General features: G+C 58.4%; 52 protein-coding genes and 3 tRNA genes (1 of these 55 only partly in view). 28 read left to right on the plus strand and 27 right to left on the minus strand.

All coding sequences use genetic code 11. From position 1 onward, the window contains the following. Together gatB and ACZ46I_RS01660 are read right to left on the minus strand one after the other, a co-directional pair. A protein-coding gene (gatB, locus tag ACZ46I_RS01655) for an Asp-tRNA(Asn)/Glu-tRNA(Gln) amidotransferase subunit GatB (RefSeq protein ID WP_464281225.1) crosses the window boundary here: on the minus strand, positions 1–1407 show its 5' portion. Its footprint begins 33 nt before the window's first position; 1407 of the gene's 1440 nt are visible here — the first part of the coding sequence; its start codon is at positions 1405–1407; its stop codon lies off the left edge, out of view. 103 nt (positions 1408–1510) lie between these two features. Further along, positions 1511–2452, minus strand: coding sequence for an AEC family transporter (locus tag ACZ46I_RS01660; RefSeq protein ID WP_464281226.1), 942 nt, complete (start codon positions 2450–2452; stop codon positions 1511–1513). 197 nt (positions 2453–2649) lie between these two features. On the opposite strand from ACZ46I_RS01660, the gene ACZ46I_RS01665 reads away from it, so the two are divergent. Genes ACZ46I_RS01665 through ACZ46I_RS01675 form a run of 3 tightly spaced genes read left to right on the plus strand, consistent with a single transcriptional unit; the run spans position 2650 to position 4938 of the window. Next, a complete protein-coding gene (locus ACZ46I_RS01665) occupies positions 2650–3435 on the plus strand; it encodes a transporter substrate-binding domain-containing protein (protein WP_226508523.1) in 786 nt (261 codons plus the stop codon). Further along, the gene (locus ACZ46I_RS01670) at positions 3435–4217 is read left to right on the plus strand and encodes an amino acid ABC transporter permease (RefSeq protein WP_013505108.1); all 783 of its coding nucleotides are present in this window, start codon (positions 3435–3437) and stop codon (positions 4215–4217) included. Before ACZ46I_RS01665 ends, ACZ46I_RS01670 begins: the two co-directional genes overlap by 1 nt. Next, complete coding sequence (locus tag ACZ46I_RS01675) at positions 4207–4938, plus strand: amino acid ABC transporter ATP-binding protein (RefSeq protein WP_013505107.1); 732 nt, start codon at positions 4207–4209, stop codon at positions 4936–4938. Before ACZ46I_RS01670 ends, ACZ46I_RS01675 begins: the two co-directional genes overlap by 11 nt. Here ACZ46I_RS01675 and ACZ46I_RS01680 read toward each other — a convergent pair. The 3 genes from ACZ46I_RS01680 to secA all read right to left on the minus strand — a co-directional run bounded on the left by ACZ46I_RS01680 (position 4935) and on the right by secA (position 8148). Further along, entirely contained in the window at positions 4935–5186 is a 252-nt protein-coding gene (locus tag ACZ46I_RS01680; RefSeq protein ID WP_464281227.1) for a hypothetical protein, read from the minus strand. The two genes, ACZ46I_RS01675 and ACZ46I_RS01680, sit on opposite strands and share 4 nt — an antisense overlap. Continuing rightward, a complete protein-coding gene (locus ACZ46I_RS01685; protein ID WP_013505106.1) occupies positions 5183–5437 on the minus strand; it encodes a ComEA family DNA-binding protein in 255 nt (84 codons plus the stop codon). Before ACZ46I_RS01685 ends, ACZ46I_RS01680 begins: the two co-directional genes overlap by 4 nt. Before the next feature lie 191 nt (positions 5438–5628). Then, positions 5629–8148 carry a preprotein translocase subunit SecA gene (secA, locus tag ACZ46I_RS01690; protein ID WP_464281228.1) on the minus strand — a complete coding sequence of 840 codons (2520 nt, stop codon included), beginning with the start codon at positions 8146–8148 and terminating at the stop codon, positions 5629–5631. 379 nt (positions 8149–8527) lie between these two features. Between secA and ACZ46I_RS01695 the strand changes: the two genes are divergently transcribed. From ACZ46I_RS01695 to ACZ46I_RS01750, 12 genes are all read left to right on the plus strand, one after another. Further along, the gene (locus ACZ46I_RS01695; RefSeq protein ID WP_464281229.1) at positions 8528–10015 is read left to right on the plus strand and encodes a tetratricopeptide repeat protein; all 1488 of its coding nucleotides are present in this window, start codon (positions 8528–8530) and stop codon (positions 10013–10015) included. A gap of 1 nt (position 10016) precedes the next feature. Beyond that, the gene (locus ACZ46I_RS01700; RefSeq protein ID WP_464281230.1) at positions 10017–10955 is read left to right on the plus strand and encodes a YbgA family protein; all 939 of its coding nucleotides are present in this window, start codon (positions 10017–10019) and stop codon (positions 10953–10955) included. 101 nt (positions 10956–11056) lie between these two features. Beyond that, positions 11057–11443 (plus strand): fluoride efflux transporter CrcB, encoded by a 387-nt coding sequence (crcB, locus tag ACZ46I_RS01705; protein WP_226508522.1) that lies wholly within the window; start codon positions 11057–11059, stop codon positions 11441–11443. Positions 11444–11475: 32 nt separating this feature from the next. Continuing rightward, positions 11476–11937, plus strand: a complete 462-nt coding sequence (rpiB, locus tag ACZ46I_RS01710; protein WP_013505101.1) for a ribose 5-phosphate isomerase B — start codon at positions 11476–11478, stop codon at positions 11935–11937. 19 nt (positions 11938–11956) lie between these two features. Next, positions 11957–13177: a bifunctional 3,4-dihydroxy-2-butanone-4-phosphate synthase/GTP cyclohydrolase II gene (locus ACZ46I_RS01715; RefSeq protein WP_013505100.1), complete on the plus strand. Its 1221-nt coding sequence runs from the start codon at positions 11957–11959 to the stop codon at positions 13175–13177. Positions 13178–13219: 42 nt separating this feature from the next. Beyond that, a complete protein-coding gene (locus ACZ46I_RS01720; RefSeq protein WP_013505099.1) occupies positions 13220–14392 on the plus strand; it encodes an HD-GYP domain-containing protein in 1173 nt (390 codons plus the stop codon). Between the two features lie 17 nt (positions 14393–14409). Continuing rightward, positions 14410–14919: a chemotaxis protein CheW gene (locus ACZ46I_RS01725; RefSeq protein WP_013505098.1), complete on the plus strand. Its 510-nt coding sequence runs from the start codon at positions 14410–14412 to the stop codon at positions 14917–14919. A gap of 9 nt (positions 14920–14928) precedes the next feature. Next, the gene (locus ACZ46I_RS01730; protein WP_013505097.1) at positions 14929–15849 is read left to right on the plus strand and encodes an ATP-binding response regulator; all 921 of its coding nucleotides are present in this window, start codon (positions 14929–14931) and stop codon (positions 15847–15849) included. Continuing rightward, positions 15846–16046, plus strand: coding sequence for a hypothetical protein (locus tag ACZ46I_RS01735; protein ID WP_013505096.1), 201 nt, complete (start codon positions 15846–15848; stop codon positions 16044–16046). Before ACZ46I_RS01730 ends, ACZ46I_RS01735 begins: the two co-directional genes overlap by 4 nt. Before the next feature lie 82 nt (positions 16047–16128). Continuing rightward, positions 16129–16204, plus strand: a tRNA-Thr gene (locus tag ACZ46I_RS01740). A 15-nt stretch (positions 16205–16219) separates the two neighbouring features. Continuing rightward, a tRNA-Tyr gene (locus ACZ46I_RS01745) sits at positions 16220–16304 on the plus strand. A gap of 8 nt (positions 16305–16312) precedes the next feature. After that, positions 16313–16389, plus strand: a tRNA-Gly gene (locus ACZ46I_RS01750). 91 nt (positions 16390–16480) lie between these two features. On the opposite strand, the gene ACZ46I_RS01755 is transcribed toward ACZ46I_RS01750, so the two are convergent. Together ACZ46I_RS01755 and ACZ46I_RS01760 are read right to left on the minus strand one after the other, a co-directional pair. Beyond that, complete coding sequence (locus tag ACZ46I_RS01755) at positions 16481–17554, minus strand: U32 family peptidase (RefSeq protein ID WP_464281231.1); 1074 nt, start codon at positions 17552–17554, stop codon at positions 16481–16483. Further along, positions 17551–18741 (minus strand): peptidase U32 family protein, encoded by a 1191-nt coding sequence (locus tag ACZ46I_RS01760; RefSeq protein WP_464281232.1) that lies wholly within the window; start codon positions 18739–18741, stop codon positions 17551–17553. The genes ACZ46I_RS01755 and ACZ46I_RS01760 overlap by 4 nt, the downstream gene beginning before the upstream one ends. Positions 18742–18886: 145 nt before the next feature. On the opposite strand from ACZ46I_RS01760, the gene ACZ46I_RS01765 reads away from it, so the two are divergent. The 7 genes from ACZ46I_RS01765 to ACZ46I_RS01795 all read left to right on the plus strand — a co-directional run bounded on the left by ACZ46I_RS01765 (position 18887) and on the right by ACZ46I_RS01795 (position 27457). Next, positions 18887–19645 (plus strand): response regulator transcription factor, encoded by a 759-nt coding sequence (locus tag ACZ46I_RS01765; protein ID WP_013505093.1) that lies wholly within the window; start codon positions 18887–18889, stop codon positions 19643–19645. A gap of 152 nt (positions 19646–19797) precedes the next feature. Next, positions 19798–21387: a phosphoenolpyruvate carboxykinase (ATP) gene (gene pckA / locus ACZ46I_RS01770; RefSeq protein ID WP_464281233.1), complete on the plus strand. Its 1590-nt coding sequence runs from the start codon at positions 19798–19800 to the stop codon at positions 21385–21387. Between the two features lie 77 nt (positions 21388–21464). Next, positions 21465–22439 (plus strand): tRNA dihydrouridine synthase, encoded by a 975-nt coding sequence (locus ACZ46I_RS01775; protein ID WP_464281234.1) that lies wholly within the window; start codon positions 21465–21467, stop codon positions 22437–22439. A 3-nt stretch (positions 22440–22442) separates the two neighbouring features. Continuing rightward, the gene (locus ACZ46I_RS01780) at positions 22443–23804 is read left to right on the plus strand and encodes a sensor histidine kinase (protein ID WP_226508517.1); all 1362 of its coding nucleotides are present in this window, start codon (positions 22443–22445) and stop codon (positions 23802–23804) included. Beyond that, entirely contained in the window at positions 23801–25180 is a 1380-nt protein-coding gene (locus ACZ46I_RS01785) for a sigma-54-dependent transcriptional regulator (protein WP_464281235.1), read from the plus strand. Before ACZ46I_RS01780 ends, ACZ46I_RS01785 begins: the two co-directional genes overlap by 4 nt. A 1-nt stretch (position 25181) precedes the next feature. Continuing rightward, a complete protein-coding gene (locus ACZ46I_RS01790) occupies positions 25182–25637 on the plus strand; it encodes a macro domain-containing protein (protein ID WP_464281236.1) in 456 nt (151 codons plus the stop codon). Then, the gene (locus ACZ46I_RS01795; RefSeq protein ID WP_464281237.1) at positions 25634–27457 is read left to right on the plus strand and encodes an ABC transporter ATP-binding protein; all 1824 of its coding nucleotides are present in this window, start codon (positions 25634–25636) and stop codon (positions 27455–27457) included. The genes ACZ46I_RS01790 and ACZ46I_RS01795 overlap by 4 nt, the downstream gene beginning before the upstream one ends. 16 nt (positions 27458–27473) lie before the next feature. Here ACZ46I_RS01795 and ACZ46I_RS01800 read toward each other — a convergent pair whose 3' ends face one another. The 3 genes from ACZ46I_RS01800 to ACZ46I_RS01810 are packed head-to-tail and all read right to left on the minus strand — an operon-like array spanning position 27474 to position 31826. Next, positions 27474–29318 carry a methyl-accepting chemotaxis protein gene (locus ACZ46I_RS01800; RefSeq protein WP_464281238.1) on the minus strand — a complete coding sequence of 615 codons (1845 nt, stop codon included), beginning with the start codon at positions 29316–29318 and terminating at the stop codon, positions 27474–27476. A gap of 2 nt (positions 29319–29320) precedes the next feature. Further along, a complete protein-coding gene (locus tag ACZ46I_RS01805) occupies positions 29321–30265 on the minus strand; it encodes an NADH-quinone oxidoreductase subunit B family protein (protein ID WP_464281239.1) in 945 nt (314 codons plus the stop codon). 10 nt (positions 30266–30275) lie between these two features. Next, on the minus strand, positions 30276–31826 hold the full coding sequence (locus tag ACZ46I_RS01810; protein ID WP_464281240.1) for a nickel-dependent hydrogenase large subunit: 1551 nt from the start codon (positions 31824–31826) through the stop codon (positions 30276–30278). A 200-nt stretch (positions 31827–32026) separates the two neighbouring features. Here ACZ46I_RS01810 and ACZ46I_RS01815 point away from each other — a divergent pair, with 200 nt between their 5' ends. The 4 genes from ACZ46I_RS01815 to ACZ46I_RS01830 all read left to right on the plus strand — a co-directional run bounded on the left by ACZ46I_RS01815 (position 32027) and on the right by ACZ46I_RS01830 (position 38665). Then, positions 32027–32746, plus strand: coding sequence for a response regulator transcription factor (locus ACZ46I_RS01815; RefSeq protein WP_464281241.1), 720 nt, complete (start codon positions 32027–32029; stop codon positions 32744–32746). 225 nt (positions 32747–32971) lie between these two features. Then, on the plus strand, positions 32972–35119 hold the full coding sequence (locus ACZ46I_RS01820) for a methyl-accepting chemotaxis protein (RefSeq protein WP_464281242.1): 2148 nt from the start codon (positions 32972–32974) through the stop codon (positions 35117–35119). A gap of 103 nt (positions 35120–35222) precedes the next feature. Beyond that, a complete protein-coding gene (locus ACZ46I_RS01825; RefSeq protein ID WP_226508511.1) occupies positions 35223–37790 on the plus strand; it encodes a circularly permuted type 2 ATP-grasp protein in 2568 nt (855 codons plus the stop codon). Then, positions 37787–38665, plus strand: coding sequence for a transglutaminase family protein (locus ACZ46I_RS01830; RefSeq protein ID WP_013505080.1), 879 nt, complete (start codon positions 37787–37789; stop codon positions 38663–38665). Before ACZ46I_RS01825 ends, ACZ46I_RS01830 begins: the two co-directional genes overlap by 4 nt. 26 nt (positions 38666–38691) lie before the next feature. Here the strand turns inward: ACZ46I_RS01830 and ACZ46I_RS01835 are convergent, their stop codons facing one another. The 17 genes from ACZ46I_RS01835 to flgF form a co-directional block, all read right to left on the minus strand. Beyond that, positions 38692–39702, minus strand: a complete 1011-nt coding sequence (locus ACZ46I_RS01835; RefSeq protein WP_464281243.1) for an LPP20 family lipoprotein — start codon at positions 39700–39702, stop codon at positions 38692–38694. 2 nt (positions 39703–39704) lie between these two features. After that, a complete protein-coding gene (locus ACZ46I_RS01840) occupies positions 39705–41039 on the minus strand; it encodes a COG3014 family protein (RefSeq protein ID WP_013505078.1) in 1335 nt (444 codons plus the stop codon). Between the two features lie 17 nt (positions 41040–41056). After that, positions 41057–41659 carry a penicillin-binding protein activator LpoB gene (locus ACZ46I_RS01845; RefSeq protein ID WP_013505077.1) on the minus strand — a complete coding sequence of 201 codons (603 nt, stop codon included), beginning with the start codon at positions 41657–41659 and terminating at the stop codon, positions 41057–41059. A gap of 134 nt (positions 41660–41793) precedes the next feature. After that, the gene (locus ACZ46I_RS01850; RefSeq protein ID WP_013505076.1) at positions 41794–42102 is read right to left on the minus strand and encodes an RNA-binding S4 domain-containing protein; all 309 of its coding nucleotides are present in this window, start codon (positions 42100–42102) and stop codon (positions 41794–41796) included. Position 42103: 1 nt separating this feature from the next. After that, the gene (locus ACZ46I_RS01855) at positions 42104–43051 is read right to left on the minus strand and encodes a peptidylprolyl isomerase (protein ID WP_226508508.1); all 948 of its coding nucleotides are present in this window, start codon (positions 43049–43051) and stop codon (positions 42104–42106) included. 15 nt (positions 43052–43066) lie between these two features. Further along, positions 43067–43909, minus strand: a complete 843-nt coding sequence (locus ACZ46I_RS01860; RefSeq protein ID WP_013505074.1) for a peptidylprolyl isomerase — start codon at positions 43907–43909, stop codon at positions 43067–43069. A 268-nt stretch (positions 43910–44177) separates the two neighbouring features. After that, a complete protein-coding gene (locus ACZ46I_RS01865; protein ID WP_464281244.1) occupies positions 44178–45215 on the minus strand; it encodes a UDP-N-acetylglucosamine--N-acetylmuramyl-(pentapeptide) pyrophosphoryl-undecaprenol N-acetylglucosamine transferase in 1038 nt (345 codons plus the stop codon). Beyond that, on the minus strand, positions 45199–46329 hold the full coding sequence (ftsW, locus tag ACZ46I_RS01870) for a putative lipid II flippase FtsW (protein ID WP_226509059.1): 1131 nt from the start codon (positions 46327–46329) through the stop codon (positions 45199–45201). The genes ACZ46I_RS01865 and ftsW overlap by 17 nt, the downstream gene beginning before the upstream one ends. 5 nt (positions 46330–46334) lie before the next feature. Then, entirely contained in the window at positions 46335–47654 is a 1320-nt protein-coding gene (murD, locus tag ACZ46I_RS01875) for a UDP-N-acetylmuramoyl-L-alanine--D-glutamate ligase (RefSeq protein WP_464281245.1), read from the minus strand. 5 nt (positions 47655–47659) lie between these two features. Then, positions 47660–48733, minus strand: coding sequence for a phospho-N-acetylmuramoyl-pentapeptide-transferase (gene mraY, locus ACZ46I_RS01880; RefSeq protein ID WP_013505070.1), 1074 nt, complete (start codon positions 48731–48733; stop codon positions 47660–47662). Further along, on the minus strand, positions 48723–50060 hold the full coding sequence (locus ACZ46I_RS01885) for a UDP-N-acetylmuramoyl-tripeptide--D-alanyl-D-alanine ligase (protein WP_464281246.1): 1338 nt from the start codon (positions 50058–50060) through the stop codon (positions 48723–48725). The genes mraY and ACZ46I_RS01885 overlap by 11 nt, the downstream gene beginning before the upstream one ends. Next, the gene (locus tag ACZ46I_RS01890) at positions 50057–50983 is read right to left on the minus strand and encodes a lysophospholipid acyltransferase family protein (RefSeq protein ID WP_464281247.1); all 927 of its coding nucleotides are present in this window, start codon (positions 50981–50983) and stop codon (positions 50057–50059) included. The genes ACZ46I_RS01885 and ACZ46I_RS01890 overlap by 4 nt, the downstream gene beginning before the upstream one ends. Before the next feature lie 68 nt (positions 50984–51051). Beyond that, complete coding sequence (gene coaE, locus ACZ46I_RS01895; RefSeq protein WP_464281248.1) at positions 51052–51672, minus strand: dephospho-CoA kinase; 621 nt, start codon at positions 51670–51672, stop codon at positions 51052–51054. A 9-nt stretch (positions 51673–51681) separates the two neighbouring features. After that, entirely contained in the window at positions 51682–52338 is a 657-nt protein-coding gene (locus ACZ46I_RS01900; RefSeq protein WP_464281249.1) for a hypothetical protein, read from the minus strand. A gap of 67 nt (positions 52339–52405) precedes the next feature. Next, positions 52406–53155 carry a flagellar basal body P-ring formation chaperone FlgA gene (gene flgA, locus ACZ46I_RS01905; RefSeq protein WP_464281250.1) on the minus strand — a complete coding sequence of 250 codons (750 nt, stop codon included), beginning with the start codon at positions 53153–53155 and terminating at the stop codon, positions 52406–52408. 6 nt (positions 53156–53161) lie between these two features. Continuing rightward, positions 53162–53950, minus strand: coding sequence for a flagellar basal-body rod protein FlgG (gene flgG, locus ACZ46I_RS01910; protein WP_464281251.1), 789 nt, complete (start codon positions 53948–53950; stop codon positions 53162–53164). 21 nt (positions 53951–53971) lie between these two features. Continuing rightward, entirely contained in the window at positions 53972–54751 is a 780-nt protein-coding gene (flgF, locus tag ACZ46I_RS01915) for a flagellar basal-body rod protein FlgF (protein WP_464281252.1), read from the minus strand. A gap of 68 nt (positions 54752–54819) precedes the next feature. Between flgF and ACZ46I_RS01920 the strand changes: the two genes are divergently transcribed. Both ACZ46I_RS01920 and recG read left to right on the plus strand, forming a co-directional pair. After that, positions 54820–55614 (plus strand): ROK family protein, encoded by a 795-nt coding sequence (locus ACZ46I_RS01920; RefSeq protein ID WP_464281253.1) that lies wholly within the window; start codon positions 54820–54822, stop codon positions 55612–55614. Next, positions 55611–57638: an ATP-dependent DNA helicase RecG gene (recG, locus tag ACZ46I_RS01925; RefSeq protein ID WP_464281254.1), complete on the plus strand. Its 2028-nt coding sequence runs from the start codon at positions 55611–55613 to the stop codon at positions 57636–57638. Before ACZ46I_RS01920 ends, recG begins: the two co-directional genes overlap by 4 nt. The last annotated feature ends 33 nt before the right edge of the window (positions 57639–57671 follow it).

Here is a 57671-nt window from a genome sequence, read left to right on the forward strand (position 1 = left end):
CAGCTCCGGGTTGGCTTTGCCTTTACTGGCTTTCATGCTCTGGCCCACCAGGAAGCCCATGACTTTCTGTTCGCCACCCCGGTACTGCTCCACGGGGCCGGGGTTTTCGTCCAGGACTTTCTGCAGCAGTTCGCGGATGGCACCTTCGTCCACCACCTGCACCAGGCCTTTTTCCTTCACGATGATTTCGGGGTCTTTGGGCTCTTCGCACATGTGCTCAAAGACGGTTTTGGCGATTTTGCCGCTGATGAGCTTATCGTCGATCATCTTGACCATCTTGCCGATGTACTGGGCGGGGATGTCAAATTCTCGAATGTCCTGTTTGCGCTCTTTCAGGACGCGCAGCACGTCGCCCATCACCCAGTTGGAGATGATTTTGCCGTTGTTATGGGTTTTGACGGCGGCTTCGTAGTAGTCGGCCACGTACTTGTCGGAGGTCAGGACGCCAGCGTCATAGACGGGGATGCCGTACTGCTGCACAAAGCGTTCCTTTTTGGCGTCGGGCAGTTCGGGCAGGGTGCCGCGCAGGGCGTCGATCCACTCATCGGTGAGGTTGACGGGCACCAGGTCGGGTTCGGGAAAGTAGCGGTAGTCGTGGGCTTCTTCCTTGCTGCGCATGGAGACGGTGATATTTTTTTCGGGGTCGTAGAGGCGGGTTTCCTGGACGACGCTGCCGCCTTCATCCAGAATCTGGGCCTGGCGTTTCATTTCGTATTCGATGGCCCGTCCCACGTTGCGGAAGGAGTTCATATTCTTGATTTCGGCTTTGGTGCCCAGTTTCTCCTGGCCCACGGGGCGCAGGGAGATGTTGACGTCGCAGCGCAGGGAGCCCTCTTCCATGTTGCAGTCGCACACTTCCAGGTACTCCAGGATGCTCTTGATCTTTTCCAGGTAGGCTTTGGCTTCCTCGGGGCCGCGCATGTCGGGCCTGGAGACGATCTCCATCAGGGGCGTACCGGCGCGGTTGAGATCGATGTAGGAGCTGCCGGGTTTGCCGATGCTGGAGCCGTGGATGGACTTGCCGGCGTCCTCTTCCATGTGGATGCGCTCGATGCCGATGCGCTTGGTCTGCCCCTCGGGCAGGTCGATCATGATGTAGCCCTCTCCCACGATGGGTTCTTCGTACTGGGAGATCTGGTAGCCCTTGGGCAGGTCGGGATAGAAGTAGTTCTTGCGGGCGAACTGGGAGAATTTGTTGATGGTGGAGTTGATGGCCAGGCCTGTCTTGATGGTGTAGTCCACCACCTTGCGGTTGAGCACGGGCAGGGAACCGGGCATGGCCAGGCACACCGGGCAGGTATGGGAATTGGGCTGCTGTCCGACTTTGGTGCTGCAGCCGCAGAAGATTTTGGATTCAGAGAGAACCTGGGCGTGAATTTCCAGTCCGATAACCGTTTCGTATTTCATGTGTATGCTCCCGAAAATATTCTCTGTATATGGGGTTGGTATCTTACGCCATTCACGCGCCATGAGGCAAGCCGCGAACACCACCGGACGGCTCAGCAGCCTGTCAGCCATTCAACAGAAAGCTGAGCACAATGGGCAGGGTAACAGCCGCCAGGGCGGTCTGAATGGTGATAATGCTGGCCATGAGGGTGGTGTCGCCCCCCAGCTGGCGGGCCAGGATATAGGCGGAGGGGGCCGTGGGCAGGGCGGTGAAGAGTACGGCGATGAAGAGGGCGTCACCGCTGAGACCCAGCCACATGCCAAGCGCTGCCGTCACCAGCGGCAACACCATGAGTTTCAGGACGCTGGCAATGGCCAGATCCTTCTTGGATGATGTGATGGCGCGAAACTGCAGTCCGGCACCGACGGCCAGCAGGCCGATGGGCAGGGAAGCGCGCCCCAGGGCGTCAATGGTGGCCAGTCCGAAGCTGGGCAGGGGGATGGCAAGGGCGTTGAAGAGAATGCCAACAACGCAGGCCAGGATAAGGGGGTTTTTTGCCAGGGCCACCAGTACTTTCTGCATGCCGCTGTGCTCATCGCTGCTGTGGCGCAGCAGTACAAAGACGCACAGCACATTGACCAGGGGAATCAGGGTCGCCATGGCAATGGCGGCAAAGGTCAGGCCGCTCTCCCCCAGCAGAGCAGCGGCGGCGGCAATGCCCACAAAGGTATTGAAGCGCACGGCCCCCTGGAACACCGAGGTGAAGGCCGGCCCGCCCATGCCCAGAGGTCGGCGCAGGATGACGGTCAGCAGGCCCACCAGCACGGTGGCGCCAGCCAGGGTCAATACCATGCTCCACAGGGAGAGCTCCGCCAGAGGCGCGCGGTAGAGGTTTGAGAACACCAGCGCGGGGAAAAAGATAAAGTAGGTGATGCGCTCGGCCAGGGGCCAGAAGACGTCACCGGGAAAACGGCGAACGCGCAGAAAATACCCGAGGGCAATGAGGGCGAAGACCGGGAAAAGGGCGCTGAAGATCGTAAACAATTCGTACCTCGATTTTGGCATTACGGCCTGATCAGGCGCAGAAGGGTAAGGATAGACCATGGCTGCTCCGTGAACAAGCTCCTTTTTACGGCCAAACTCCCCTTGCCTTCCCCCTGCACCAAAGGTACAAATCTCCTGAGAGGCTGCTGAAAACTCCAGCACAGGCAGTCCCCGCGAGTGGAGTCTCTCACCGATCAGCCATACTTCCGGAGGTGCCCATGCCACGAATTGCCCTGCTGACACATGCTCTGATTGCCTTGCTCATATTCACCAGTACGGCTGCGGCCACCTCTTCAGCGCTGATCGTCGGCATGGAGCTATCCTACCCGCCCTTCGAGATGACAGATGCCAGAGGAGAGCCTTCGGGAATCAGCGTGGAGATGGCCAGGGCGATCGGGGAGATCCTCGGACGCGAAGTCATCATCGAAAATATTCCCTTTGACGGCTTGATCCCGGCCCTGCGCACGGGAAAAATCCATATGATCCTCTCCTCCATGACTGCCACGCAAGAGCGCGCACGGGTCGTTGATTTCTCCGAACCCTATCTGAGCACCGGGCTGTGTCTGCTCCTCAATCGGGCCAGTGAAGTCACCAGCATTGACGAACTGAACCGGCCGGGAGTGGTTATTGCTGTCAAACGCGGCACCACCGGACATGCCTACGCGTCTCGCCATCTGAGTCAGGCGCGCATACTGGTACTGGACAAGGAGGCCGCTGCGGTTCTTGAACTGGTGCAGGGGAAGATTGACGCTTTCATTTACGATCAGATGTCTGTCTACTCGCACTGGCAGCGTAATCGGGAGACAACCCGCGCGATTCTGGAACCCTTTCAGCGTGAGTACTGGGCTGTGGGCCTGCCCAAGGGGAGTGAAGACCTGCGCCTTCAGATCAACGACGCCCTGGACCGGCTGCGCGGTGAGGGTTTTTTTGAGAGGCTGGGAGACAAGTACCTCGGCGAGCAAAAGCGCGCCTTTAAAGAGCTGGGATACGGATTCTACTTCTGATGCCCTGGCAACGCTTTTTCCTGCGCGGCGCAGCGGCTCCCTCCCTGCCCGCGGCGACACTCAACGCCGTGGTACTGTGTTTCGGCCTCAGCGCCCTTTTTGTGTACGCTTTCAGCGCCCTGCAGTACGAGTGGCACTGGCAGGTACTCTACCAGTATCGGCACAAACTCTGGCAGGGGTGGCTGATGACCGTGATGATCAGCGCCATCAGCCTGCTGATGAGCCTTATCGTCGGCCTGCTGCTGGCCGCGGCTCAGCGCAGCCCGGTGATCCTCGTGTGTCAGCTTGGACGCACCATCGTGGAAGTGATTCGCGGCACACCGCTGCTGGTACAGATACTCATCTTCTTTTACGTGGTGGCCGATGCCTTTGGCCTGCAGAACCGCTATGTGGCAGGGGTGCTCATCCTTGCTCTCTTCAGCGGTGCCTATATCTCTGAAATCATCCGGGCCGGCGTCGAGAGCATCAGCCAGTCCCAGATTGACTCGGCACGCTCTTTGGGCTTCACCCCCTGGCAGATCTATCGCCATGTCATCATTCCCCAGGTGCTGCGACGCATCCTGCCGCCTTTGGCCGGGCAATTCGCCTCACTGATCAAGGACTCTTCGCTGCTGTCCATTATTGCCATCAGCGAGTTCACCCTGAACGCCCAGGAAGTGAACGCCTTCACCTTCAGTACCCTGGAGAGTTATCTGCCCCTGGCCCTGGGATACCTGATACTCACCCTGCCAGTTTCTCTGTACAGCCGCCACATGGAGAGGAAGTTCAACTATGCGACTTGAACTGAGCAGTCTGGTCATGAATTTTTCCGACCAGCGTGTACTGGGCCCCATTGACTTTGTTTCGCCTGACTTCGGCTGCCTGGTTCTGGTGGGGCCATCGGGCAGTGGCAAGACCACCCTGCTGCGCATTCTGGCCGGACTGCTGATCCCCAGCGGTGGTGAGGTCCGTATCGACGGCCAGAGGGTCGCCCGTCGCGAGAGGGAACTGCTGGCCCACCGTCGCTGTGTGGGCATGGTCTTCCAGGAGTTCAACCTCTTTGCACACCTCAGCGCCCTGGAGAACATCGCGCTGCCCCTGCGCGAAGTGCACGGTTACCATCGTCAGGCTGCTGATGAACGCGCCTGGCATTTACTGGAGCGCTTCAACCTCCAGGAGCATGCCACCAAAAAACCCGCCCAGCTTTCGGGCGGACAGAAGCAGCGCATCGCCCTCGCCCGTGCCATCGCCATAAAGCCACGCTTTTTCCTGCTGGACGAACCCACTTCGGCCCTTGACCCCATGATGACCACCGAAGTCCTTGACATGATTGCGCAGCTCCGTGAGGCAGGACAGAAGATCATCATCGCCTCTCATCATATGGGATTCGCCCGGCGGGTCGGCGACCTGTGCGCTTTTGTGGAAAACGGTCAGCTGGTGGAATGGGCCGACACCAGTACCTTCTTCAATGCTCCCCGAACACTCTCACTGCAGCGTTTCCTGGAGACAGTCCTGCGCTATTAGCACGCCGCTGAAAAACCCTCATCTGCGGCGTTGCTCGCAGGACGCTCACACGCCAGCAACGCACGGGGAGTACGCTTCATTTTCGCTCCGCGAGCGCCTTGCGCCTGAGCATTTTCAATTGCCTGCGCAGTTTGAGTAATTTCAGCAACCTGTTGATCAAACCGCAGACGAGGGGTTTCAGCAGCCTGCCAATAAAAAAGCCCACAGCGCGGGGCTGTGGGCAGCAACAGGAAAAAGACGACAATCACTCTACGGTAATACTGTCCTTATTCCTCTCAAAGGTTGACTTTCCAATTCCCTTGACGCGAGTGATATCCTCAGGCTTCTGAAAAGGGCCATTCTGTTCGCGATACTCGATAATCGCCGCGGCCCGCTGATCTCCCACGCCATTGAGCGCGGCCAGCTCCGCCTGTGATGCGGTGTTGATGTTTACTTTTGCCAGGGCGATGCCAAAGGCGAGTCCGATAACACACAACAAGGCCAGAATTCTTCGTACCATGGGAATACCTCCGGAAGAGTTTTCGGGTTACACACAGGACGATAATAGACGGTAATGCATAGAATGTAAATTGTATTTATAAGTTCCAATAAAAATAACAACAGCGACATCCGTACGCGCAGCAAAAAAAAGCCCCCGCAAACGCGGAGGCCTTGATGCTTTCAGTCTGCCTGCGGGCAGTGCCTTTATTGTCAGTTGGCACCACAGCAGAGTTTGTACTTCACCCCACTGCCACAGGGACACAGCGCGTTGGCAGCTGGTGTGCTCTTCTGGGCCTTCTTCTGCTGGCGCCGCCGCTCTGCGCGGTTACGGGCCTCAGGGGCTGAAGCAGCATCCTGCAGGGACGGGGGCTCTTCCTCCTTGGCTATCTCCACCTTGAAGAGGATGACGACAGTCTCCTCCTTGATACGGCCCATCATATTTTCGAAGAGCTCAAAGGCTTCGCGCTTGTATTCGGTGAGGGGATTTTTCTGACCGTAGCTGCGCAGGCCGATGCCCTCCTTGAGGCGATCCATGCTCAGCAGGTTATCCTTCCAGGCCGAATCAATGATATTGAGCAGGAAATAGCGCTTGAGGGCAAAGAAGCGCTCCTTGCCGATTTCCTCCTCCTTGCGGTGCAGCACCTCAAAGACCTGCGCGCGCAGACCTTCCCTGACTTCCGTCACCTTGGCGGTGTCGTCAAAGCGGCCGAAATCCGGGGCGAAGGAGAAGTAATAACGGAAGGACTCGCTCAGCTCTTCCTGTTTCACGTCCTGGGTATAGCCCACTGCCGGTATGGAGAGCTGGAAGATATCGTGGAGAATCTGGTCGATGCGCTCCTCGACCATGCCGTCAACGCCTTCGCCGCCAAGGATTTCGCGGCGATAGGTATAGATGATCTGGCGCTGCTGGTTCATGACATCGTCATACTCCAGCAGGTGTTTACGTACTTCAAAGTGGTAGTTTTCCACTTTTTTCTGGGCATTCTCGATGGCCCGGTTGACCAGCGTATGCTCGATGGGCTCGCCTTCCTGCATGCCGAAACGATCCATGAGGTTCTTGATGCGGTCGCCGCCAAAAATCCGCATGAGATCGTCCTCCAGGGAGAGGAAGAACTGTGAGCTTCCCGGGTCGCCCTGACGCCCGGAGCGTCCGCGCAGCTGGTTGTCGATGCGGCGGGATTCATGGCGTTCGGTGCCCACGATATGCAAGCCGCCAAGCTCCAGCACGCCTTCGCCCAGCTTGATGTCGGTTCCACGGCCAGCCATGTTGGTGGCAATGGTCACGGCGCCTTGCTTGCCTGCATCGGCAATGATGGTGGCTTCATGGGCGTGGTTCTTGGCGTTCAGCACGTTGTGCTTGATTTTGGCTTTCTTCAGCAGACTCGACAGGTATTCACTGCTTTCAACGGAGATGGTTCCCACCAGGCAAGGCTGCCCCTTCTGGTGCGCTTCGCGAATCTCTTCAATGACGGCGGCAAACTTCTCGTCCTTGGTGCGGTAGACCTTATCGGTGTTGTCGATACGCTGCATGGGGACGTTCGTGGGAATAACGGCCACTTCCAGGTCATAGATCTTCTTGAATTCCGCCGCCTCGGTATCCGCCGTGCCGGTCATGCCCGCCAGCTTGCTGTAGAGACGGAAGTAGTTCTGATAGGTGATGGTGGCCAGGGTCTGGTTTTCCCGTTCAATGGGCACCTGCTCCTTGGCCTCAATGGCCTGGTGCAGGCCGTCGCTGTAACGGCGTCCCTCCAGCACACGACCCGTGAATTCATCGACGATGACAACCTTGCCATCCTCGTCCACCATATAGTGGATATCGCGCTGGTAATTGTGGTGGGCTTTCAGGGACTGGTTGACGTGGTGCAAAAGCTTCATATTGCTGACGTCGTAGAGGTTTTCAATGCCCAGCAGGGCTTCAGCCTGCTTGACACCAGGCTCTGTCAGCACGGTATTGCGGCTCTTTTCGTCAATGTTGAAGTGCTCACCCTCCTGAAGCTGACGCACCACCTTGTCGGCGCGGTAGTAGTCGTCGGTGGAGACTTCGGCGGGGCCACTGATTATGAGCGGTGTGCGGGCTTCGTCAATCAGGATGGAGTCCACTTCGTCCACAATGGCGAAGTTGTGTTCGCGCTGGACGTAGTCTTCGATACGGAATTTCATATTATCGCGCAGGTAGTCAAAACCCAGCTCGTTATTGGTCCCATAGGTGATATCGGCACCATAGGCGGCTTTGCGCTCCTCATCGGTCAGGCCGTGGACGATCACCCCAACCTCCAGGCCGAGAAAACGATAAATTTTCCCCATCCACTCGGAGTCGCGCTTTGCCAGGTAATCGTTGACGGTGATAACGTGGACACCCTTGCCACTCAGGGCGTTCAGGTACACTGGCAGTGTGGCTACCAGGGTCTTGCCTTCACCGGTCTTCATTTCCGCGATATTGCCGGCGTGCAACACGGCGCCACCGATAAGCTGCACATCAAAGTGACGCATTCCGGTGGTTCGCACTGACGCTTCGCGCACCACAGCGAAGGCTTCCGGCATAAGGTCATCCAGACTTTCGCCGGCAGCGTAGCGCTCGCGGAATTCAATGGTCTTGGCCTTGAGTTCATCGTCACTGAGTGCCTGCGTGGAAGCTTCAAGGGCGTTGACTTTATCCACCAGGGGCCGGATTTTCTTCAGTTCCCGTTCGTTCTTTGTTCCAACTATCTTTTTGGCCAGATACTTCAGCATACATACCTTCATTTCGGGTGTGGTTTTCAAGGGAACCTATATACCAGATGGGGTAAAATGTGGCAAATGAAATACATTTTACAGTAAAGCCGCATCTAACTTTCCTGCGGCAATGGCGCAACAAAAATACCGCCTTCCGGTGGCCGGTCATACCATCTGCCGTATTGACTTCTGCAGGGGAGTGCTTCAATCTAGCAGCTTGCTGAAATACCTCAAACGCGCAGGCAATTGAAAAATGCTCAGGTGCAAGGCGCTCGCGAAGCGAGGAATGAAGCGTACTCCCCGTACGTTGCAGTGACGAGCGACGGCGAGCAACGCCGCAGATGAGGGTTTTTCAGCAGCCGGCTAGGCCAGACTCAGTACAATTCCGGATGGTACCATGCAGCCTCTGCCTTACTACGCCCTTGGTGAAAACGCCTACGCCCGTCGTCAGTACGACGAAGCCCTGGAGTACTTCCTGCTGGAGATTCAGGCCGATCCGCAGTGGATCAGGCCCTGGATGAGCGTGGGCATGCTCCTGCTGGCCCAGGGGCGCTTTGAAGAGTGCCGCCTCCACATGGAAACCGCCGTAGGGCACATCCCCCGTTCACCCATCCTGCACATGCTGCTGGGTGACTCCTACCTGAACCTGGACGAGTATCAGGCCGCCATCGAACAGTATCAGCTTTCCCTCGACCTCCTGCGGGAACACGGCACTGCGGCAGAGCAGGTGCAGGTTGATCACGACCGCATCCGCGGCCAGATATTCAAGGCCATGGGCGACTGCTTCATGATGCTTGAAAACGATGAGCAGGCCATGGAGCACTTCCGACAGGCCATCGCCTTCGGAGAAAGCAGCCGCGAACTCTCCCACAAGATGGCCCTCATCTGCATTGAAAGCGCCCGCTTCGCCGAGGCCGAAGAGATCACTGCCCAGATACTGGAAACAGAACCCACAGACCAGACCGGGCACCAGCTCAGTGGTTACCTGGCCGGCTGCCAGCGCGGCCATGAGGCCCTGCAACGCGCCATGGAGCAGATCCGCAGCTACGAGAAGCGCCTGAACATGGCGGGAAAACTCTTCACCCAACTGGGAAAGCGTTCTGAATTCTTCCTGGAGCGGGTGCAGCCCGGCTCGGAAGAGATGGCTGGCGTGGCGCGCATCGTGAAAAAGTCCCAGAAGGAGTTCCAGAAAGCCCTGCGACGCATTGCCCTGCAGCCCGGTGAGAACGACGACATGGGGCAGCTGACGGAAGACCTGATCGGGGCCATCATGCCCCACTTCAAGACCCACAGCGAACTGCTGGACGATGTACAGGCCCAGGCCCACAAAGCCGTGGGAGACCCCTGCTGGAACCTGATGGGCGACGACAGCAAGCAGCTGCTTATCCAGGCCCTCTACCTGGAGCAGCGTTACGAACAGGCACGCTTCTCCAGTGGGCTGACCGGCATCCAGTACTGCTTTGTACTGGAGCGCGAACTCAAGCGCCACCTCTTTTACCCCTTCAAGCAGCAGTTCCTGCAGGAGAGCTTTGAGCCCAAAAAAGAGACCTTCAAGATCATGGCCAACTATATCGGCGACAAGATCAATCTCTCCCTAGGCCAGATGGCCAACGTGCTGGAAGCTCTCAAGGATGACAATCCCCATGAGCTCAGCGGCTCCATGGAGGCACTGCGCCAGTTCACCAGTACCCGCCTGAAAAATGGCCTGCAGCTCATCAACAGCAGCTTCCCCCAGCAGGTGAACGACCTGGCCATCAACTACCGCAACTGCTGGGCCCATGGAGAAAATCTGCATCCGGAGGCTTCCAGCGAGTGCCGCAGCATCGTCCTGGGAGATGAAAACACCACGGGGCTGCTGGCTACTTTCCTGGAAGAGCTGCGCTGACGTGAGCCAGTCCATGGGTCCCCGCCTGCTGGTCAGCCGCTGCCTGGGCTTTGCCCCCTGCCGCTATGACGGGCGCCAGCTCCAGTGCGAACTGGTGGATGCCCTGAGACCCCATTGCGAAGTTCTCACCATCTGCCCCGAAGTGGACGCCGGCCTCCAGACTCCCCGCCCACCCATGAATATCCACCGCTGTGCCCATGGCGCGATACAGCTGATCCAGGCCACGGACCAGCGCGATCTGACCGCTCAGCTGTCTGAGTTCGCCACAACCAGAATTCCCGGCCTTGATATCGATGGTGCTTTCCTGAAAGCCAAATCTCCCTCCTGCGGAGTGGACAGCACGCCCCACCACCTGCCTGACACGACCACTGTCCGCGACTCCGGCCTTTTTGCCAGCCATCTGCGGCAATACTTCCCCTGGCTGCCCCTGGGCGATGAAGTCGGGCTGGAAGACCCCGAAACGCGCCACCACTTCCTGGCACGCCTGTTCTGCCTGGGGCGTTGGCGCCACAGCCCTCAGGAGGAGCTCCCTGGATGGCTGGAACACTTTCACCGCCGCCACAAGTACCTCCTCATGGCCTACGACCCCAAAAGGCAGAAGGAGCTGGGAGCCGTCGTCGCCGCAGCGGGCAGGCATCCGGACGCCAGCCACATCAATGCCTATGAATACGGGCTGCGCGGAGCCCTGCAGGCTCCGGTGACGCGGGGCCGGGTTATCAATGCCATCCAGCATATGGCCGGGTACTTTCAGCCCAGCAAGCAGGAAAAAGAAGCTTTCGCCACAGCCCTGAGAGCCTACCAGTCCGGCACTGTTCACACGGAAGTCCCGCTGGAACACCTGCGCGACTGGAACACCAGACAACCCAACGCCTACATTGAGGAACAGCACTTCCTGATGGGGTTTTCAGCAGTCTACCGGAATGACTCCCCACTGCCATAACGCTTTGGGAGTTTTCCCTTGGTGCGCCCCTCCAGGCGTGGTAATATCTCGGTTTACCATTTCGGGAGTGACAGCATGTTTCCAGTGGCCGGGTATCGCCCATGACACAGGTTCTGTTTATCGCCGCCGGCGGTGCGCTCGGCGCCCTGGCCCGTTTTTTCAGCGGCGCCCTGGCCCTGAAGCTCCTGGGCGGAAACTTTCCCTTCGGCACCCTGCTGGTCAATGTCGCGGGAAGCTTTCTGCTGGGCGTGGTCTACGTACTCACAACCCAGAAGGGCATGCTGCCCGATGAGTTCCGGCTCTTTTTTGCCATCGGCTTTCTGGGCTCCTACACCACCTTCAGCACCTTCGCCCTGGATTCGGTACTCCTCAGCGACAGTGGCACCATGGGGCTGGCACTGATCAATATTCTGCTGAACGTGACATTGTCCATTGCCGCTGTGGTGGGAGGCATGATGCTTACCCGCATGCTGCTGGTACAGGCATAAACAAAAAATACCCTATTTTCCCTGGAGGATATGTGCAGATAGCTTTCGGATGTGATCACGGCGGTTTTATGCTCAAGGAGCTGATTCTTTCCGTGGTCCGTAAAAATGGACTGGATATTCTTGATTTTGGTTGCATGAATACTGAGCGGGTGGACTACCCGGACTACGCCAGCCCGGTCTGTCAGGCTATCAGAAGCGGGCAGGCCCAGCGGGGCATCCTGGTGTGCGGCTCTGGTATTGGCATGAGCATTGCCGCTAACAAGTTCGCGGGCATCCGCGCCACCCTGTGCAACGATCTGTACACCGCCCGCTTCAGCCGCCTGCACAACGACTCCAATGTGCTGTGCCTGGGTGGACGCATCATCGGCCCGGATCTGGCTGCCGATATCGTGCAAGTATGGCTTGACAGCGAGTTTGAGGGGGGGCGCCACAGCGGACGCCTGCAGAAAATCCGTGACCTGGAGACAGCTTCCAAAGCTGCGCCGGGCTGCTAACACAGGAGACAACGACAGCATGAGCAGTGACGAAAAACAACGCTTTGATTCCATAGAGGAGGCCATTGAGGATATCCGCAATGGCAAGATGGTCATCCTGGTGGATGACGAAGATCGCGAGAACGAGGGTGACCTGGTCTGTGCGGCCGAGAAGGTCACACCGGAAATCATCAACTTCATGGCGAAATTCGGCCGCGGCCTGATCTGCCTCTCCCTGAGTCGCGAAAAGGCGGAGACCCTGGATCTCGGGCCCATGGTGCGCGACAACACCTGCGCCTTCGAGACGGCCTTCACCGTCTCCATCGAAGCCCGTCACGGCGTCAGTACCGGCATCAGCGCCCAGGACCGGGCCCATACGATTCTGACCGCCGTGGCCCCCGACAGCAAAGCCCACGACCTGGTGCGCCCCGGCCATGTATTCCCCCTGATCGCCAAAGATGGCGGCGTCCTGCAGCGCACCGGCCAGACCGAGGGCAGCGTGGATCTGGCCCGCCTGGCCGGCCTTTCACCTGCCGGGGTCATCTGCGAAATCATGAACGACGACGGCACCATGGCGCGTTACAGCGAACTGCGCGCCTTTGCCGACGAACACCATATGAAACTGGTGACCATCAAGGATCTGATCTCCTACCGCGTTCATGTCAGAAAAGAGCTTTCCATAGAGCGCATCGCCGAAGCCAATCTGCCCACCCGTTACGGTGGCGACTTCAAACTGATCGGTTACCGCTCCCGACTGGATGGCAGTGAGCACATCGCCCTGGTGAAGGGGGATATCACTCCGGAAACCCCGACCCTGGTGCGGGTACACTCCCAGTGCCTGACAGGAGACGTGTTTGGCTCCCTGCGCTGCGACTGCGGTTCCCAGATCCAGACAGCCATGAAGGCCATTGAAGAGGCGGGATCCGGCGTCGTGCTCTACCTCTTCCAGGAAGGACGCGGCATCGGCATCCTCAATAAGATCCGCGCCTACCATCTGCAGGACGAGGGCATGGATACGGTGGAGGCCAACGAAGCCCTGGGATTTGCCGCTGACCTGCGCGACTATGGCACCGGCGCCCAGATCATCGCAGACCTTGGCATCAAAAAGATCCGCTTGCTGACCAACAACCCCCGTAAACTGGTGGGCCTTTCCGGATACGGGCTTGAGATAGACGAGCGCGTTCCCCTGCATACAGCAGAGTGCGAACACAATACCCGCTACCTCAACACCAAGAAAGACAAGCTGGGACACTTACTGTAAAAGATTACCCGTAAACGGCTTATTTCAATACACAGGTGACGCGTGCGCAGGATTTCCCTGGAAAAAATTCAGTCGGGCGAAAAGACCGCCGATGGCGTGTACACCGGAGGAGACAACCTCCTGGTGGGTGCCGGCTATCGCCTGAGCGGCAAGAATCTCGACCGCCTGGACGAGCTGGGAGTCCTGTGGGTGTACATGGATGACCCCCGTACCCAGGGGATGCAGCCCTCTGCCACGATCAGCGAAGATCTGAAGCGCACCACCAGGCATCGCGTTCACCAGGTTTTCCACGCCATCACCGAGGCGCATGCCAACCAGACCATCGACGACCCGGAAACCCACATGGATGCAGTCTGCCCCAAGGGAATAACTTCAGAGTGGCTCAGTGAGCTGGAAGCTGCCAGCAAGAGTCTTCTGGAAAACATTTTTCTGGGAAGCTCCAAGTGTTTTGTGGTCACCCCCCAGGAGGAGCGGGAAGGCTACTTCTCCCACCACGCCATCGAGGTTCTGGCAGGCTGCGTCATGATGGCCCGCAAGATGCTCTATGACAGCAAGGAGATTGCCGCCATCGCCCAGGGGGGGCTGATGCACAATGTGGGTATGTTCTTTCTGCCGACGGCGCTGGTGGAGCGCGAAGGCGCCCTGAGCGCCGCCGAGGACGCCCTGATGCGCCACCACCCCCATCTGGGATACGAGTTCCTGCGCAAGAACCCGCGGGTGGGCATTCTGGCAGCCCACATGGCCTATCAGCACCATGAAAGCCAGGATGGCAGTGGCTATCCCCGCGCCCTCAAGGGCTCCAACCGCATCCCCAAAAGGCGTGAACCCATTGCCACCAAAGCGCAGATACACCGCTACGCAGAGATCTGCGCCATTGTGGATACCTTCGTGGCCCTGACTTCCCACCGACCCTACCGCAAAGCCATGACCGTGGACAGGGCCCTGGATGTGATCATGCGCCTGGCGGGAAACCGTCTGAACCTGGAGATGGTCAAGGTGTTCATCTCCATCACGCCCCGCTACCCAGCGGGAAGCGAAATCCAGATTCTCAGCGGTGAATATGCCGGGCATACCGGAGTGGTCTGGGAACTTTCAACCCTCGAGATCAACCGCCCGCTCATCAAGGTCCTGGATACCCCGGACGGCGATGCTCTGGCAGACGATGTCTTCATCAATCTGATCGAACAACCCTTTATTCAGATACAGTGCATCTGAGAGAGCAGGAGTGTGCCATGCAGAAGTCAAAGCCTCAGGAAGAAAAGATTCTTGATACGTCCCTGACGGAAAACAACGACGAAATGCTCCAGTTTGTGAGCTTTATGCTCCACGATGAAGAGTACCTGGTGGATATCCACATGGTGCGGGAAATCATCAAGAAAACCACCATCACTTCCATACCGAAAAGCTCCTCCTTCATGGAGGGCATCATCGATTTGCGCGGTTCGGTCATCCCCATCATCAACCTGGCGAAAAAGCTGGGACATCCCACCTCTGACCTGCAGGAGGAAACCAACATCATCATTGTCAGCGTGCAGGGCAAACTCATCGGACTGGTGGTGGACGCTGTACGGGAAGTGGTGCGCATCAGGAACAGCCAGGTGGAGGCCAATCCCTCCATCGCCAAGGGCGGACGCCAGCGCCTTGGCGGCGTAGTGCAGTACCAGGATCGCCTGCTGATTCTACTGGACATGAACTCCCTTTTCAGCGAAGGCGAAATGGACGATATCCTCTCCAACACGTAAAGGACGGACATGCAAGGGCACTCTCTTCTGTGGATAGGAACCGGAGACTTTTTCCAGGAGCAGGCAGCGACGATACAGGCGCTCCAGAGCAGGGGCTTTTCCGTGCTCTTTTCCACGGCGGAACAGGCATTTGATCTCTACTGGGAGAGCATGCCACACATCATCATCGATGAAGGCAGCGACCAATGCCTCAACGAGCAGCCCATTGCCAAAATCCGCAAGGTGACTCCCGATATTCCCATCATCGTCCTGGGGCGCGAGAATGCCCCCGACTGCATTCTGCACTGCCTGCGCTGCGGCGCTTTTGACTACCTGGCACCGCCCTGGAGTAATGAAGAGCTGCTGGAATCCCTCGACAGGGCCGTGATTCGACTGCTGCAGAGTTTCGCCAATACCATGATACTGAAGCAGCTCGTGGAAGAGCGCCGCGAATACGCTCTCGATAACAGCATCGACATGATTCACGGCGTCATCAGCTCCCTGATGCCCACCATCAATACCTTCTGCAGCGCCAAAAGCGCCAATGAAATCCGCATGGCCCTCTTTGAAATCCTGCTGAACGCCATTGAGCACGGAAACCTGCGCATCGGCTACGACGAGAAAAACGATGCCCTTGATGCTGGCACATATCAGCAGCTTTTTGAAGAGCGCACCCGCCAGCACGGTCACAAGAAGGTGCGTTTTGTTTTTATCTTCCGTCGCAACCTCTTCACTTTTATCGTGGAAGACGAAGGCGAGGGCTTCAACGTCAAGCAGCTTCCAGATCCTCGCAATGCGGAAAACCTTTTGAAGACCTCTGGCCGGGGCATTCTCATGAGCTACTTTTACATGGACCGCATTCAGTATAACCGCAAGGGCAACCGCGTCATCCTGATCAAGCGAGCCGACAAGCTGTGCGTCCAGAGACCCGACTTCAGGAGCCATCCATGAAACAGACCTGTGCCACCTGCGCCTGGCGCGCCACCTGCGGGAAAAAATTCTCCATTTCCGATCCATCACGATGCCCTGATTATGTTGCCGATTTGCAGCTGCAGCAGCAGGCCATCGGGGATGAGTCCAGCACCTCCGACCGAAACCCTCCCCGTAAAGCACTGCGCTGGGAGCAGATGCAGGAAAAAGACAAGTAAGCGGAGATTTTGCTTGAAATCGCTGAGTATTTCCCTATAATCCCCGATGTTCGACGGGGGCCTGTCCTCTGTCGGCGTATGGGCTGGTGTAGCTCAATTGGCAGAGCAGCTGACTTGTAATCAGCAGGTTGGGGGTTCAATTCCTCTCACCAGCTCCATTCAGCCATTATCGTGGGGAGGTTCCCGAGCGGCCAAAGGGAACAGACTGTAAATCTGTCGTCATCGACTTCGGAGGTTCGAATCCTCCCCTCCCCACCACTCTTTAAGCGGGAGTAGCTCAGTTGGCTAGAGCATCAGCCTTCCAAGCTGAGGGTCGCGGGTTCGAGTCCCGTTTCCCGCTCCAAATGGAACAAGCACACTCACATGAGTGTGCTTTTTTTCTTGGCAACGCTGCATGGGGGTTTTCCAGCAGCCCGCTGAGGGTTCCTGGCATTTCACCCATCCACATCCTTTCGCATCAGCACCGCTCCCACAGCCGCTCCTTTCACCCACGGCAGCAGCGCCAGCGAACTCCCGGGCGATCCGCTCCAGGTTTTCCGGGGCTGCCAGCGCAGGGAAAAACACTTTCCCTCGGGAGACTGGCAGAGCAGTTCCTCGCCATCAGCCAGACCAGCGAAGACCTCCGCCACCAGGTAGCGTGAACGCTTCACATCAAGCAGGCGCGCCACGGGCTCCTGAGCATCGGATGGCGGGCGACTCTCCTCCCGAGGCAACTGGGGATCAGCCATGGGAGCGAGACCGTGCAGCGCGGTAAACTCCCTGCCATCAAACCAGTACGCAAGCATCTCCCGGCAGGTGCACACATGGCGATAATCCAGTACCAGGGTCAACGGCCAGGATTGCAGACGCCCGAGGTGGCCCCGCAGATCAAGGTAACGGGAGTGGTGGAGCACCGAATCGTTGCCCCGCTCCAGCAGAAAACGCTGGCCGGGGCGCGAGGGCTCTTCCAGCAGGCATGTCTGCCCCACGGCCATATCAAGCAGCGCGCGACGGCTGCTGAAAAAGGCAATGGCGCCAAAAACCCTCAGCTCAAAAGAAAAGGGCGCGCCAGCGGAGCGAAAGAAATCCGGGAGGCTCTCCAGGCTAAGCTCACGGGAGAGCACGGCGCCATCCAGCCCCATCCGCTGCAGCCAGGTATAGTAGGCGGGATGGTTCCCACCGGAACGCACGTCAAAAATCACCTTCAGGTGGGGATATGCCTGCCTGATAACCCGCGCCAGGCCGATATTCTGCAGCCTGACACCCTGGATACGGCCGGGCCGCAGCAGGTCTGTACGCCGGAACTCGTCCATCAGGGCATCAAGCTGGGAGTCATCGGGCAGGATGTCAGCAGCGAGATCCACCTGCATACCACCATCATGGGCCTGGGCGAGCATCGCCTCCAGCTCAGGCAGAAAGACTCCCGACCCCTGGCTGGCAGCAGCCCAGGGGATGATAACACGCTTCACGCCATACTCCTGTACGCTGCGAATATCGTCTGCACTGCAGACCACGAATTTACCGTTCACCATGGCCTCCTCTGTGGCTCAGTCCCCTTGCATACCACCCAGTACTGGCAGGCAACAGGCACTTCCACCTGCACGAGAGTGCCTGGATTGACCGACTGGACCATGGTGTCATCCATTTCCCGCATCTGACCAGGCAGCTCCAGCAGTTCACCATCAGTGTTCAGCAGAAACAATGACTCCCCGGAACGCACTGGCGCGCGACTGTAGAGCAGGGCTACGCCATCCTGCCATCCGATGATCTGGCCGATATACTCAACCTGGCTCACATACCCCGAGGAGCGCAGGTTGATCCCGGGATCCTCCGGCCTGCCCGCCAGAAAGTGCGCTGTAAAGCCCCGGTTGGAAATTTTGCGAAGAAGTTCTTCCATGGCGTCCACCGTTTCAGGGGTACCATCATGGTCATCGATGGCGTTGCGGTAGGCGCAGGTTGTGGCTGCAATATAGAGGTGTGATTTCATGCGCCCCTCGATTTTCAGACAGCTTATGCCGGCATCGCGAAAGCGCCCCAGCTGCCTGATACCCATGATATCCTGTGAATTCAAGGGATAGACCAGTTCACCAGGGTCCCTTGCTTCCCCGCAGACCCGGTAGCCCCAGCGGCAGCTCTGGACACAGCCCCCGCGGTTAGCGTCGCGGCCTGCGGTGAAATTACTGATCAGGCACTTGCCACTGTAGGACATGCACAGGGAGCCGTGGACAAACATCTCCGTTTCCAGGCCACTGGCGGCACCTATACGCTGCACCTGCTCGATGGAAAGCTCCCGGGCGGCAACCATACGGCTCACCCCGGTCTCCTTCCAGGCCAGGGCTTCGGGAGTATTCATGCACGACGCCTGCGTGGACAGATGCACCGTGTGGCCATGCTCAAGGGCACAGCGCACCACGGCGGGGTCAGAGGCGATGACGGCGTTGACACCCAGTGCACGAAGCGTGGCAAGGTACGGGGGAAGGAGCGCTATATCTTCGGGACGGGGGTAGATATTGACGGCCACGTATACCTTCGCGCCATGCCCATGGGCAAAGGAGATCCCCCGGGCCATATCGCCATGGGAAAAGTTTCCCGCCCGCTGCCGCAGGCCACCGATATCGCCACCGATATACACCGCGTCCGCACCATAGGTTACGGCGGTGTACAGTTTTTCGAGATCACCCGCCGGAGCGAGCAGCTGCGGTCTGCATGGTTTCATGATAGTATTTTTCGACGGTGACACAATAAGATCCTTGAACTCACATGGGATGCGTATTAAGATGTTTTTCAGTGTACAATTCAGGAAGAGTCAGCCTGCGTATCCAGAAAATATTCCAGCAGGCTGCTGACCGTGGAGGACTGCCGTGGAGACTGCTCCGAATTTTTCCGAACTGAAAATTCTCTATGTCGAAGATGAAGCGGTCATACGGAAAGCGCTGGAAAAACCCCTCTCACGTCGGGTCAAAAACCTCTACATCGCCGCCAACGGGCAAGAGGGCCTGGACATGTTCCGGGAACACCGCCCCGACATCGTGGTCACCGATATTAACATGCCGGTCATGGACGGCTTTCGCATGATCGAGCTGATCCGCGAAATCAATCCTGAAGTACCGGTCATCATCACCACCGCCCTCAATGAGGAACACCATATTTCCCAGATGACGGCAATCAATGTCAACAGCTATATTATCAAACCCATCGATATCCGCGAACTGCTGCAGCGCGTCCACGATGCGCTGCACGGCACACAATCCCAGGCCCATGCCGAAGGCGAGGATGAGGTCCTGGTGATCGGCCCCCAGACGCCCCAGCAGAAGGTGCTGCCCAGCCTCTATCAGTTTCTGAAAAAACACCGCGTCTTCGGCGAAGAGATTACCAACCGCGAAATATTCTCCGACCGCAAGCTGCTGGAACGCTGCATTGCCGCCGTGCGCAAGCTACAGCAGTCTGGCCGGATCATGTTTCTGGACAAAAACCTGATACCGGTTCTTGACCACTCCAGCCCCGTCGCCCCCTGCAACAAGTCCCTGCTGGAAATGGAAAACTATCTGCGCTCCCAGGTCAAAGCCCCCACTGATAATCCCGCCACCGCCGAACAGGGTTCCACAAACGGCACCACCTAGTCGCATCCCATTCAAAAACAAGAACATACCAATGCAGATCCCTGTCAATATTTTGGCAACTTTCCCTTCCCCTGCTGCAGCAAATATGTTACTTTTGCAACAGCATATAACGCAAAGTATGTTATAGTATTATCATGCAAAGGGGCAGTGCCATGAAGACAGCCAATGCATTGGACGCCGATTCCCTGGGCCTCAAGAGCGTAGGGAAGATTTACCGGAACCTCGGCTACGAGGAGCTTTTCAAACACGAAGTAGACAACGGGGAAGGTCGGGTATCCTCCAACGGTACCATGATGGTGGACACGGGAAAATTCACAGGACGATCTCCCAAGGACAAGTATTTCGTCAAGCAGGATCCATCAGCTCAGCATATCGCCTGGGGCAACATCAACAAGCCCGTCGCCGTTGAGGTTTTTGACGAGCTCTACCAACTGGTAACGGACCAGCTCTCCGGCAAGGATGTCTATGTCACCGACGGCTTTGTTGGCTCCAACCAGAAAACCCGCCGCAATATCCGCGTCATCTCGGAAATCGCCTGGCAATCCCACTTCTGCAAGAATATGTTTATTCGCCCCACCGAAGACGAGCTCAGCAGCTTTGCCCCTGAATTTACCATCTACAATGCCTGCAAAGTGGTAAATCCGCGCTGGAAAGAGCACGGAATGAACTCTGAAGTCTTTGTCATCTTCAACATTGAAAAGAATGTGGCTATTATTGGCGGAACCTGGTACGGCGGTGAGATGAAAAAAGGCGTCTTCACCATGATGAACTACTGGCTCCCCCTTGAAAATATACTCTCCATGCACTGCTCCGCCAATGTTGGATCAGAAGGCGATGTCTGCCTCTTCTTTGGTCTCTCCGGCACCGGCAAGACGACCCTCTCCACCGACGCTTCACGCAGGCTCATCGGCGACGACGAGCACGGCTGGGATGATGATGGTATCTTCAACTTCGAGGGCGGCTGCTACGCCAAGACCATCAACCTCGATCCCGGCAGCGAACCGGAAATCTACCAGGCCATCAAACGCGATGCCCTGCTGGAAAACGTGGTCTACGACGACGACGGCATCGTGAACTATGAAGATGCCTCCAAGACGGAAAACACGCGGGTCTCCTACCCCATCTTCCACATTGACAATCACGAGCCCGCCCTGAAAGCTGGCCATCCCCGCAATATCATCTTCCTCACCTGCGATGCCTTCGGCATCCTGCCTCCGGTGTCAAAACTCACCAGGGAGCAGGCCATGTACTACTTCCTCAGCGGATACACCGCCAAGGTTGCCGGTACGGAACGCGGCGTCACCGAACCCCAGGCCACTTTCTCCGCCTGCTTCGGCGAAGCTTTCCTGCCCCTGCACCCCACGGCCTACGCCAAACTGCTGGGCGAAAAGATGGCCAAGCACAATGTCAACGCCTTCCTGGTCAACACCGGCTGGACCGGCGGCGGGTACGGCGTGGGCCAGCGCATGAGCATCAAGGCCACCCGCGCCTGTGTCAACGCCATCCTCAACGGCAAGATCAACGACTGCCAGTTTGAGACCATGGACATCTTCGGCCTGCAGATTCCCGAAGCAATCCCCGGCGTAGACACTTCTGTCCTCAACCCCCGCAACGCCTGGGCCGACAAGTTCGCCTATGACGCAACAGCCAAGAAGCTGGCGGAGATGTTCACCAAAAACTACGAGAAATACATCACCAGAGGCGCCGACTACGATTTCAGCGCAGCTGGCCCCAAGGTATAAGGCCACGACAGGCTCACCCACAAAAACCAGAACGGGGCTTCACTGAAGCCCCGTTTTCTGTTGGATCCGGAAGACCCATGTTTCACCCCCTGCAACTGCGCCACAATACCATAGACACCCCCCTTTTCATGGCTCCGGTGGCCGGTGTCTGCAATATTCCCTTTCGCGTCATCGCCCGTGAACAGGGCTGTCCCAACATCTTCACCGAGATGGTCAGCTCAGAAGCCCTCAGCCGCCATATTCCCAAAACCGTCGAATTCCTGCGGGTGGGAGCAGAGGAACGCCTGCGGCCTTTTGTTCAGCTGTTCGGAGCCAATCCGGCAGCCATGGCCCAGTCGGCACGCATCTGCACAGAGGAAGGGTTCACGCTGATTGATATCAACATGGGCTGCCCTGTCAAAAAAGTCGTGCGCTCCGGTTCCGGTGTTGAGCTGATGCAGCACCCGCAGCTGGCGGGGGAGATCGTCAGCCAGATGGTCGCGGCAGCGGGAGCCTGTGCGGATATCACGGTGAAAACGCGACTGGGTCTGATCCATGGCGATGAACTGCTGCCAGAACTGGCCCTGCAGGTTCAGCAGGCCGGCGCGTCCATGCTCACGGTACACGCCCGCACCCGCAGTGATGGCTTCGGTGGGCAGGCACGCTGGCACGAGGTGGCTCCCATCAAATCTCTGCTGCACATTCCCCTGATCATCAACGGCGATATCACTGACTACCCAAGCGCCTGTCTGGCCATGGAACAGAGCCGGGCCGATGGAGCCATGATCGCCCGTGAGGGCTATACCCGCCCGTGGATCTTCCGTGAAATACTTTCGCAGGTTCGCGGCCAGGCCACCTGCGAGCCCACACCCAGGCAGATCAGAGAAATTCTGCTGCGCCATCTTGACCTTCTGTGTCAGTATATGCCGGAGCGGGCCCATATTCTCATGCGCAAACACGGCTCCTGGTACAGCAAGGGCACACCGGGCAGCAGCGAATTCCGCCAGGCGCTGAATTCCTGCACCGACAGCGCTCAGGTGCGCTCGCTTATCAGTACATTCGCCGCGAGTTGAGCCATGGACAAAAATCTCAAAGTCAACCTGATTGTCTTCTATATTCTCTTCACTCTGGTCATTCTGGCCACGGTGTGGCTCTCGCTGCAGTTCATCGTGGGAATCATTGCCGAAAAGAGCGTGGACAACAAGCTCAGCGAGTCCAAAGTGCACGCCTACCGGGTTCAGTCGAAAATTGAAGACATCATGAGTTCCTACGATATCCGCCGCCTCAATACCAGCCAGACCGACTATCGGGCTCTGCACCAGCTCATGGAGGATATCCGCTCCCGCAATCAGGAGATCATCTACGTTATGGTCATGGAGACCAATGGCCTGGTCGTCCTGCACACAGACCGTCACCGCGAGGGAATCATCCTCAACGATGCCGTCTCCCTGAATGCCGCTGCCGCCGATCGCCCGCTGATCCAGTCAGGCCTGCTGGAAACAGCCGAATTCACCGCTGACGGCTTTGATATCGCCATCCCCATCTTCTACGACACCAGCCGGGTCGGCGTTCTGCGACTTGGCGTTTCCAGCGCGCTGATCCGCGATTCGCTCACCTCGGAAATCCAGGGTCTGATGCGCAAGCACTCCATCGTCTTCCTGGTCATCCTCGGTGCCGTCATCGCCCTCTTTCTCTACATGGTCAACCAGATCAATCGGCTGCGAGAGCTGCAGAAGCGCGTCAGCGCCAACGAGAAGCTAGCCTACATCGGCAGTATTTCCGGCAGTCTGGCCCATGAGATCAAGAACCCCCTCAACGCCATCAACCTCAATATTCAGCTGCTGGAAGAGGATCTGCGCGAAGAAACCATTGACCGTGATGAAGCCATGGGCACCTGCCATGTTATCTCCGATGAAGTGCAGCGCCTGAACGAACTGCTCAATGACTTCCTCATCTACTCACGCATGCACTCGCCCAGGCTGCGCCATGAGAGCATCACCAAAACCATGGGCGCGGTGGTGGAGCTTTTCCGCAAGACCTGCATGGAAAAAAACATCCAGCTCGTCCTGGAAAAAACCAGTAGCCGCAGTGACACCATTTCCATGGACCGCAACCAGATACGCCAGGTACTCACCAATATCATCAAAAACAGCATAGAGGCCTTGGAAAAAAGATCCGGCGGCATCATAACCATAGCCCACTCCATAAACCGCAAGCGTCACCACGTGATCGTCATCGACGACAACGGCCCGGGCATCTCCCCCAAGGATCGCGAAAAGGTGTATGATTTGTTTTACTCTACTAAAAAAGAGGGAACTGGGTTAGGATTGCCTATTGCCAAAAATATTGTGGAAGCCCACGGCGGATCCCTGGAGATACGGAGTATCCTTGGCCGGGGCACTACAGTCACCATTACTTTACCGGATATACCCACATGAGCGACGGGACACCCCCCATCCTGGTAGTTGACGATCAGCGCGCCTCCCTGGAATCCATCAGCCGGGCCCTGGAGAAAAAAGGATATCAGACCCACAAAGCGGAAACTTTCTCCGAGGCGCAGCGCCTTTTTCGTCAGCACAAGCACCCCGTGGTGGTCACGGACCTGAACCTGCCCGATGGCAGCGGCCTGGATCTGGTGCCCTTTGTCAAGGGCCTTCAGGCAAGCAGCGAAATCATCCTCATCACCGCCTACGGTTCCGTGGAGACCGCCGTTGAGGCCATGAAGCACGGCGCCTTTGACTATGTGGCAAAGCCCGTCAACCTCTCGGAGCTGCGCGCCCTGGTCGCCCAGGCCTGGGAGAAGGCCACCACCATTTCAGCCCCACCCGCTGGGCCAGGGCGCTCCATCCTCGGAGAGAACAACACCTTTCCTCTGCTGATCGGCCAGAGCAAACCCATGCAGGAAATCTTCGAAAAAATCACCACCGTATCCTCCACCCGGGCATCGGTACTGCTGCTGGGAGAGTCGGGAACCGGCAAGGAGCTGATTGCCCAGACCATCCACGAGTGCTCGGAACGCTGGGAAAAGCCCTATGTGGCCATCAACTGCTCGGCTTTTTCTGAAAGTCTGCTGGAGAGTGAACTCTTTGGTCATGAGAAGGGATCCTTCACCGGTGCCATGAAACAGTCCAAGGGAAAATTTGAACTGGCCAACGGCGGTACCCTCTTTCTGGACGAAATCGGTGAAATCAGCCTCGCCGTGCAGGTGAAACTGTTGCGTGTCCTGGAAAACCGTGAAATCATGCGTGTCGGCGGCGCCGGCAATATCCCCATCGACGTGCGCATCATCGCCGCCACCAACCGCGACCTGGAGAAAGAAGTCCGCAAGGGCCACTTCCGGGAGGATCTCTACTACCGCCTCAAGGTCGTGGTGATCCATGTTCCCCCTTTGCGGGAACGCAAGTCAGACATACCCCTGCTGGTCAACCACTTCCTGAAAACCTTCGCCAAGGAGAATAACCGCACCATCCGCGGCATATCCGCCGAGGCCATGGAGATACTCAAGAATATCCCCTGGCGCGGCAATGTGCGCGAGCTGCGTAACTGTCTGGAAAACATGGTGATCTTCAATCGCAGTGAAGTGCTCACCACCAGCGATATTCCCTCGGAATACGCGGATCAGAAAGGCTTCAGCGATGAGCCTGACGAAGAGGAACATATCGACTTCGCCGTGGGCATGACCATGGAGGAGATCGAGAAAGAGGCCATCGTCAATACCCTCAACAAGGTGCAGGGGAACCGTACCCAGGCGGCTCGCATGCTGGGCATCGGCCTGCGCACCCTGCAACGCAAAATCAAGCAGTTTGACCTCTGATATGCGAATGGTGTCAGGCAATCTGTGGGACTACCTGGGGCAGTGCCCGGTTGTGATTACCACCGGTGGCCAACTCAATCGCCGCGGCCACTGCTCCATGCCACGCGGCTGCGCCGCCCAGGCCCGCCAGCGCTTCCCTCATCTTCCCGCTCAGCTGGGTGCCCTGATCCGCCAGCACGGCAACCACGTCTTTGTCCTCGACCATCAGATCATCGCCTTTCCCATTGAAAACGGGCCCATGGAACCGCCGGATCTGGGAATTCTGAAGCGATCCACCCGCGAACTGGTGGAACTGACCGACCAGCATCAATGGCCCCAGGTGGTGCTGCCCCGTCCGGGCTGTGGCAGTGGCGGCCTGGAGTGGCCCGTTGTCCGCGCCATTCTGGAACGCTCCCTGGATTCGCGTTTTCTGATCGTGGATTCCCAGAACCCGGCAGACACGGGAGCGACACCATGACGGGGGAAACCCGCGCCGATACCGCAAAACCCTCGGGGACTGTTAAGCCCTATTCCTGGCGTGACATTACCGCCAGGGTTCTCGTCCACCGCCGACACCTTATCATGGCAAATGCCATCGCTCTGCTGGCGGCTCTGGTCAGCATCCCCGTCCCCTTACTCATCCCCCTGCTGGTGGACGAAGTACTGCTGGCGCAACCCGGCACCCTGGTCGGCTTCTCACAGTGGCTGCTGCCCACAGCGTGGCATGGTGCCGTGGCAACGGTGCTGCTCATTCTGCTCATCACCCTCAGCCTGCGAACCCTCTCCGCCGGACTCGGCATCTGGCAGATGCGTCAGTTCACCCGTATCGCCAAGGACGTCACCTTTGAGCTGCGCAGCGCCCTGCTCAGCCGCCTGCAACGGGTGACCATGGCCCGCTACGAATCCATCGGCTCGGGATCCATGAACGCCTATCTGGTCAACGATGTCGATACCCTGGATCAGTTTCTGGGCAGCTCCGTAGCCAAGCTGCTCATCTCGGTGCTGAGCATTGCCGGTGCGGGGGTCATACTCTTCTTCATCCACTGGCAGCTGGCCCTCTTCCTCATCTGTTTCAACCCGGTGGTGGTCTACTTCACCATCAAGGTAGGGCGGCAGGTCAAGCACCTGAAGCGCCAGGAGAACCAGGCGGTCGAAGTCTTCCAGCAGTCCCTCAGCGAAACCCTGGACGCCTTCGCCCAGGTGCGGGCTTCGGGCCGCGAGCAGGCATTTTTTGACCGCCTGCGCCTCTATGCCGGTGCTATTCGCGGCCATGCCGACGCCTATGCCTGGAAGAGCGAGGCGGCCAGCCGCTTCTCTTTTCTCATTTTCATGTTCGGTTTCGATATCTTCCGCGCCATGGCCATGCTGACGGTAGTGTTTTCCGATCTCTCCATCGGCCAGATGTTCGCCGTCTTCAACTACCTGTGGTTCATCATGGGTCCGGTGCAGGATGTGCTCAGTATTCAGTACGGCTACCAGGCCGCCAATGGCGCCCTGGAACGCATCAATCGCACCCTCGATCTGGAAGAAGAGCCCATATACCCTCCGCGCCAGAATCCCTTCGCGGGGAAGCTTTCCACGGCTCTTTCCCTGGAAGGGGTAACCTTCGGCTATCGGGACGACGAGCCGGTACTGAGAAATATCAATATGGAAATCGCTGCCGGAGAAAAGGTGGCCTTTGTGGGGGCCAGCGGTGGCGGAAAAACCACCCTGATCCAGCTGTTGGTGGGATTTCACCGGCCTCAGCAGGGGCGCATTCTCTTTGATGGCGTGCCGGTGGAAGAGATTGGCTATGAGACGCTGCGCAATCACATAGCCACGGTGCTGCAGCATCCGCCCATGTTCCATGACAGCGTACGCATGAACATCACCCTCGGGCGCGAAGCCAGTGATGAACAGTTGTGGGAAGCCCTGCGCATCGCCCAGCTCAGGGATACCATCATGCAGCTTCCCGACCAGCTGGAGACCATCGTCGGCCGCCAGGGGCTCAAGCTCTCCGGTGGCCAGCGCCAGCGCCTGGCCATCGCCCGCATGATCCTGCAGGATCCGCGCGTCGTCATCCTGGACGAAGCCACTTCAGCGCTGGATATCGACACCGAACGGGCACTGCATAAAGCCCTGGCCGAATACCTCAAAGGGCGCACCACCATCATCGTCGCCCATCGACTCAGCGCGGTGCGTCAGGCCGAACGCATTATCGTCTTCGAAGATGGACGCATTGCCCAGCAGGGCAGCCACTCTGAGCTGATCCGTACGTCGGGCATCTATTCGTCACTCTACCTGCACGAAAGCCACTGACCAGCAGCCCGGAAGACTACCGCTGCCGTCCTTCCGCCAGGCGCGGCAGATGCCTGCCGCCATCCTCCACATCCCCCTGACGCATTTTCTCGATGGTTTTCTGCAGCTGATCTGCCTGGGCGGCCAGCTCTTCCACATCGTGGTAGGAGTGCTCCATGGACTGGCTGGTTTCCAGAGATATGCGACGAATATCGTCAATGGAACTGTTAATTTCCTCACTGGTGGCGGACTGCTCCTCCATGGCTCGGGCAATCAGGCGAATCTGATCCGTGGCCGACTGCACCAGGGTCACGATCTCCTGCAGGGACTCGCCGGACTGGTTCGCCCTCTCGGTGGCTTCGCCGATAACGCTGGTGGTCTGATCGACATTTTCCATATTATCCCGGGCGCCGCGCTGAATGGCTTCCACAGCCTGGGTAACATTCTTTGTGGCCTCCATGGTCTTCTCGGCCAGCTTGCGCACCTCATCGGCCACCACCGAAAATCCCCGTCCCGACTCGCCGGCCCGGGCCGCTTCAATGGCGGCATTCAGCGCCAGCAGGTTGGTCTGATCGGCGATGTCGCGAATCAGGTTCATGATCTGCCCGATATCTTCGGCCTGACGGGCCAGAATACCCATGTTCTCCTTGAGGCTCAGGGACTGCGTGCGGGCATGGTTGATGGACTGCACCACCTGACGCACCGCTTCGGAACCTTCGGCCGCCTTGTGTTTGGCCGACTCCGCCGCTTCATGGGTTTCGGAGGTCTTCTGGGCCACTTCCACCATGGTGGAGCTCATGACATCCATGGCGTGGGCCGTCTTCTGGGTTTTCTCGCTCTGCTGCTGAGCACCGCGGCTGGCCTGCTCGATATGGGCAAACAGCTGGCCTGAAATATCACTGACCCGCTCGCTGACACTGCCCACCTGCCGGGCGGCATCGCGCACGGCATCGTTGATATTGTCCATCATCTTGTTGAGGGCGCGCCCCAGCTGACCGATTTCGTTTTTCTCCCTGGCGTCCAGCTGATGGGAACGGTTCCCGGCCGCCACGCCCTGGGCGAAGCGCAGGGCCCTTGAAAGGGGCCGGTAAATCATCAGGCGCATGATGAGAATCACGATGATCAGCAGGGGAACCAGTACCGATGCCATAACAAAGAGGATTCCCAGGGTATTCTCCCGTCGCTGCTCGTCCATGGCGTGATTATTCAGGGAGATGCGCAGGTAGGACGCCGTCTCTCCCTCACGCCAGTTGGTATGGCAGGAGATACAGTCACGGGTGACCTCCATGCGGTAGTAGAAGTGCGAACGGCCATTGTCCAGAGCATGGGCAAAACCGTTATCGAACCGGATATCGGGATTGATGGCGATGTGGCAGTCCACGCAGCTCTGCCCCGCCGCCTGGGTTATCCGCACGTGGGCAAGGCCCTGCTCCGTCTCCTCCATGTCCACCATATGCCAGTCCTTGCGGTGGTACATGCCGCGGCTTTCGCGATACAGCTGCTCGTTGGGGTTCACAAAGGTTCCGTTGTGCTGCACAAAAGGGATGCCGACGGTCACCTGGTTGGAGACATAGTTCATGAGACCGTAGTTGCGCCCGTACATGGCCACTTCATCCACCTCGTTGACCTGGGTGAAACTGTCTATCACGTTCTGAAAGGAGTTGCGCTGCCCCTTGGCAATGGAGTCGGCCGTGTTGGCCACCAGCATCTCCATGTAGCTGTTGCCATGTTCCACCAGGCGCTGCTGAATCAGGCGCTCCTGCCAGCCCTGATAGAGGAAAAAGGAGATCAGAAACAGGATAAAGGCACTGATAATCAGGTAGGCGATGGACCGGAAGATCAGGGAGTGGAAAAACGAGACACGATCCTCTGCAGCATGCATGGTCAGGGCCTCCTTGGAATGATATCGCGACTGTCATCATAACTGTGGAACATCACCCGCCGCGGAAAGCTCTCCCCGGAGCATCCGATACAGGGGTGTCCGGCACGTATGCAGGTATTGGTATTATTATTGTAACCCTGTACCACGCAGTCGCTGCGGGTCACCATTCCCTGACAGCCAAGCTTCAGCAGACAGCCATCCTCGCCGATCCTGCGGGCAAAGTAGTTTTCCTGAAAGTCAGCGTAGTTCACACAGCGGTCGTGAACCGTGCGTCCGAACATATGGCGGGGACGTCCATAGCGATCACTCGCGGGTGGTCGCCCATGGGCGGTAAAGTAGAGCAGGGCATAGAGCAGGTGTTCGGGCTTCATGGGGCAACCGGGCAGGGTGATCAACGGCGTGGTATACCCTTTGAAACTGGAGTACTGCAAAAGTCCCATGCAACCTGTGTCCATACCGGGCATTTTGGTAATACCGCCGAAGCTGGCGCAAGTTCCTGCCGCGATACAGGCCGTAGCCTTTGGCAGAATGCGCTCCATCCAGGAATCCATGGTGCGGTGCCCCACCATGCAGGTATGGGGCATGCTCACGGGGATGGAACCCTCCAGTACCAGCACAAAAGGCTCTTCCGAAGCCAGCAGCTTCTCCTTGATGGCGATGACCTGATCGCCAGTGGCCAGGGAGAGGTCATGGTGGAAGACGATATGGGCAAAGCGGGTGAGAACATCCAGCACCGGCACCTTTTCGATGTCCAGCAGGGCGCACGAGCAGCCGGTACAGGAGCTTCCGTGCAGCCACAGAATATTGACCGGTTTCCGGGGGCTGGCGTCAGCCGCCAGCAGATCCTCAAACGAAAGGAATGACGACGCGCCCACGGCCGTAATGGCTGCAAAAATCCGCTTCAGGGCCTGGCGCCGGTCGATATCCCTGGAAATCTCAGTAAACATGCGTCCTCCTTCAATGTACCGAACAGCCGATACAGGGGTCTGTTGAGCGCACAATGCGCGCCAGCTCCATGGGATTGGCGGCATCGGCCACCTCGGTACCTTCCAGCATCTTCTCCACGGCACCGGGATTACCACGGCCATCGCGGGGAGACATATTCCAGGTGGTGGGAACCACCATCTCGTAGTTGCGAATCACACCCTTGCCGTCGGTTTCAATCCAGTGAGCCAGGGCACCGCGAGTCGCTTCGGTGATGCCGACCCCTCGCGCATTCACCGGCACCGGGTGGTGGGTGAAGCCAAGCACATCGGGACGCACTTCCGCCAGCTGTCGCTCCATGTGCCGCAGGGTGAGCTCCGCCAGAATATAGCGACTCAGGTGGCGACCCATAACGGAGGGGTAGTCGTCAATGGTAATACCCAGTTCACGATTCAGGCGGTTGACCATGGCGGTCAGCTCCGGATTGGAACCGCTGCGGTAGGTGTTGACCACCCGGGCTGCCGGGCCCACCTCCATGGCATGACCATCATAGCGCGGCGCACGGTTCCAGCTGTACTTGCCATCGACCTTCCCCTGCTCGACTTCAAAGTCACGGGCGCTCAGAGGGCGCAGGGTATCAGTCTGCAGCGGGCGCAGCAGGGGGCTGGAACCATTGTGGTAGTAAGCGTAGGAGTGGTCCTCGGTAATTTTCCCCAGATCCAGGGGGCGATAGCTTCCTCCGATGGTGACGCCACCGGCGAAGAAGAAATTCTCGCCATTGCCGTCGGGCAGATAGGGGGCCGAGAGGGTATTCCCGTAGCCTTTGCCTTCCTTGAAGTAAGCGGGAAAGGCCTTAGCCACTGCCAGGACATCATTGCCGTAGCGATTGCGCACAAAATCTGTGCAGTGGCTGAGCAGAGTGCCGAAGTGGGCGAGGCGGTCCACCGTTGGCATGGTGGTCACGCCACCCGCCTCAATGGCCACCGGATGGGGCGCTTTGGCACCGAAGATGGCCACCATCTTGTGCAGTTGGGCCATGATTTCGATGGCATCAAGGTAGCCTTTTATTCCGGAAATATTTACTTCATGGTCGGAACAGTAGGTTGCTTCGTAACGGGGCAGAAAAGGCGCCGCCGGAAATACCTTGTTATTGGCGAGTTCATGCTGAACCCACGACTTCACCTGCAGCAGCGCCTGATCATTGCCCCGGTATTCCAGTACGGCGGTGATATCAATAAAATCCAGGGCGCACAGGGTATAAAAATGCAGCAGGTGATCCTTAATCTGGTAAACTCCGACGGTGAGATTGCGCAGCAGCTGACCATTGACATTGGGCCGGATGCCCATGGCACTCTCCAGGGCCAGGGCCGAAGCTTCCGCGTGGGCGTACGGGCAAACCCCGCAGGTGCGCTGGGTGATATGCTGGGCTACCCGGGCGTCAAACCCCTTGAGGGCCTTTTCAATGCCTCGGAACATGTCGCCACTGCAGCGGGCTGATTTGACCCGTCGGCCTTCCATGACCGTCTCGACGCGCAGATGCCCCTCAATGCGTGTGACGGGGTCAATAATAATTTTCTCCCCCATGGAACAAACCTCCCGAAATAAAACATAGCTTGAAAATGGCCACGCAGCCACACGGACTCCCCACAACCTGAGCTGCAAAATCATTGTAAACGATAAAAGTATCAGGAAAGTATCAAAGATAACATTTTTCTATTCACACCCGACTGGTTTTGCGCTAAGCTCCTGTACGTGAAGCTATTCTGCAGATGGAGCCCACCCCGATGACCCCCCTCGAAGTTGTCAAGAACCTCAACGCTCTGTACGTCGAAGATGAGCCGCTGCTGCGCGAAGAGACGGCCAAACTCCTGACACGATACTTCGCGCACCTTCACGTGGCTGACAATGGCAAAAGCGCCCTGGAAATATTCGAACGCGAACCCATTCACATCGTCATTACCGATCTGAAGATGCCGGTCATGGGTGGCCTTACCCTTGCCAAAGAAATACGCAGACTCGACTCCCGCACGCCCATATTCATCACCAGTGGTTATGCTGAAACCGAGGATCTGCTGCAGGCCGTCAAACTCAACTTCGTCGACTACCTCCTCAAACCCATCGACCTCTCCAAGCTGCGTCAGGCACTGGTCGCCTGCGTGGAGAAGCTGGAAGAAAACGGCGAACTCTTTGTGCGCATTGATGATAATGTGAGTTACAGCGCCCTGAAGAAGAACCTGCTGGTCAAGGGTTCCACCATCTCCTTGACCAGCAAGGAGAGCTGCCTGCTGGAGCTGCTGCTGAAAAAACGCGGGAGTCTTGTGTCACAGCGGATGATCGAAAGCGTTGTGTATGGTGACGAGGAGATGAGCGAAGCCGCCCTGAAGAACCTGCTCTTGCGGCTGCGCAAAAAAATAGGCCACCATCATATCAGGAGCGTGCGCAGCATGGGCGTGATACTGGAAACACCTTCGACTCAGCAGCCACCAAACGCAAATCGCAAATAGGCTTGTCTGGTTAATGACAGAAATCACCAAGATCGTTTTTTCTCAAATGCCCGCTCTTTTGGCACCAGCTGCGCCCCTCCTGCATTTTGCCACCTTTTTACGCAGTGAATTCCCGTCATATCCCTGACATTCCAGGGGGGAATGTGATATTGCGGACACTTCCGGTTTCTGGCGGGCTCCTTGCTAAAGCAGGAGGCCTCACAAGAAACGAGGCGAGGTGTTTCCATGTTACTCACAAGCGACGCGATGTCCCTGACCGCCAGCGAACGACGCTGGCTCCCCTGGACGGGCCGTACCGGTAAACTGGCAATGGGCTGGTCGTGCCTGCTGAATCGTCATTCATACCATGCGGTGGAAGAAACCTTCGAGGGCATTGCCCAGACCCGCACCACCCTGCTGCAGGACTGGACACAGCAGAAGTGGGAATATCTGCGCCATCTGGCAGACCAGCTGGGAGAGGATTTCTCTCAGACAGGGAGCATCATCGAAGCACGCCGCTCGCGGCTGCTGGAGATCGCGGAGCTCTTCGTGGTCGACCCGGCAGGCATGATCCTGGCATCGACTCTACCCTGGCGCAAAGGAAAGCGCACCTTCAGCGAACAGGCCCTGGCCGTGGGCCTGCGTCAGCCCTTCCTCCATGGCCCCTATGTTGATCCGGACACCGAACGCATCGGCCCTACCACTTCGTCATTCCACGATGCGGTTACCCTGATGTTCCACCAGCCTATCTGCGACAGCAGTGGCCAGACCCTGGGTGTGCTCTGCGCCAGGGTGCCCAATGACGTGGTCAGCGACCTGATTCAGCGCGAAGCCGGGCACATCTATCCTGAATCCGGCGACAATTATATCTTCATGGTAAAACCGGTTTTCGACTCCCGCATTCCCGTCGGCACCGCCCTCTCCCGCTCGCGCTTTGAGGACAGCACCTTCTCCCATGGCGAGAACCTGAAGGAGGGTATTGACTCCGGTTATGGCGTTATCAAAATCCACAACCACACCGAGTTTGAAATCACGTTCACGGACCCTGCCACCGGTCAGCTGCACCCCGGTGTGCGCGAGACCATCAGAAATGGTCAGAACCTCTACATCAAATACCCCGGCTACTCCGACTATCGCCATATTCCCGTTATCGGCAAGGGCGTCACCTTCCAGCTGCCCGGATCCCTGGACACCTGGGGCATGATGTGCGAAGCAGACCTGGAGGAGGTCTACCGCCGCCGCTCCATCAATTATCTGCTCATGCGCATGTTCCTGGTTATCATCACCGGCATGGGCGCTCTGAATCTCTTCTTCACCTTTGGCATCGGCCTGGCCGCTCCGCTTATTCACATGGCCAACGCCACCCTCTTCCTCGGCAGCGCCTGGCTCTTCTACCGCCTGGGAGTCAACCGCATCGTCGGGCGCATGCGAGCCATGAATGATGTCATCCGCACCATTGCCGAAGGAGGCGGAAATCTCTCCCTGCGGCTCGACCAGCGCTACCTCAGCGGCGATGAGACCGGCGAAATGGCTCGCTGGATCAACAGCTTCATTGACAACCTGGACAGCACGATCCACCAGGTGGTTCGCTTCACCCATGAAGCACGCCACGCCAACGACGAGATGATTGATCAGAACCGCTTTGTGGATAGCGCTACCCGTCAGATGGAAACCGCCATAGAAAACATGCTGCAGGAGCTGGACAGTCAGATGAGCGAAACCAGCAGCGCTGCTGTGACCGCAGGTCAGATGCGCGCGGAGATGGACAGCGTCATTGCCAACGCCCAGAGTCAGTTCCAGCAGGTACGCCGGGAGACCCAGCGCATCCGCGATGCCATACACAGCTCTTCGCGCAGTATTCAGGAAGTTGACCAGCGCACGGAGGAGATCGCCGGTATCGCCGATGTCATCAACGATATCGCCAGCCAGACCAACCTTCTGGCCCTGAACGCCTCCATTGAGGCCGCCCGTGCCGGTCAGTACGGACGAGGCTTCGCCGTGGTGGCCCAGGAAGTCAGCAAGCTGGCCGAACGCACCACCGACGCCACCAAGGAGATCAGCGCCATGCTGACCAGCGTGCGCGCCCAGACCCAGCAGGCGGTGGGGATCATGCACAATGGCGTCAGTGAAGTGGATCGCGGGCTGAGCCTGGCCGAAGAAGCTGCAGCGGATAACAGCAGCCTCTATGATGTCATCGAAGAGATGCTGGAAGCCATCCGCCGCATCTCCGCCCGCAGTGAGGGCCACGCCGCCAATATTTCCCAGGTGCGCGGCAGCACCACCCAGGTGCGCCAGTCGGTTGTCCATCTCTCCCAGGCCTCGGACACCGCCCGCAACACCAGCAGCAAGCTGCAGCGTCTGATGGGGCGCTTCCGGGTATCCGCCCTCTCCTGAGCTGTCCGGGTTTTTAGCAAAGATCGTGATTTTGCGTGACTTCCGCTTTGCCGCTGGTTTATTTTGGTGCTGAATTTCAGTTTTTCTGGCACAGGAAGAGCGCATGGAACAGGCACCGGAAATACCTCCACGGCTGCGGGGATATCTCAGAAACAGCACCTCCTACGATGAAATGTGGACCCAGGACGGCACCATTCAGCCGCACTGGCAACAGTTCATGAAATATATCACCGCCATGGAACCCGCCGAAATCGGCCACACCCAGCAGGAGATGCAGCAGCTGCTGCGGGAAAACGGCGTCACCTACAGCACCTTCCACGACGAAGGCTCCCACAGCCGCCCCTGGCAGCTGGATATGATCCCCCTGCTCATCGAAGGCGAAGAGTGGCTGACCGTTGAAGCAGGCCTGCTGCAGCGGGCCTGTCTGCTGGACATGATCATGGCGGATCTCTACGGACCCCGCAAGCTGATCCGGGAAGGGCTGCTCCCCCTGGAGCTTATCTACGGTCACAGTGGCTTCCTGCGTCCCTGTGACCAGGTCGCCGCTGCCGGCAGCCGCAATATCGTCCTCTACGCCGCTGACCTGGCCAGGGGCCCCGATAATCGCATCTGGGTACTCAATGACCGCACCCAGGCCCCGTCCGGTCTGGGATATGCCCTGGAAAACCGCATGATCATGTCCCGCATCATGCCCTGGTTGATGCGCAGCTGCCAGACCCACCGCCTGGCCAGCTTCTTCCGGGTGCTGCGGGAAACCCTTTCCAAACTCGCTCCCCAGCAGCGGGAGTTTCCCCGCATCGTACTCCTGAGCCCCGGAGCCCGGGACGAAATGTATTTTGAGCACGCCTACCTCGCCACCTACCTGGGCTACACCCTGGTGCAGGGCGACGATCTGACGGTGCGCGACGGGCGCGTCTGGCTGAAGTCCATCGATGGGCTGCTGCAGGTGGATATCATCCTGCGCCGTGTCATGGACACCCAGTGCGATCCCCTGGAGCTGGACAAGAACTCCTACCTGGGCGTCCCCGGGCTCCTTGAAGCCGTGCGTCGAGGCAATGTCACCGTCGTGAACCCTGTGGGCTGTGCCGTTATGGAAAACCCTGGACTGATGGCCTTTCTGCCGGCCATCGCCCGCTATTATCTCAATGAAGACCTGATTTTGCCCATGGTCGCCACCTGGTGGTGCGGGCAGGAACGCGAAAAGCAGCACGTCCTGACCAACATCGACAAGCTGGCCATCATCAGCACCCTCCACGACCCAAAAGGCCAGATTGTCTACGGCCCCCTGCTGAGCAAGCGGGAGCTGGAGAACCTGAAAGCCCGTATCAAAATGACCCCCTACGCCTTCAGTGGCCGCGAAATCGTGCAGTTCTCCACGGCCCCCTCCCTCACCGGCGACCAGCTGGAGCCGCGCAGGGCCTTTATGCGAAGCTTTCTCGTGGCAGGGGACCAGGGTTACACCGTCATGCGTGGTGGCCTGGCCCGCAGCGTCCCCGAGCAGACCAAGAAAGAGATCCGCAATGGCGGCAACCCCATCACCAAAGACACCTGGATACTCTCTTCCAAGCCCCAGGAGCATATCAGCCTCTGGAAACAGGAGTCACTGGAAAGCCTGATCCGCCAGCAGAGCTCACTGCCAAGCCGCACCGCAGAAAACCTCTACTGGGTCGGTCGTTATGCCGAACGGGTGGAAACCACTGCCCGCCTGCTGCGCACCACCCTCTCAAGCCTGGCAGACCGGGACTCCTACAGCGACGACGCCACGGAGAATGCCAGCCTGCGCGCCCTGTTGCAGACTACGACCCAGCTCACGGGAACCCTGCCCGGCTTTGTGGGCGATGACGCCCTGGAGCGTTTGCAGAAACCCGAGGAAGAACTGCTGAGCATCATCATCGACCCCAAGCGCGTCGGCAGCCTCAGCTCCAGCATCAACGCCTTCCTGCGCGGAGCTTTCAGCGTCCGCGAACGCTGGTCCTTCGACACCTGGCGCATTATCAACGACATGGAGGAGCACTGGAAAAAAGCGTACCGCAAGAACAGCAATAATATCTTCCGCCTGCACACCGAACTCAACCAGCTGATCACCTCCATGGTGGCGTTTACAGGGCTGACCATGGAAAGCATGACCCGTGAAGCCGGCTGGCGCATGCTGGATATGGGGCGTCGCATTGAGCGTGCCCTGCTGCTGATCACCCTTTTTCGCGCAACGGTCTCCGCCAGCCATGAGGCCAGGGTAGAGTACGTCCTGCTGGAAGCGCTGCTGGCAACCTGCGAGAGCCTGATCACCTACCGGCGCCGCTACCGCTCGGCCCTGCACCTGGAAGGGGTGCTGGAACTGGCACTGCTGGACGAGGTGAACCCCCGCTCCCTGGCCTATCAGATAATCACCCTGCGCCAGCACGTGGACCAGTTGCCACGTCAGCGCATTCCTTCGCGCCTTGATGAGGATGAGCGACTGATCCTGGACGTCTCCACCGCCCTGAAGCTGGCCCAGGCCAGCGAGCTCAGCCGGGTGAGCCTGGACGGTACCATGCACACCGAGCTCGAAGAGCTGCTGATTCACCTGGAGAGCTCTCTGGAGAAGCTCTCCGTCGTCATCAACCGTACTTTCTTCCGCCACGCCGCCGACCGGCGACAACTGGTGAAAACCCTGCTGGAGGTGGAACTATGATGTTTCGCGTCACCCACACCACCACCTACTCCTACAGCGACAGCGTCGACCTGTGTTATAACGAAACGCGCATCAAGCCGCGCTCTTTCTCGCGGCAGGTGGTACAGAGCAGCTCCATGAATATCACGCCTTCGGCTGATGACTACCGGGAACGCACCGACTTCTTCGGCAATTACGTCAGCTACTTCTGCATGCAGAAGCCCTATCGGGAGATGATCATCAAAGTGATCAGCGATGTGAAAATCCTGGGAAACCAGGGCCGCGATCCCCTGCAACAGCCCATAAGCTGGGAGGAGACCCTGAAAACTCTCAGTTCCTGCCTTGATGAACCCACCATCAACGCCCGCCAGTACACCATGGCCTCGCCGCTGGTTCCGGTCTTTCCTGAGCTGCGCGAATACGTCAGCCAGTACCTGGAACCGGAAAAACCCCTGGTGCTGGTGGCCCGTGACCTCATGGCAGGCATCTTCCATGATTTCCGCTATGTCCCCGGCTTTACCACCATCACCACCTCCCTGACCGAGGTCATGCGCCACCGCCAGGGAGTCTGTCAGGATTTTGCCCACGTGGCCATTGGCTGCCTGCGCTCCATCGGCCTGGCCGCCGGCTATATGAGTGGCTATCTCGAAACGCTGCCGCCTCCCGGACAGGAGAAGCTGGTGGGGGCCGATGCGTCCCACGCCTGGTTCACCGTCTATGTACCGGGCTGGGGGTGGGTGCACTTCGACCCCACCAATAACCAGCTGCCCGACCAGCAGCACATCGTCTGCGCCTGGGGTCGCGACTACTCGGACATTATCCCCATCAACGGCGTTGTCTACAGCAGTGGCAAGGATGAGCTGGAAGTATCCGTGGACGTAAGCCGCATCGGATAACTCCTGTTCCGTCTTTCAGGAAGTGATTATGGTTGCCCTGCCTCCACAAACAGTTTCATGGCGTGGAGTTCCGTGGCCCTGATGGCCTGCTCCAGGGCGCGCCGGCTGGCGGTGGCAGCCTGCTGAGCCGATTCGCGGATCGGGGTACTGTGACGGTTGAGCACATTGCCGTCGGCATCGCTGAGGACCATGTCCACCGATGCTCGTACCCAGTACCAGCGATCCTGATACACGGGCGTCGCCGATTGCAGCGTGACATTCAGAGTATAGTCCCCCTCGGGAACCACCCGCAGACCCCAGGTGCTCAGGGCACCGCTGGCGGCTGCCTGCAGCTGATCGGCTCCCTGATCGGCAGTGGCCACCACCCTGATGCTTCTGGTTGCCAGCAGCTCACGCTGCCTGGTCTGCAGAGCATTGATTTCGTACTCGCGCACGGGTGACAGGCCGGTGCGATCCAGCACCTGCAGCATCTTCTCCACGGGCAGGCGGCTGCGCTGCAGCTCTATGGCCTGCTGCAGTTCACTGACCGCACCCAGCACATCGGAGCGCCGGGTGGCCTGCTCCACGTGGTGGCGTGTGCGACGATCGATGTCAGCGGCCTGATTCTCCAGGTTCAGTACCGTACGGCCCCGATGCAGTACCGCCAGGGCGTGGTAGCTTCCCGACTGGCTGTCGTACCAGCTCTCGCCGATTTCCACCCCTTCAAGCACGCGATTGACCCGCGCGTTCACCTCCACTTCATACTGCTGCTGAATCTGGGGCGCGGCGGTGCCCTCCACGCGCTCAAGGACATGGGTACGCACTTGAGAGCTCACCTGCACCTGAAAGAATTTGGCCAGGTCCGCGCGGGCTCCGTCAGCGGCAATGGCGGGAGTTGGCCCGCTGCCGCGGCCCAGCACATAGCTGCTGGCGGGAAAGCGTTCGCTCTCTCCCGTCAGCCATGTCGGGTGGGTGGGTGCCGAGATATCCCTGCTGGCGCAGGCACTCAACAGGAGAGTGAGAGACAGGGCGAGAAGGGCGAAAATCAGGCTACGCATGGCTATCTCCTTGGGGAATGGGAAAGGTGAGAGGGGATCCAGTGGGGCGAGAGCACCGCAATGCCGCCCGCTTCCACCGTGACACTTTCAAGACGCAGGGAGTCGACCACCTGGCCGAAGGCGCCCAGGATTTCCAGCTGAAGTTCGTGTTCGCCCGCTGGCAAAGAGAGGCGAACCATGTGTATTTCCTGGGGCAGGGTCAGCCAGCTGCGGGTATCAGCGGTCTCCGTGGCAATGCTGGCGATGTTGGCGATAAATCCCGCCAGGGGCCCCGCCTGCTCCTGCACTTCCTTGACGGTCTGATCCTTGGCGACCATGCGGGCAATGGCCCGGGCGGTAATGGCACCCATTTTTGCCTGCAGGGTATCGAGGGCAACGGCATTGATATCATGGGCCCTTTCTGCGGAAACCATCATGGGGGGTTGCCCGGTGCGCAGGCGCACGCCATGGGCCGCGCGTGGGCGGGCTTCGTAGGTGGGAAGGGAAATGCGCAGGACGCGATTGGGGGAGTGCTGTATCAGGGCACTCTCTTCACGTTTGATGGGGGCAAGGCCGCTGCTGAGAATCACCACCACTTCACCATGGCCACTCGTGAGGGCAGGTGGCTCCCATTCAGCCATTCCGAACTCCTGCTGCAGGCGCTCCAGCTCCTCGCGGTACCCAATGCGGTGAGCCATACGCAGCAGATCGTGGCGCAGCTGGCCCGGAGGCGCTACGCCAAAGTGCCTGGCATACTCCTGATAGGTTTCATAGGACCGCCGATAGGCAATCAGGGCATCGCTGTACTCCCGGTGGATTTCGTAAACCATGCCGGTTATGTAGCGGGCCAGGGCGTCTTCGCGGTAGTTGCCGGTAAAGCCGGCCTGGGCCATTTCCAGTAATTTGATGTCCACCTGCAGCGCTTCCACACGGGCACTGTCAGGCTCTCCCAGCTCCAGGTAGTTCAGGGACTTGTACAGGTGAACCAGCACCTGCTCGAACTCCTCGCCCACATAGGACATGGTGCTGTCGTTGAGGACAAAGGAGCCAAACTGCTCGCTGATGCTGACCGCGCGCAGTTTTTCCATGAGGTTCTTGGCCTCTTCAAGGCTGCGATTGCTCTGAGCAAACTCTCCGTCCATGCGCAGCAGCATGCCCCGATTCAGCAGGTGCAGCACCTGGTTGCGGGAACCGGGAGTGGTCCTTTCCAGATGCTGCAGTGCTTCACGGGGATTCTGGGCCTGCAGACTGCGTTCTAGCATGAGAAAAGAGTCGCTGTAGGTGGCACAGCCACCGCTCAGCATGGCTGCCAGCAGTACCCAGGGCAGCAGTGGTCGCCGAAAGACTGCACTGGCCATAGTTGCTACGGTGGCGCTTACGAGCGTACCCGTGAACGCTCAATGAGCTTGCGGATCTTCTTCTGACCAATCCAGACAATGCGGTTGCTCTCAAGGTCGGTCAGGGAGAGATCAACCTGATAGTACTTCACCTGGGTGCGGCCTTCCACGTCGATAATGGTGTTGATGGTTCCGCTGAGCATATAGTCAGCACCAATCTCCTGGCCCATGCGGGACCGAGTCTCTTCGCGGGCGTGCAGATCCTGATCGCGCCGCTCTTCGCGCAGGTCAGTGCGATCTTCCGCCGAGGCCACAAAGTCAACGCGTCCGGAGTTGATGAGCTCGCGCTGAATGTCAGAGATGAAGGTGCGCATATTGATGTGCTCATGGCTGAGGTTGCGCATGGAGCCCACGATGACCGTCGGCTGCCGGTTGTTGCTCTCCACGAAGTTCGGCAGCCAGCGTTGGGAGAGAACATCGCCCACCATTTCACGGGAAACCAGGCGGGAATCGGTATCGTTCCAGTTTCCACTGAGATCACGGGTCTCTTCCAGATCAATGCGGCTGACTTTCTGGGAGCATCCGGCAAGAATAAGGGTCAGGGTCATCAGGGTCAGGAGCAGGCGTATGGCTCGATGCATGGCTACCTCCACGGGGTAATATAATCGGAAATATCACGTAAAACCCTTACAGAAAGGGCAAAGGCTACTCGCAATCCAGGGGCAGACAACGGAAAACAGGGGCGAGACCCGCAGATGGGGCTCTCAGCAGCCTGTTAAAAGTCATCGTCCTCCTCATCATCATCAAACCAGTCGAGGATGTTAATCTGCTTGCGTTCATTTTTCAGCACCGAGTACAGTTCAGCGGCGCGATCTTTGCGCACGTTGCCACCGGGGAGTTCCTCGATCCTGGCCTCCACCAGGCGTGAAGCGCTGTCAATGGCGATGGTATCACCCACCAGCAGTTTGGTGCCGGCTTTTGCGACCCGGCCATTCACCTGAACCATGCCCTCGTCACACATCTTCTTGGCCAGAGGGCGTCGTTTGATCAAGCGCGATTTCTTCAGAAAGATGTCAAGGCGCATATCAGCTGTTTTCTTTCAGGTTGTACTGGATAACGGCACTGTCCCTGAGTTCATCCATCAGGCCCTGCAGCCTGCGCTCCTGCTTTTCCCGCAGCAGCGCTGCGCGGGTGCGTGAAAAGTCCTCATCGGACATTTCACGGTTAAAGCCCAGATCATACAGGTGCAGAATGTGGTAGCCCACACTGGAGCGCACCAGGGTCGTCTGCCCCTTTTCCATGCTGAAGATCGCCTGGTCCAGCTCGCGCAGCAGGCGTCCGCGGCGCACGTCCTTCATCAGGCCACCTTCGGCGGCATTGGGCCCTTCGGAATACTGGCGCGCCGCCTCTTCAAATTCAATGTCACCGCTGATGATGCGCTCATGGAGACGTTCGGCAATCCGGATGGCCTGATCGTCACTCTTGCCATCCAGCGCAATCAGCACATGGCCCACATCGGCGTAGGGAATACGCTGGAAGCGTCCTTCGCGAAAAGCGCTGACCACCTCAAGTTCACTGACACTGATCTCCTGACTCAGTTTCTGGCCAATCTGCATGACCAGGAGCTGAACCCGGATATCGCGCCGATAGGACTCCATGGAGATTCCCTCATCGGCCAGCATTGATTCCAGAGCGCTGCGGCTGACATTGTTGTTGGCAGCTACCTGGTTAATGGCCTCTTCCACCTGCTGTGCGGAGATAAAGATGCGGTTGCGCCGACCGTAATCTTCCAACAGCATCTGCTCCACTTTCTGATGGGTTCCTTCCAGGAGCATCTGCCTGGTTGCCTCCCGGGCCTGCTCGTCGGCAAGGCCTCTAGTGGCACGTTCGATATGTTCCTTATTGGCCTGGCGAACTTCCTGAATCGTAATGGGTACTCCGTTTACTACAGCCGCAATACCATCCACCAGAGTGGCAGCACTGAGGGCAGCACCGCAAAGCACAATAAACAGGCTGAAACCGATTTTTTTCATGGGGGTATCCTGAGCTTACTGAATGCGATCCTTGTGGGTCCTGACCGAATAGCGCAGTTCCAGTTCCTGGATAAGGCGCATCAGGGCCTGATTCTGTTTTTCCTCGGCGATGATTTCCGTCACACGATCCCTGGCCTCATCCAGGCTGACCGTACGGGAGGGGTTTTTCTCGTGAACCTTGATGATGTGGTATCCGAATTCCGTTCGCACCAACTCAGGGTGGACGCCAACTTCCGCCGCAAAGGCGGCGTCTTCAAATTCCTTCACCAGGCCCTGTCCACGGTAGAATTCGCCGATAAAGCCTTCCTGGCGGGCACTGCCCGGATCCAGGGAGTGCTCACGGGCCAGCTGACCGAAATTTTCACCGGCGCGGGCCCTGCGCAGCACTTCACGGGCCTTCTGCTCGTCTTCCAGCAGAATATGGCTGGCGGCTACGGTCGCCTGGGTGACAAAGCGTGCTTTGTTGCGCTCGTAGAACTCCTTGAGGTCCTGTTCACTGACGCTGACATTGCGGCTGAGGTACTCCTCAAGGAAGGCGTTGATCATCAGCTCGCGCTCAAGGAGTTTCAGGCGGTTGCGCACCACTTCATTTTCCTGGAAGTTCTGACGCTGGGCCTCATGGTAAACCATTTCCTGACGTACCAGCTCATCCAGGAGCTGCGCCTTGAACTCCGGGTTCGAACGCACCTGGGCACGGAGTTCATCGGGCAGGCTCTGGATAGCGCGATTCAGATCCTGCTGGGTAATCTGACGTTTTTCCACGGTAGCAAGAACCGTATCGGAAGCCAGCGCCACACCGGCAAGCGTTCCCAGGGTCAAGCCTGCAGCCAGGCAAAGGCGCAATGTCATTTTTTTCATGGGTGTCTCCTTGTATGATTTCTCAGTGTCATTTCACATATGAGCTGAAGCACCTTAACAGGCTGCTGAAAAACCCTCATCTGCTCGCTCCGCGAGCGCTTTGCACCTGAGTATTCTTCCATTGCCTGAGCATTGTGAAGTGTTTCAGCAATCTGTTAGGCCATCATTTCTCAACAACCTGTTATGACTATCAGAATATGGCGGGTATTGCAAGGTGACCCACATGCTGGCTGCTGCTTTCCGGAACGCCTGCCGGCAGCAGAATGCTTCAACCCATGCGGATCGCGCCAATAATGCGCTCCGTCAGGGTGCTGGCATCGGTGTCAATTTCAAGTCCCTGCATGTTCCCATGATATTGATCTACGCAAGACAGAAAAGTCCGGACCTTATCCATGGCACCCCGCTCAAATTCCTCCTGGCGGTACACCAGGGCGCAGCCACGATCTTCAAAGTACTTTGCGTTGGCGTACTGGTGGTCGTGAGCCGCATGGGGAAAGGGAATAAAGAGGGAGGGAACCCGCAGCTGCATCAGCTCAAAGGCGGCGCCGGCACCACTGCGGGAGATAGCTGCCACGCTGCCCGCCATAATGTGGTGGATATCGTCACTGAAGGCAAAGGGGAGGTAGTTGGCGGGAAGCTGCCTGCCATAGCGCTCATGGAGCATCTGCATGTGTTTTTCGTGCATCAGACTGCCCGTCTGATGGTAGACCGGCATGCCAAGATCCGTCAGCTCACCCAGGTGATCGCCCACAAAGGTGTTCAGAAAGAGGCTCCCCTGGCTGCCCCCCAAGATCAGCAGGTGCTCCCGCTCATCGGCTGGTGCTGGCACCAGGGCACTGTGGCGCAGGGGCAGGCCCACATGCTCGCCAATATTGCCATAAGCACTGAAAGACCGTGTGGTAACACGATCAAGCAGGCGATTGGTCAGGCCGGCAATGGCGTTCTGTTCGTGGATGAAACAGGGCACCCCCATCAGCCTGCCGGCAATGATTGCAGCAGCACTGGAGTAGCCGCCAAAGCCCACCACGGCATCGGGACGCATCCGGCGCATCAGCAGCAGCAGCTCCTTGACAGCAAAGACGAGCTGCCAGCCAGCCTGCAGTTTTTTCAAGGCGGAATGACCCAGCATGCCACTGAGCTCCAGCAGAAGAAAATCCGCCGTGAAAGCAGCCACTTTTTCCGCCTCAATCCCTCGGCGACTGCCCACATAGTAGACGTCAAAACCCTTTTCCTGAAAAGATTTCAGTGCTGCCATGGCGGGGAAGAAGTGGCCACCGGTTCCTCCACCGCTAATGAGAATACGCATGGGTACGCTGCCTTTCTGTGTTGCGGGCAACATTGACCACCAGCCCCAGCAGGAGCATGGTGGTGACCAGGCTGGATCCGCCATAGGAGATAAGCGGCAGGGCAAGCCCCTTGGTGGGCAGTGCTCCGACAGCGACTCCCAGGTTAAAGAATATCTGCACCATCAGCAGATAGGAGATACCAAAGGTAAGATAGGTTTCAAAATAGCTGCGGGCTTCGCTGCCGACTTTGATGATGTAGAGCAGCAGGACCGCATACAGCAGCACCACCCCCATACCCCCCAGAAAACCGAGCTCTTCGCAGATGACAGCGAAGATAAAATCCGTATGGCTTTCCGGCAAGTAGAATATCTTTTGCGCCCCCTCGCCGAGCCCGACACCCCACAGCCCGCCGCTGCCGATGGCAATGGCGGACTGCATGGCCTGATACCCCTTGCCAAGCGGATCTTCAAGGGGATTCAAAAACGCCTGAATGCGGCGCAGGTGGTAGCCGTCGGAGAGAAAGATATCGTAATAAATATAGGGAATAATCAGCAACAGCAGCAGAACCATGCTTTTTTTACGCACTCCCGCCAGCAGCGACAGGGAGTAGATCACCACGACGATAATGGCCGGCGTTCCCCGGTCGGGCTCCATGAAGATGAGCAGCACGATGGACATCAGAACAATGACGATGGTGGGCAGGGCATTGCGGGCAGGCTCATCGCGATCCGCGCACTGGGCGTATTTGTGGGCAGCGTAGAAGATCAGCACCCCCTTGGCCAACTCCGATGGCTGCAGGGAGAAGGGGCCGAAACGAATCCAGCGGTAAGCCCCGTTGATGGGATCCTGGAAAAAGACCAGCATCAGCAGAACCATCACCACAATGGTTGCCATGAAAGCAAACTGACGCATTTTCTCCAGGTCAACCAGAACCGCACTGAGAAATACCAGCGAACCGATCAGCAGCCAGACCAGCTGCCGTTTCAGGTAGTAGGCCGGGTTACCGTACAGATCCGCTGAAGTGATGCTGCTGGCGCTGTAGATAAATACCGCGCCGATGAAGCAGAGCGTCAGAATCAGCAGACAGATTTTGTGCGACGTCTGCAGCCGTGATCTGGATGCCACCTGGGCCATGGTGCTCACAATTGCTGCACCGCCTGCTCAAAAACGGCCCCGCGATGTTCAAAGGAGGTGAACATGTCAAAACTGGCGCATCCAGGGCTTAAGAGCACTGTGTCACCGCTGACAGCCTGCTTCCATGCCTGGCTGACGGCATCGGCCATGTCATCGGCCAGAAGCACTGATACCGACTTGCCCAGGGCTCCGGCAATCTGGTGGCGCGCCTCGCCAATGGCGAGAATCAGTTTGCAGGATGCCTTGACCGCTCCGGCAAGCTGGGCAAAATCCCCTCCCTTGTTGCGACCACCAGCAATGAGAATGATATTCTTCTGCCCCTCCAGGGACTTCAGAACCGCGCCGATATTGGTGGCCTTGGAGTCATCGATGTAGCGCACGCCCGCGATTTCACGCACCAGCGTCATGCGATGGGGCAAGGGGGCAAATCCTTCCAACCCAGTGCCAATCTGCTCCGGGCTGAGTCCATACAGACGCACGGCCGCCAGGGCGGCTGCGACATTCTCCATATTGTGCAGACCCTCCAGGCAAAGGCGATCGGCTGGCGCCTCCAGCAACTGGCCATTGACCTTGCCCCTGACTCCCTGAACGGTGCAGTTGAGGAAGTTATCGACCATCTGTCGGCTGCGACTGCTGAAGAAGACCCTGCGGGCCGGTATATGGTTGTCACTGGTGAGCGTACGTATCACCGGATCATCGTGGTTGAGCACGCACCAGTCTTCCGCGGTCTGGTTGAGAAAGATGCGTTCCTTGGCATCAACATAGTGTTCAAAGGTATCATAGCGGTTGAGGTGATCCTCGGTAACGTTCAGCAGCACGGCAATATCCGGTCGGAAGGTCTGAATTGTCTCCAGCTGGAAGCTGGAAAGCTCCAGCACCGTCACCTGACAACCCAGGGCCAGGGTGTCCAGGGCAGGCAGTCCGATATTGCCTGCCGCCACGGCACTGATACCACTTTGCTGCAGGATATGGGCAATCAGCGCCGTGACCGTCGATTTCCCGTTGGTGCCGGTTACCGCGATGATGGCTCCCTCGTACTCCTGGTAGAAGAGTTCAATATCATTGACCATGGGCCTGTCAAAGGACCGTATATCCACCCCGGGGCTGGCCACAACCAGACCCGGATGCTCCGCAAGGCACTTTGCGATACTCCCGGGGCCACTGACAAGAGTCACGGCACCCGCCAGCTCTCCGGGCACATGGGCCGAAGAACCATCATCGGCAAGAGTCACCGGGCAACCACGGGCAACCAGAAAGCGGGCGGCGCTGACGCCGCTTTTGCCGGCACCGAGAATCAGAACCGGCGAACCCTTTTCGTACAACATGCCGTCTACCTCATCTTCAAGGTACTGAGCCCGACCAGGGCCAGGATAATGGCAACGGTCCACAGGCGCACGATGACCTTGGACTCGCTCAGGCCACCCAGTTCAAAATGGTGGTGGATAGGTGCCATGCGAAAAACCCGCTTGCCCGTCAGCTTGAAAGAAGCCACCTGAATAATAACGCTGAGCGCTTCCAGGACGAAGAGCCCTCCGATAATGGCCAGCAGAATCTCCTGCTTCGCCATGACCGCCACAGCTCCCAGGCTGGCCCCGATGGAAAGCGAACCCACGTCACCCATAAAGATCTCCGCCGGATGAGAGTTGTACCACAGGAAGCCAAGGCCTGCACCGCACAGGGCGAACAGAAAAATAGTCAGCTCACCCACACCGCGCACAAAGGTGATCAGCAGATAGTTGGCAAAACCGGCGTGGCCGGTGGCGTAGACAATAACCGCGAAAGCACCGGCGCAGATCAGCACCGCACCGATGGCCAGGCCATCAAGGCCATCGGTCAGATTGACTGCGTTGGAAGAGCCCACGATGACAAGCATGGCGAAGGGAATAAACCACAGGCCAAGATCCAGGGCGTACTGCTTGTAGAAGGGGATGTTCAGGCCAGTGGAGAAACCACTGGCATAGAGAACATAGGCCACAAAAAGCGCCAGCAGGCACTGGCCCAGCAACTTTTTACGCCCAGAAAGACCATTGGAGGTATTACGGAAAATTTTAAGCAGATCGTCGGCCAGGCCAATCAGGCCCCCCACAACCATGGTTAATACAATCAGCCACACATACATATTCTTCAGATCCGCCCAGAGCAGGGTGGGGATAACCGTGGCAAAGATAATCAGAATGCCGCCCATGGTGGGAGTACCGCGCTTGCCGCTGTGACTCTGGGGGCCATCGGTACGGATAACCTGGCCAAACTGCTTGTTGCGCAAATAGGCAATCAGGGAAGGCCCCAGCAAAAACGAGAGCAGCAGAGCCGTAATGGCCGCGTAGATCGCCCGGAAGGTGATATAGCGAAAGACGTTCAGCACCGGAAACTGTTCCGCCATGGGATAAAGGAGGTTATAGAGCATCAAGAAGCCTTTCCATTTGGTTTCCTCGGGAACCTTTTACCAAAACCACAGCATTCTGGCAATTCGCAAGTCGTGCCACAACGTCCTCCAGAGTGGGGCAGTGGGTGGCAATATCCGCACCCAACTCATCGGCCAGGAAGCGAGCCTCGTCACCATAGGTCAGCACCAGGTCACAATTGACCGCCGAGGCCACCTTGCGGTGTTCACGCTCGCTGAACGCCCCCAGTTCGCGCATCTCTCCCAGCACCGCCACGCGATAGCCCGGATAGTGGGAAAAATCCTCCAGGGCCGCCCGCAACGAACCGGGGTTGGAATTATAGCAGTCAAATATATAGGTATTTCCCCCACGGCGATGAAGCTCCCAGCGCAGGGGCGGCAACTGAACCCTTCGCAGCCCCGCCTGCAGGGCCGCCTGATCAAGACCCAGCTTCAACCCGGCGGCAATCGCCAGCAGACTGTTTTTCACCATGAACTTCTGCCCAAAAGGCACTGTCAGGCTCAGCAGCCCGTGGCTCCAGGGGTGACGAATCTCCAGATGGTATCCGCCTTCACCACGGAGCTCCATGGACTGGGGAAAAACCTGGCAGCCCGCTGTGAAACCCACGCTGAGCACATCCTGGTGTCGCTGTCGCGCCCTATCCAGCAGTTCCTGGCCATCACCGTCAACAATCAGGCAGGAGCAGTGGCGTGCCAGCTCCAGCTTGGCCTCCAGAATAGCAGCGAAACTCCCCAGTTTCCCTATATGGGCCGAACCGACATTGGTAATCAGGCCGATCTGCGGTTGCAGCAGTTCAGCCAGAGCGTCTATCTCCCCGGAACCGCTCATGCCCAGTTCAAAAATACCTATGACGGCATCAGCAGGCGTCCCCAACATGGAGAGCGGCAGACCGATATGGTTATTGTAGTTGCCCGTTGTACCGGCACTTGTCGGAAAAAGAGCGCGCAGACAGGCACTGACCGTGGTTTTGCCGGAGCTGCCAGTCACCGCCACCACGGGAAATTCCCACTGCTGCCGCCAGTTGGCCGCCAGAATTGCCAGTGCTGCCAGGGTATCGGGAACCACCAGCAAGACATGGCCCGCCTCGATGAGCTGCTGGTGATCTGCGGGCAGCTGATGCACCAGGGCGCCGGCTGCACCCTTGCGGCAGGCATCGGTAACATAGGCGTGACCGTCATCGCTTGCTGTTGCCAGCGCGATGAAGAGTTCCCCTGGCTGAACCCGGCGGCTGTCGATGGCAAAGCCGGCGAAGGTCGCGCCAGGCTCACCCAGCAGGGTCGCCTCGGGGTGAAGGGCAGCCAGTTGCGCCCATGAACATATTTTCTTCACAGGGTATCCTCGTTTCGCGAATCGCAGGAAAGGGCGCGCCGCCGATACAGGGATGGCTCGCCATCCGGCCGGCTGCGAAAGCGCTTGTAACTCCACTGATACTGCTCCGGAGCACGGCGCACACAATCTTCTACACCAGCATTCATGGCCGTTGCGGCAATATGCAGGTCACTGTGGGCGACATCGGCAGGGGCTGGACTGAAGTGAAGCGCGAACCCCGCCCCCCGGGGCAGCCGTCTGGCCCAGGCATACACGACCGGAGCTCCGCTGCGGCGCGCCATCTTGGGCAGCAGGACCATGGTTTTGGCGGCGATGCCGAAAAAGGGCGCGAAGACACCGGCCCCGTAGCGGGGGTCCTGGTCGGGCAGAATGGCGATGATGCCGCCGGTCTGCAGGCGCTCATAGAGCTTCTTGACCCCACTGGCATCGGTGGGCACCAGGGTGGCACCGCTGCGCTGGCGACCATCGCGGGCGATGTAGTCCATGGCGGGCTTGCGTGATGGGCGGTAGAGGGAGGTCATCGGGTAGCGTTTGCCCACATAGAGGCCCACAGCCTCCCAGGAACCAAGATGGGGAACCGCCAGGATCAGACCTTTGCCGGCAGCCAGGCCCGCCCGGACATGCTCTTCGCCATGCACCTCCCGTATCAGTCGCTCCACCCGCTCGACGGGCAGAAACCACAGAGGCCCCATCTCCAGAGCGGTTCTGGCGGTCTCGCCAAGCGTTGTGCGCACCAGCGCACGGCGCTCCCCCGGGCTCATATGGGGAAAGCACAGGGCAATGTTGATGGCTGCTACACGGCGGTGCGCGCTGGAAAAGAAGTCAAGCAGAAACCCCGCAAAGGAACCCAGTGCATGGAGCACCGGCAGGGGTATATGGGCGAGAAATCGCAGGAAATATTCAACGATACGGGCCTGAAACATGAAAACGCTGCCTCTGCATCAAGGAAAATCGCAAAGACAGAATATAGCAGGAATGGGGAGCGGTGACATTATTTTTCTTGGGGGGTATGACGGCCAGCTTGCTGTGTGAGAAGTGCAAGCAGCTCGTCAACCTGCTTCTCGAGATGAGCCATATCGTCGCGGTTATTGTCGATGACATAGTCAGCACAGGCCAACCGCCCCTCAAGGGACATCTGTGCGTTGATGGCGTCAACGGCCTGCTGGCGGGAAATACCATCCCGTTCCATAACCCGGCGGATCTGCACTTCCGGCTCACAGGCAACCACCACGATGGCATCCATCAGTGTGCGGGCCTCGCTCTCCAGCAGGAGCGCCGCATCGTAGAAGAGAACCGGATGATTTGCGCGCAGGCGATCAATCTCCAGATCGCGCTGCCGGGCTATATAGGGATGCACCAGGCGGTTCAGCTGCTCACGCCTGGTGGGCGAAGAAAAAATTTCCGCGCGCAGTTTCCTGCGATCAAGCCGGCCCTGATCGTCAAGAATATGAGAACCAAAAGCCGCCACGACTTCTGGCAGCAGCGGACTCCCCGCTGTCAGGGCCGCCCGGCCGATTTCATCGGCATCAATCACGGGCACTCCGCGGGCGCGCAGTAAAGCGGATACCGTGCTTTTTCCCGAACCTATGCCGCCAGTCAACCCAATGAGCATATCAGTTTCTCAGCGATAGGGGCCGAGGATAACCGGAGTTTCTGCGTTGCCATTCTGCCCCGGCTGGCCATTGCCATTGGCGGGCTGATACATGGACAGTTCATTATTGCCGGGCTGAACGCCATTGCCATTCACAGCAGGCGGTATAATCGCCGATGGCTGCTGCAGCTGACCTGGCTGCGGACTCACCTGAACCTGCGGACTTCCCACCATGGGAGGAACAGCTCCATAGGCCGGGCCCATGGGTGTCATGGGAACCACATGGGGCGGAATGGTCGCGCCACTGTAAAATCCGGGCATGCCGGGAATCGCCTGGGGAGTGCCACCCCACTGCTGCATGGGCTGCTGCATCGCTTGCTGCTGCCCCAACGGCGGATGGCCGGCCGGCAATCCAGTGGAACCATGCATGGGCTGGGGCTGAATGCCACCGGGCGCGCCCTGATGGTAGGGGGTCATCACCCGCCTGGAGTTGTGACAGGCATAACAGTCGGAGTTATTGGCTTCCATGTGCCGCTCCCGGGAGTAGTTGCGGTTGACAAATTTTTTGGTCTCCACGGTGGTGACATAGGTATCGGTCTCGGGATAATAGCTGTAGATGTAGCATCCCGGCAGGAAGAGCACTGCGGTGCCAAGGCCGAGAAGCGTAAGAAGCGTGTGCGGTTTCATGGAAGCCTCCTGAAAGTTACTCAAACATGATCCAACTGATCATCGCCGCCAGTGTGGCGCTCAAATGCTAGTAAATGATCTCTGCCTTCTTGCCCTGCAACAGCCTCGCGGTGAGAATCCGTCCGCTGCTGGGGTTTTTCAGGCGAACCACATCGCCCAGATAGGCGCGCTCTGTGGCAACAGCGGCCATGGAAAGGGTCAGGCGATCATGGCGATAGATGACTTCGACAATGTCACCGCGCTGCACGGCATATTCACGGCGCAGGTCGGTGGTTCGCACAATCTGCCCCTCCTGGAGGTTACGCGTGCTGACGATATGGGAGGCGAAATCCGTCTCGCCTATATCCATGGCATTGCGGGCCTGAGTGGCGGGAAAGAGCTGCCGGCGGAAGTCGCCCTCGCGCAGCACTTCACCCCTGGTGATATTGCGGACGGGAACATAGGCCTCCACCATGTGATTGATGACCGCCCGTACCTGCAAGGCATTGCCATACTGGTCACTGACCTCCAGCACCGAGTGGCCGGCCGTGCGGATCGTACCCGCCACGGAAAGGGTGGTGCCCTTCAGCACCCCCGCGCCCTGGTACATCAGCCGCTCCACTTCGGCCAGTTCACCCATCTGGCGGTACACATAGTCCTGTACGGCTCGGGTTATGGCCGAATCCATGCGGGAAGTGGCCGCGCCGGCAGAAGCAGCCTGCTGACTTCCGACGGGCTGCTGGATTACGCCTGAGCCCGACTGAAACACCGGAAAACCGCTGGCGGAAGCCATGCCAAGCAGCAGCAGTACGGCACAAAAGGCAAACAACGCTCTCATGACACCTTACCTTTTCAGCTGTGTTGCGGTCTGCAGCATCTCATCGCCGGTGGTAATCGCCTTGGAGTTGATTTCGTAGGCGCGCTGGGCGGTAATCATGTTCACCATCTCCTCCACCAGCTGCACGTTGCTCTGCTCCAGAAAGCCCTGAGCAATGGCACCAAAGCTGTCTTCACCGGGAATGCCCACCTGGGGAGCGCCACTGGCACTGGTCTCTTTGAAAATATTGCCCCCGACAGATTCAAGACCAGCGGGGTTAATGAACTTGGCTGTAGTAATCTGCCCCAGCTCCTGCATCTGATTCTGGTTGCCGATCTGTACGGAAACCGTGCCATCACGGCCCACGTAGATCTCCACCGCATCGTCAGGGATCTGGATACCTGGCTCCAGCAGAAAGCCTTCCACTGTCACGATTTCACCATTATTATTCTTGGTGAATGCGCCATTGCGGGTATAGCCGGTGGTGCCATCGGGCATCTGAATCTGAAAATACCCATCCTTTTCAATGGTCATGTCCAGCTGGTTACCCGTCTGAACAATACTGCCCTGGGTATGCATCTTGGTGATGCCGGCCACCTTGACCCCCAGACCGAGCTGTTCGCCGACAGGGCGGGTGATACCCGCCGCCGTGGAGGCACCAGCCGGCTTGATGGTCTGGTACATCAGATCCTGGAATTCCACGCGGGCTTTCTTGAAGCCGCCGGTGTTGACGTTGGCCAGGTTGTTGGAAATATTGTCGATGTGTGTCTGCTGCGCCATCATGCCCGTAGAAGCGGTCCAGAGTGCCCGTATCATATGTTCACCTCAGATTGTGTGTTAAATGGATTTTCCGGCCTGCAGCAGGGTGCTGACCGTCTCGTCTATGCTGCTGATCATCTTCTGGTAGGCGCTGAAAGAGCGATTCAGCTCCACCATGTCCGTCATCTCGCGAATAATATTGACATTGGAACTTTCCAGGTAGCCCTGGTGCAGTTCAAAGTGCTCAGCAGGATAGGCTTCCACTTCGGCCGATACTCTGGCCAGCTGGTTGAAGCCAACCTTGCGCAGGTCGCGCTCATCTTCAAAGCGCACCAGGGAAAGGGTGGCGATAAACTCCTCGTCCACAAATATCTCGCCCTGGGCATTGATAATAATGTCGGAAGCTTCCGGCAGGAAGATATGGGCAGGGCCCTCGGCGTCGTCTTCCTCAAGGGCGGCCTTCAGGGGATAGCCCTCCTTGGTGGTCAGGCGACCCTCCGAGTCAATCTGCAGATTGCCTCCACGGGTGTAGCGTTCGCCAAAGGGGGTATCCACCACCAGGAACGCGTTGCCATTGATGCCCACATCCAGGGAATTGCCCGTCTGGTGCAGGGCACCCTGGGAGTGATCCACATGGATTTTGGCGATATTATGGGTGTTGTTGATGGTTTCGTTAAAGAGAGTTCTGCGCCAGGCATCCTCTTCACGAGTCGTGGATTTGGCACGAAAATTATCAACGGATATGATATCTTTCTTGAAACCAACCGTGTTGACATTGGCAAGGTTATTGGCGGAAGCGTCCAGCTTGCGTGACTGCAGCACCATCCCACTCGCCGATGTGTATAATCCATTTACCATGACGGAGAACCTCCTCGGGTATTCACGGTGTGGTCATATTCAAGACCCATGCCAAATGAAGGTGAACTATGCGGATCGCCGGGATAGACATCGGAGCCACCACCACGAAGATCGCCTTTGCAGGCGGCGATAGCCTCTCTTTCCATAAAACCCCATCGAACTACCAAAGCATTGGTGAACTGCAAAGGCGCCTGGATCTTCCATGGGAAAAATTTGCCTGCGCCCTTCCCGCACCCGTGAAAAACCACCAGCTGATGGCCACACCGCCCAACCTCACCATGCTGCCGGATATTGACCCCGGAGCTCCCCTGCTCAATGACGGCAACGCCGCCGCCTTCGGTGAATTCCACGCCCGCAGGCTCAGCTCGGAGTCCCTCTTCATGCTCAGCTTCGGCACGGGACTGGGGGGAGGCTTTATTCAGGCGGGAACCATTGCGGAAGGTGCCCGGGGCAATTTCGCCGAAGTGGGACACTTCACCCTGCAGCCGGGGGGATTTCCCTGCGGCTGCGGCTCTGCCGGATGCGCCGAGCAGTACGCCTCCAGCCGTTTCTTCCACCACCGGGGCCTCAGCGCAACCCAGGACATACAGCAGCCACAGCACGCGGTGGTGCTGGAGGAATTCATCTTTCACGCTGCCTGCGTCATCAACAGCGTCGCCAACCTCTACGACCCCCACCTCATCGTGATCGGCGGCGGTCTGGCGACCGTGATCCAGGGGCAGATGGGCTCCCTGCGCTCCACGGCCCAGTCCATGTCCTTCGGGGGGCGACCGCTGCCGGCACTGGAAGCGGCCATACATGGCGAATACTCCGCTGCCATTGGGCTGCTGGAATACGCCCGTCGCCATGGAGAAGCTCCGTGAAGGTCTCCTACCTGAAGAAAGTCGGCCCACGGCGGGCAGCCCTGCTCAGCAAACTGGGCGTGGAAACCATAAGCGATCTGCTCTGGCACCTGCCCCGCGACTACCAGCAGTATGTGCGCCGCCTTGCCCAGGCCAGTGAAGGCGACCAGGTTCTGCTCCACGGAACCATCGTCAGCTGCACAGTACCCTTCAAGCCACCCTATAAGGCGGTACTGCTCACCGATGAAGGCGAAGTCGACCTGACGTGGTTCAGCGGAGCCCGCACCTATATCCAGGCAACCTTCGCGCCAGGCGAATCGTTGACCATAGAGGGCCAGCTGCGCTTTTTCCGCCAGCGCCCCGGCATCACCCACCCCAAAGTGGCCACGGCCACAGCCGATTCCGACATCATGCCCCTCTACCCCCTGACGGAAAATCTTTCCCAGAAGATGCTGCAGGATATCTTCACGGAAAACCGCGCCGCTATCCTGGACGCCACCGAAGAGGTTCTCCCCCCGGAACTGGTGCAGCGTTACCACCTGCCCGGGCTGCGGGAGAGTCTGGCGGCTCTGCACTATCCCTCGTCACAGGAGCTGGCTGCCCTGAAAACCGGCCTCAGCCGGTATCACAAGCGGCTGATTTTCGAGGAAATCTTTCTCCACGAGCTGGGTCGCGCCCTGGTCAGCTACGCCCAGCGCCAGCGCTTTGGCATCGCCATCGATATCAGCGTGGATACAATGGCCGACGAGCTTACCCGCCGCCTGGGTTTCACCCTGACAGAAGGGCAGCAGGCGGTGGTGCAAGAGATCCAACAGGATCTGGCGGCCTCCCAGCCAATGAATCGCCTGCTGCAGGGAGACGTGGGCTCCGGCAAGACCGCCGTGGCCCTCTACGCCATGGTGGGCGTCACCACCAAAGGCTATCAGGCCCTGCTGCTGGCACCTACGGAAGTGCTGGCCCAGCAGCATTACACGCTTTTCGCCCGAATCCTGGACGGTCTGTGCCAGGTGGAGCTGCTCTGCGGGTCCCTGAGCAAAAAGCAGAAGGATCAGCGCCGCGCGGCGATCCACGAGGGGGCTGCTGACATCATCATCGGCACCCACGCCCTGCTGCAGGAAGGCATCAGCTTCCATCGACTGGGCCTGAGTGTTATCGACGAGCAGCATCGCTTCGGCGTGGAGCAGCGGGCGGTATTCGCCCGCAACAATCCCGGCGTCAATCAGCTTTACATGAGCGCCACCCCCATTCCCCGCACCCTGGCCCTGACCATGTACGCCGACATGGCCCTTTCCTCCCTGAAGACCCTGCCAGTGGGCAGGCAGCCAGTGCAGACGCTTTTTCTGGGCTCAGCCAGGCAAAAACAGCTGCACCAGGAGATTGAGCAGGTACTGCAGCAGGGGCTGCAGGTCTATATTGTGGCGCCGTTGATTGAAGAAAGCGAAAAGGTCGACCTGGAGAATGCCAGCAGAATCTACGAGCAGTACCGCGTCCAGCTGGCCCCTTACGGCGTGGATCTCCTGCACGGACGTATGGGCGCGGAAGCCAAGCAGCAGGTCATGGAGCGATTCGGGAGGGGTGAAACCCAGGTTCTGGTCAGCACCACCGTCATAGAGGTGGGAGTCGACTACCCCAGGGCCTCCCTGATGGTCATCTACCACCCGGAGCGCTTTGGCCTCAGCCAGCTCCACCAGCTGCGGGGGCGGGTAGGACGAGGATCGCATCCGGGCAGGTGCATTTTCTTTGCGCCGGGCCAGATTGGACGCGAGTCACGGGAACGCCTGCAAGTGCTGGTGGACTCCACCGATGGCTTTTACATCGCCCAGAAGGATCTGGAAATCCGTGGTCCAGGGCAGTTGTTCGGCATGCGCCAGTGGGGTGTCCCTTCCTTTCTGGTGGCTGATCCCATCAGGGACGTCAAGGCCTGGGAATTTGCCCGCGACGAAGTCAGGGCAATCCTCGCCCGTGACCCGGCCCTGAACGCCAGAGAGCACGCGCGACTGCGGGAGTACTACATTCAGCGCAACGTGCTGAACATCATTCACTGACCGGAAGCCCCGGTTGGCACTTGCATTTCCCGT

This window comes from Desulfurispirillum alkaliphilum, assembly GCF_055378285.1.

What these genes read in the sequence shown, in the direction of transcription:
- ACZ46I_RS01695 (WP_464281229.1), top strand. Translation starts at nt 8,528, where the DNA reads ATGCAGCCTCTGCCTTACTACGCCCTTGGTGAAAACGCCTACGCCCGT.
- ACZ46I_RS01780 (WP_226508517.1), top strand. Translation starts at nt 22,443, where the DNA reads ATGGACAAAAATCTCAAAGTCAACCTGATTGTCTTCTATATTCTCTTC.
- ACZ46I_RS01840 (WP_013505078.1), bottom strand. Translation starts at nt 41,039, where the DNA reads ATGGCCAGTGCAGTCTTTCGGCGACCACTGCTGCCCTGGGTACTGCTG.
- ACZ46I_RS01820 (WP_464281242.1), top strand. Translation starts at nt 32,972, where the DNA reads ATGTTACTCACAAGCGACGCGATGTCCCTGACCGCCAGCGAACGACGC.
- ACZ46I_RS01735 (WP_013505096.1), top strand. Translation starts at nt 15,846, where the DNA reads ATGAAACAGACCTGTGCCACCTGCGCCTGGCGCGCCACCTGCGGGAAA.
- murD (WP_464281245.1), bottom strand. Translation starts at nt 47,654, where the DNA reads ATGTTGTACGAAAAGGGTTCGCCGGTTCTGATTCTCGGTGCCGGCAAA.
- mraY (WP_013505070.1), bottom strand. Translation starts at nt 48,733, where the DNA reads ATGCTCTATAACCTCCTTTATCCCATGGCGGAACAGTTTCCGGTGCTG.
- ACZ46I_RS01775 (WP_464281234.1), top strand. Translation starts at nt 21,465, where the DNA reads ATGTTTCACCCCCTGCAACTGCGCCACAATACCATAGACACCCCCCTT.
- ACZ46I_RS01830 (WP_013505080.1), top strand. Translation starts at nt 37,787, where the DNA reads ATGATGTTTCGCGTCACCCACACCACCACCTACTCCTACAGCGACAGC.
- ACZ46I_RS01760 (WP_464281232.1), bottom strand. Translation starts at nt 18,741, where the DNA reads ATGAAACCATGCAGACCGCAGCTGCTCGCTCCGGCGGGTGATCTCGAA.
- ACZ46I_RS01670 (WP_013505108.1), top strand. Translation starts at nt 3,435, where the DNA reads ATGCCCTGGCAACGCTTTTTCCTGCGCGGCGCAGCGGCTCCCTCCCTG.
- ACZ46I_RS01810 (WP_464281240.1), bottom strand. Translation starts at nt 31,826, where the DNA reads ATGGGGGAGAAAATTATTATTGACCCCGTCACACGCATTGAGGGGCAT.
- ACZ46I_RS01805 (WP_464281239.1), bottom strand. Translation starts at nt 30,265, where the DNA reads ATGTTTACTGAGATTTCCAGGGATATCGACCGGCGCCAGGCCCTGAAG.
- ACZ46I_RS01920 (WP_464281253.1), top strand. Translation starts at nt 54,820, where the DNA reads ATGCGGATCGCCGGGATAGACATCGGAGCCACCACCACGAAGATCGCC.
- flgF (WP_464281252.1), bottom strand. Translation starts at nt 54,751, where the DNA reads ATGGTAAATGGATTATACACATCGGCGAGTGGGATGGTGCTGCAGTCA.
- coaE (WP_464281248.1), bottom strand. Translation starts at nt 51,672, where the DNA reads ATGCTCATTGGGTTGACTGGCGGCATAGGTTCGGGAAAAAGCACGGTA.
- ACZ46I_RS01725 (WP_013505098.1), top strand. Translation starts at nt 14,410, where the DNA reads ATGCAGAAGTCAAAGCCTCAGGAAGAAAAGATTCTTGATACGTCCCTG.
- ACZ46I_RS01800 (WP_464281238.1), bottom strand. Translation starts at nt 29,318, where the DNA reads ATGCATGCTGCAGAGGATCGTGTCTCGTTTTTCCACTCCCTGATCTTC.
- ACZ46I_RS01900 (WP_464281249.1), bottom strand. Translation starts at nt 52,338, where the DNA reads ATGAAACCGCACACGCTTCTTACGCTTCTCGGCCTTGGCACCGCAGTG.
- ACZ46I_RS01855 (WP_226508508.1), bottom strand. Translation starts at nt 43,051, where the DNA reads ATGAAAAAAATCGGTTTCAGCCTGTTTATTGTGCTTTGCGGTGCTGCC.
- ACZ46I_RS01785 (WP_464281235.1), top strand. Translation starts at nt 23,801, where the DNA reads ATGAGCGACGGGACACCCCCCATCCTGGTAGTTGACGATCAGCGCGCC.
- ACZ46I_RS01660 (WP_464281226.1), bottom strand. Translation starts at nt 2,452, where the DNA reads ATGCCAAAATCGAGGTACGAATTGTTTACGATCTTCAGCGCCCTTTTC.
- ACZ46I_RS01865 (WP_464281244.1), bottom strand. Translation starts at nt 45,215, where the DNA reads ATGCGTATTCTCATTAGCGGTGGAGGAACCGGTGGCCACTTCTTCCCC.
- flgG (WP_464281251.1), bottom strand. Translation starts at nt 53,950, where the DNA reads ATGATACGGGCACTCTGGACCGCTTCTACGGGCATGATGGCGCAGCAG.
- flgA (WP_464281250.1), bottom strand. Translation starts at nt 53,155, where the DNA reads ATGAGAGCGTTGTTTGCCTTTTGTGCCGTACTGCTGCTGCTTGGCATG.
- ACZ46I_RS01790 (WP_464281236.1), top strand. Translation starts at nt 25,182, where the DNA reads ATGCGAATGGTGTCAGGCAATCTGTGGGACTACCTGGGGCAGTGCCCG.
- ACZ46I_RS01685 (WP_013505106.1), bottom strand. Translation starts at nt 5,437, where the DNA reads ATGGTACGAAGAATTCTGGCCTTGTTGTGTGTTATCGGACTCGCCTTT.
- ACZ46I_RS01675 (WP_013505107.1), top strand. Translation starts at nt 4,207, where the DNA reads ATGCGACTTGAACTGAGCAGTCTGGTCATGAATTTTTCCGACCAGCGT.
- ACZ46I_RS01730 (WP_013505097.1), top strand. Translation starts at nt 14,929, where the DNA reads ATGCAAGGGCACTCTCTTCTGTGGATAGGAACCGGAGACTTTTTCCAG.
- ACZ46I_RS01860 (WP_013505074.1), bottom strand. Translation starts at nt 43,909, where the DNA reads ATGAAAAAAATGACATTGCGCCTTTGCCTGGCTGCAGGCTTGACCCTG.
- ACZ46I_RS01850 (WP_013505076.1), bottom strand. Translation starts at nt 42,102, where the DNA reads ATGCGCCTTGACATCTTTCTGAAGAAATCGCGCTTGATCAAACGACGC.
- ACZ46I_RS01845 (WP_013505077.1), bottom strand. Translation starts at nt 41,659, where the DNA reads ATGCATCGAGCCATACGCCTGCTCCTGACCCTGATGACCCTGACCCTT.
- ACZ46I_RS01825 (WP_226508511.1), top strand. Translation starts at nt 35,223, where the DNA reads ATGGAACAGGCACCGGAAATACCTCCACGGCTGCGGGGATATCTCAGA.
- pckA (WP_464281233.1), top strand. Translation starts at nt 19,798, where the DNA reads ATGAAGACAGCCAATGCATTGGACGCCGATTCCCTGGGCCTCAAGAGC.
- secA (WP_464281228.1), bottom strand. Translation starts at nt 8,148, where the DNA reads ATGCTGAAGTATCTGGCCAAAAAGATAGTTGGAACAAAGAACGAACGG.
- ftsW (WP_226509059.1), bottom strand. Translation starts at nt 46,329, where the DNA reads ATGGCCCAGGTGGCATCCAGATCACGGCTGCAGACGTCGCACAAAATC.
- ACZ46I_RS01665 (WP_226508523.1), top strand. Translation starts at nt 2,650, where the DNA reads ATGCCACGAATTGCCCTGCTGACACATGCTCTGATTGCCTTGCTCATA.
- ACZ46I_RS01795 (WP_464281237.1), top strand. Translation starts at nt 25,634, where the DNA reads ATGACGGGGGAAACCCGCGCCGATACCGCAAAACCCTCGGGGACTGTT.
- ACZ46I_RS01815 (WP_464281241.1), top strand. Translation starts at nt 32,027, where the DNA reads ATGACCCCCCTCGAAGTTGTCAAGAACCTCAACGCTCTGTACGTCGAA.
- ACZ46I_RS01715 (WP_013505100.1), top strand. Translation starts at nt 11,957, where the DNA reads ATGAGCAGTGACGAAAAACAACGCTTTGATTCCATAGAGGAGGCCATT.
- ACZ46I_RS01835 (WP_464281243.1), bottom strand. Translation starts at nt 39,702, where the DNA reads ATGCGTAGCCTGATTTTCGCCCTTCTCGCCCTGTCTCTCACTCTCCTG.
- ACZ46I_RS01890 (WP_464281247.1), bottom strand. Translation starts at nt 50,983, where the DNA reads ATGTTTCAGGCCCGTATCGTTGAATATTTCCTGCGATTTCTCGCCCAT.
- crcB (WP_226508522.1), top strand. Translation starts at nt 11,057, where the DNA reads ATGACACAGGTTCTGTTTATCGCCGCCGGCGGTGCGCTCGGCGCCCTG.